Here is a 48,444-nt window from a genome sequence, read left to right on the forward strand (position 1 = left end):
CCTCAGGCCCGTCCGGGGACAGGGAGTGTCTCCGGACCGGCCCGTCTCCAGCGATGGGGGCCGTCCGGCCGTCGAGGCCGCCGCCCCTCCTAGTGGGGGGGGGGGGGGGGGGGGGGGGGGGGGGGGGGGGGGCGGGCGCGCCCCCCCCCCCCCCGCGGCGGGGTCCGTTGTGTGCGGCGGCGGAGCCGCTTGCTCACGGAAGAGGGGATGCTAGGCGTCCAGGACACCGGGGGTGTCGTGCAGGACCATGCTCTGCTCCAGCGGGACCCGCGTCATGCGGACGTTGTTCACCGCTGCGGGCTCGTCGGGGATGCCGAAGGAGATGCCGAACAGTAGCTTGAGGTCGTCGGGAACGCTGAGGAATGTGCGGATGGTGTCGGAGTAGAAGCCGAGCATGGTCATCGGGACGCCGTCGAAGCCGCGGGCGGCGAGGGAGAGCAGGAAGTTCTGCCCGTACATGCCGATGTCTCCGGCCGCCCGGACGCCGTCGCCGAATGCTGGCATGAAGAGGAACGCGGCGTGGGGTGCGCCGAAGAACTTCAGGCCTTCGCGGGCTGCCGCCTTCCTGGCTGCGCGGTCTTCGCGCTTGAGGCCCGTGGCGTGGGTGAGGGTCGCAGCGTGGTGGTGGGCCCGCTCGAGGTAGGTGCCCTCGCCGAAGTCGGCGTAGTCAAAGGTGAAGTCGTAGGAGAAGCGGCGCTCGTCGTCGGCCTTGAGTATCTCCGCGCTCAACGCGTCCCGTGTCGCGCCGGAAACGACGTGGACCGTCCAGGGCTGGGTGTTGCAGTTCGACGGTGCGGTCTGGGCATCGTCCAGTACGGCCCGGATGTCGGACGGGGACAGCGGCATGGGCACGAAGTTCCGGACGGAGCGGCGGCCCCGCACGACGTCGGTGAAGGGCAGGGTTGCAGGGGGCAAGGTGATTCTCTCCGGTGCGATGCGGCCTTCCGTGAACGTGACGGAGTGTCACGGCAGGCCCTGGCGCGGGCCATTGGGGCGGACGGCCCCTGTGCGTCAGTGGTGGGCGGAGCGGTTCATCGCGACGATCTCCTCCAGGGCGGGCTGGGAGGTGAAGGCCGCGAAGCGCTCCATCAGCCGGTCGCGGGTGCCCGGCGCCTTGTCCCGGTCGGCCGCGGCCAGGGCCGCCTCAAGCGCGGTGAGGTCCAGCTCGGTGCAGTAGGCGGGCGTGCCCGGCTGTTGGCGCCAGGAGTCGGCCAGCACACCGGCGTCGAACGGGTCGAAGCCGGTGTCGTCCACCAGGCGCATGGCCACCTACCGCGCCTGATCGGAGTCGGCGGCCAACGGAATCGCGATACGGCCCGCAGTCCCCGCCGGAAGCCCTCGGGTCTGCTGGGTACCGGCCAGGGCGGCGTTCCACGCCCTTGACCACGGGGCGCCCCAACTCCTCGGCGTTCCACAGGCTTTCCACCTGCCCCTGGTCCACGGCCTCGATGTTCTGGCCCAGCTGCGGGTGGTAGTTCGAGGTGTCGACGACCGTCTCGTCCGGCACGGTGGCGAACAGGTCGGCCAGTTCCCCGGCCCGGCCGAACGGGATGGACAGGATGATCACGTCACGGCCCTGAACGGCGTCGGCGAGGGCTGTCGCCCGGGCGCCGGACTCCAGCACCCCGGCCGGCACCGCCTCGGGCCCTGCTCGACTCGTGCCTGCTCACCGACGACGAGTACGCGGCGGGCAGGGACGGCTGGAAAGAACTTCCGCACGCCTTCGACGACTTGCTCGACCCAGTGGCCTGAACCATGCCCTGTTCCGGCGGCGCGCCGGCCTGAAGGCAGGGCGTTCACTCGTCCGGCCGGTGAGCCGCCGTATGGCTCCGTTGTCCGACCACATCCCAGGAGAGGACCGACCCGACCGTGCCCCGACACACCAGCTCCCGGCGGCAGACACCCAGCACCAGCGCGCCAGCCCGCTGGACGCCGCCGGCATCACGTACATCGACTACAAGAACACCGACCTGATGCGAAAGTTCATCTCCGACCGCGGAAAGATCCGCAGCCGTCAGGTGACCCACGTGACGCGTCAGCAACAGCGGCAGATAGCGCAAGCCATCAAAAACGCACGCGAGATGGCCCTCCTGCCCTACAGCTCCTGATAGCCGCAGGAGCGACAAAGGAACGCTCCAGACCGTTCCTAGGGACTGAGCGGAAGTGAGTCCTGCATCCAGGACCGTTGGTGCTCAGCCGCGAACCGCGCCACATCGAGATCACGTCTGGGCAGTGACCCCGGTCCGGACGGTGATCCCTGTCTCCGTGCGGTGCGAGCTGCACGGAGACAGGGGGGTGACGGCTGGGGTAACTGGCCGGGCACGACGATTCCGTGGACGGCTGGTCGGCTCGTGACGGCGGCTGGGGGTGGCTTGCGCTGATCTCGATGCGGCGAGGCTTGGCCTCCTCCAACACCGGGATGTTCAACGTGAGCACGCCCGCGTCGTAGTGAGCGGCGATCTTCTCCAGGTTGAGCGAGTCGCCCAGCAGGAGCTGGCGGCTGAAGACGCCGTGGGGCCGTTCGGCGAGAAGCAGGTCGGCCTCCTTGGCGTCTGCGGCGGGCCGCTCGGCTCGTACGGTCAGCACGTTGCGCTCCACGTTGAGGGCGACAGTGTCGGGATCGACGCCGGGCAGGTCGAAGTGGACGACGAAGGCGTCGCCGCTCTGATAGGCGTCGATCGGCATGACGGCCGGGCGGGCGAGGGTGTCGAACATCTGCTGAGTGAGCCGGTCGAGGTCCCGGAACTGGTCGGTTCGGATGAGAGCAGCCATCGCAGCTCCTTTCGCCTGGTGCGACCGCTCGCTGGGGGTCTGCCCGTCCGGGCTCCGGGAGCTGGGAATCCCTCTGACAATCCCTACACCTCTCATAGCAAACCTTGACAAGAAGAGACTCAAGTTTTATTTCAGGAATAGAGGCAAGTAGGGGTAGAAAGTGCAGCTCGCCGCAGGCGAGGAGGTGGCCGGGATGCGGGCGCGGGAGCAGGGAGTGGACCTGTATGCGGTGCTGGGGGTGGAGCCCTCGGCGACGGCCGAGGTGATCACCTCTGCCTTTCGAGCCCGGGTGCGGGAACTGCGCCCCGACACCCGCGTCGACGCCGACACCGCCGAAAGGTTCGGTGAGGTGCGGGCGGCGTACGACACACTCCGCGATCCGGTCCTGCGCGCGGCCTACGACCAGACGAACGAGCGGATGGCCGAGCGGGATGACGACCGCGGGCCTGTCCTCGCGCGGCCGGTCAGGCCCACGCGGCCATGCCTCGTGGTGCTCGGGGTCGCACGCCCCGAGCCGCCGCTGCGCGCCGGCCCCGTCCGGTGGGAGCGGGCCCGATGACCCCGAACAGCACAAGGTATGAGGAGGGAGAACCAGATGGCGCGCTCGGTCGGTATCGACCTCGGTACCACGAACTCGGTGGTCGCGGTCCTGGAGGGCGGCGAGCCCACCGTCATCACGAATACGGAAGGCGCGCGGACCACACCGTCGGTCGTGGCCTTCGCCAAGAACGGCGAGGTGCTGGTCGGCGAGGTCGCGAAACGGCAGGCCGTGACGAACGTGGAGCGCACCGCGCGCTCCGTGAAGCGGCACGTGGGCGACCACGCCTGGCGGTTCCCGGAGCACGGCAGCATCGACGGCAAGCGGTACACCGCGCAGGAGATCTCCGCGCGGGTGCTGCAGAAGCTGAAGCGGGACGCGGAGGCGTATCTCGGTGAGGACGTCACGGACGCGGTGGTCACCGTGCCCGCGTACTTCGACGACGCCCAGCGGCAGGCGACGAAGGAGGCAGGTGAGATCGCGGGCCTGAATGTACTGCGGATCATCAACGAGCCGACGGCGGCGGCGCTGGCCTACGGTCTGGACAAGGAGAACGACCAGACGGTCCTCGTCTTCGACCTTGGTGGCGGCACCTTCGATGTGTCGCTGCTGGAGATGGGCGAGGGTGTCATCGAGGTGAAGGCCACCAACGGTGACACGCACCTGGGCGGTGACGACTGGGACCAGCGGATCGTCGACCACCTGGTCAAGCAGTTCAAGAACCACTACGGCGTCGACCTGGGGAAGGACAAGATGGCCGTGCAGCGGCTGCGGGAGGCGGCGGAGAAGGCGAAGATCGAGCTGTCTTCCTCGTCGGAGACAGCGATCAACCTGCCCTACATCACGGCCTCCGCCGAGGGGCCGCTGCACCTGGACGAGAAGCTGACCCGCGCCCAGTTCGAGCAGCTGACCGCGGATCTGCTGGAGCGCTGCAAGGCGCCGTTCCACAACGCGATCAAGGACGCCGGGATCAAGGTGTCCGACATCGATCACGTGGTCCTGGTCGGCGGCTCGACCCGGATGCCGGCCGTCACAGAGCTGGTGAAGTCGCTGACCGGAAAAGACCCGCACAAGGGCGTCAACCCGGACGAGGTCGTCGCGGTCGGTGCCTCGCTGCAGGCCGGTGTCCTCAAGGGCGAGGTCAAGGACGTCCTGCTGCTGGATGTCACCCCGCTGTCCCTCGGCATCGAGACCAAGGGCGGCATCATGACCAAGCTGATCGAGCGCAACACCACGATCCCGACCCGGCGTTCGGAGATCTTCACCACGGCCGAGGACAACCAGCCGTCGGTGACGATCCAGGTCTACCAGGGCGAACGGGAGATCGCGGCCTACAACAAGAAGCTCGGCATGTTCGAGCTGACCGGGATCGCCCCGGCGCCGCGCGGGGTGCCGCAGATCGAGGTGGCCTTCGACATCGACGCTAACGGCATCATGCACGTCTCCGCCAAGGACCTGGGCACGGGCAAGGAGCAGAAGATGACGGTCACCGGCGGCTCCGCGCTGCCTAGGGACGACATCGACCGCATGGTCCGCGAGGCTGAGCAGCACGCCGAGGAGGACCGCCGGCGGCGTGAGGCGGCGGAGACCCGCAACCAGGGCGAGCAACTCGTCTACTCCACCGAGAAGCTCCTCAAGGACAACGCCGAGCAGATCCCGGCCGACGCCAAGTCCGAGACGGAGACTGCGCTGGCCGACCTGAAGGAGAGGCTGAAGGACGAGTCCGCGGACACGGCGGCGATCCGGCAGGCCATCGACCGTACGGCTCAGGCCGCGCAGAAGATCGGCACCGCCCTGTATGAGAAGGCGCGGGCCGAGCAGGCATCGTCCCCGGGCGGCGCCGGGGCAAGTACGGGCAGCGCTGCGACCGGCGGGTCCGAGGACGAGGTGGTGGATGCCGAAATCGTCGACGACGACAAGCCGGAGGCCGGCTGACGATGACCGGGAACGGGCTGCAGAACACGGAACTGCGGCACCTGCTGGACGAGCGGACCGCCGACCTGCAGCGGGTGAAGGCCGAGTACGACAACTACCGCAAGCGGGTGCGGCGGGACCGCCTGGCCGTCCGCGAGATCGCCGCGGCCAACGTGCTCCGGGCGCTGCTGCCCGTGGTGGACGCTGTCGACCGGGCGTGCGCCAACGAGCCGCTCACGCCGGGCCTGAAGGACATCGCCGACAGCCTGAAGGACCAGCTCGGCTCGCTGGGCGTCACGTCGTTCGGTGCGGTGGGCGATGTGTTCGACCCCGCCTGCCACGACGCGCTGACGCACCACGTCGCCCAGGACGCTGAACGCCTGGTCTGCTCGGCGATCCTGCGGTCTGGATACCGGCTCGGCGAGCATCTGCTGCGTCCGGCCACCGTGGAGGTCACCGGGCCGGCTCCACCCGCGAGGAACCCGCCCGGAAGCGGCCGCACTCACGCCCCTCCACCCGGATGCAGACATCCCTTCCCTTGACTGCGCACCGGAGCTGACGGCGCCCGGACGCTCGCTTGCCGCCGGACCAGGTGCTACACGAACAATTAGCACTCCCCTGTTGAGAGTGCTAAGGACACGGCAGCTGTCGGGGCAGGCGCTGATGTGACGTCGCTGCCCCGGCGACAGACCGAGGCGGGTGTCAGCGGCCCAGGCGAGGGCCGTCGACACCCGCCCGGCGGCGGGGCAAGAAGTCTGGCGAGGCTGTTGGCGTTCTGCTCAGTCCGCGGAATGCTGGCGGTAGGTGCACGGCCGGCGGACACCAGCGCCACCGGCGCTGCTCCTGGCGTCCGCAGGGGGCCGATATGAGAGTCGAACTGGTCCAGCCCGCTGCCAGTGTGTTGTTCGGTGTCCCGAACGGCATGCACGAGGAGATCATGACGCTCATTACGGCTGTGGCGAAGACCCCGCAGGCACATGTCACCAACCTGGCCGCAGCGTTCGGCGAATGGTGCTGGCTCGTCTACACCACTCACGATGACGTCATAGAGGTCCTCGACGTCGGCTGCGCACGATAGCCGACGGCTGTCCCTGCGGGATTGAGCTGGCCGACGAGGTCCGGGCCATGCAAGCGTCAGTGCAGGGACAGCTCTTCACGTTTGGCCACGGGCGGGACGAACTCGCCCACCAGGGTCCGGTTCCACCAGGCGCCGGTGGCGCGCAGTTCCGACCAGCTGGTGAAGTGGAACTCGTACAGGCGGATCCGGACGAAAACAGGTGGCGAGCCGGGGAAGGGGTTACGGCGCAGCAGCCGCAGGACGGCCGGGTTGTTCTCCAGGAGGGCGAGGAGCAAGGCGGGGAACCAGGCTGCCGCGTAGAGCGGGGAGAGCGCGGCGAACCACATCAGCCAGTCCAGCCTGAGATGGTACGGGGCCACCTGGGGCGGCAGGCGCCGCGGGTTGCCCGGCTTGCCCTTGAAGGCGTACTCCTTCCACACCGTGCCTTCGGTGATCTGCGTCTCGGCGGTGCCCTCGGCGATCAGCTCGTACCGGGTGCGGCCCACGCTGCCGAACGCCCCGTAGGTGTTGACCAGGTGCAGCGGCGTGAAGGACGCGTTCATGACCTGGCTGCGGGAGAGCAGGTTACGGGCCGGCCAGTAGCTGAGCACCACGACCAGGGCGGCCATGGCCACGACGCTTGACTCGAACCACGCCGGTGCGGCGGCGAAGCGCGGCGGAGCGGGAAGGCCCAGTGCGTGGGTGACCGGGGAGCCGCCGATCGCTGACAGCGCCAGCATGATCGTCAGCCAGTTCAACCAGGCGAAGTTGCCGGACGCTACGAGCCACAGCTGCGTGGTGATCACCAGTCCGGCGGCGATGCTCGCCACCGGCTGCGGAGTGAACAGCGCGAAGGGCACGACGAGTTGCGCGACGTGGTTGGCCGCCACCTCGACGCGGTGCACGGGACGGGGCAGGTGGTGGAAGAACCAGCTGAGCGGGCCGGGCATCGGCTGGGTCTCGTGGTGGTAGTACAGGCACGTCAGGTCGCGCCAGCAGCGGTCGCCGCGCAGCTTGATCAGCCCGGCGCCGAACTCGAGCCGGAACAGCAGCCAGACCATCAGCCATCGCACCAGCACGGGCGGCGCGACGTCGTCGTTGCCGAAGAAGACCGCGAGGAAGCCGGCCTCCAGCAGCAGGTACTCCCACATGAACCCGTACCAGGTCTGTCCGACGTTGACGATGGACAGGTACAGCACCCACAGCAGCGCCCACATCGCCATCGCCGCCCACAAAGGCACCAGGTCCGCCGCCCCCGCCGCCACAGCGGCGGATCCCGCGGCGCCCGTCCAGGCCACACTGGCGAAGAATCGGTCGGAGTAGTGCAGCTGGAAGATGCTCGGAGCGCGCCGGAACGGCACCCGCGCGGTGAAGCACGGCACCGGCAGCAGCCCCCGCTGTCCGATCAGCCCGCGGAACTGCAAGGCGGAACCGATGAACGCGACGCAGTACAGCACAGCCAGGCCGCGCTGGAAGAGCATCCTGGTCAGCCAGAAGTTGGGGTCCGTGAACCACTCCATGACGGCATGCCTCCGCACATCCGCCCGGCGCGCTACCGCACCTTTCTCGTCAGCTTGACATTTACCCGGTCCATGACCTACGTAATTATCATAAATGACTAGATTGAGCTGATCTGTTGACTTATACGAGAGGAGGGTCGGCGGCCCGCTCGGACAGCACCGCAACCCCTCAGGCGCTGCCCGGTTTACTCGCCGGGTCCGTCGGGACTGCAGGAAGGGGGTGGTCAGGGTGCCTCGGCGTGACGCCTCCATCCTTTTCCTGGCCTGGCGCCCGGAGCAGGGATGGCTGGTCGTGGACGCGGCCGGGCAACTGTCCATGACCACGCGGGCGGAGCTGCGCGTACCTGACGCTGGTGACCTCGATGCCCGGCAGCGGCCCCTACCGGCTCGTCATCGACATCTCCCGCGTGACCACCTGCGACGCCCTGGGGCTGGGCGCCCTGTTCGGTGCGCACCTTCGGTCCACACGGTATGGCGGCCGGCTCCGGCTGGTGTGCCCGCAAGGGCCGCTGCTGCACGTTCTGGCCGTCACCGGCCTACGACGGGCCATCCCCGTGTATGCGACCGTGGGTGAGGCGCTGCTCGACTCCGCCCCTCCAACCGCCGGCCCCTCAGCACGGTGATCCTGGCGTCGGGTACGGGCCGTGGCCCGCGCTCGGCGGGGGATGAGCCGAAGTGATCAGGTACGCGGGATTCCGCCCCACCAGCGGGGACGGATTCGTCCCGGCCACGGAGCTGGCGGCCGCCGCCGTCGACGCACACGGAACGGTCACGGCCTGGAGCCCCGGCGTCCAGCTCCTGCTGGGATACGTCCCCGAGGACGTCGTGGGCTGTGCGGCTGCCGAGCCGCCAACGGTCTGTCGGACTCCGCGCGGCGGCACCTGGCCGATCGGCAGGCGTGGATCGGCCGGGTTCTGCTGCGCGACCAGGCCGGCCGAGGCCGAACTGCGCGCCTGTCCGCTGCTGAACGGCAAGGGCGAGTGCTGAACGGCAAGGGCGAGGTGGAATGGTTCCTGCAGGCGTCCGTGCCGCAGGAGAGCGACGGCGCCGCCCTGGCCTTGCAGCGCAGCCTGCTGCTGCACCACTTCCCCCGTCCAGCAAGCGTTGGAAACGGCGGCCCGCTACCTGGCCGCCGCCGGCGTGAGCGGTGACTGGTTCGACGTCATCGCCCTGTCCGGGGCGCGGATCGCCCTGGTCGGCGGTGATGTCGTCGGCCACGCCTGAACGCCTCCACGGCCATGGGACGGCTGCGCACAGCGGTACGCACCCCTGGCCGATCTCGACCTGCCCCCCGGAGGAGCTGCTGGCCGACCTGGACGACCTCATCCTCGACGAACTCAGGGATGGCATGGAGATGGCCGGGGCGATCGGCGCGACCTGCCTGTACGCGGTGTACGACCCGGTCACCTGCCAGTGCACCCTGGCCAGCGCCGGTCATCCGCCGCCCGCCGTGGTCACCCCGGACGGCACCGTCTCCTTCCTCGACATCGAACCGGGACCGCCTCTGGGGGTGGGCGGTGCCCTGGCCCCGCCGTGGTGCACAGGTCGCTCGCCTGCTCCGCTCGCCGGTGCCCGAATCGGATCACCCTCGTCTCGTCACAGCACCCGGGCGGGCACCCGTCCGTGGACCCTCGACTGAACCCGACACCGCGGGCGATCTGCCAGCACCGTCCACTTCGCGCGGCCAACGGCACCTCCAACCTGTCGTGCCGCGGCCCTCGGTGACGCTGTTGAGCTGGCCAACCGATTCATCACGTACGAGCACGGGCCTGGCCATGAGAACTACGACCAGGTCCCGCGTCGGCACTGCGGACGCCCTGCGGCAGCTTCGGGACACGGCCCGGCATGGGGTGCCAGACGGCTCTTCGATAAGCCCGGCCGGTGGCACAGTGGCTGTATGTGTGGCCGATACGTCTCCACCCGCAGTGCCGAGGATCTGGTCCAGCTCTTCCAGGTCACCGACTGGCGTGCCGAGGAGACGCTCGCGCCGAACTGGAATGTCGCGCCGACCAACGATGTGTGGGCTGTCCTCGAGCGCACCGCGCGCGGACATGATGGTGCCGCACCGGAGGGCAGGCAGTTGCGGCCGCTGCGCTGGGGCTTGGTGCCGTCGTGGGCGAAGGATGTGAAGGTTGGCGCCCGGATGATCAACGCGCGGGTGGAGACCGTGCACGAGAAGCCCGCCTACCGCCGCGCGTTCGCCAAGCGCCGCTGTCTGTTGCCCGCCGACGGCTTCTACGAGTGGCAGCAGCTCAAAGATCAGGACACGGGCAAGGCCCGCAAGCAGCCGTATTTCATCCATCCCGAGAACGACCAGGTGATGGCGCTCGCCGGGCTGTACGAGTACTGGCGCGATCCAGCGGTCAAGCAGGGCGACGACCCGTCCGCCTGGCTGATGACCTGCACCATCATCACCACCGAGGCCACCGACGCAGCTGGCCACGTGCACCCGCGCATGCCGCTGGCGCTCACCCCCGAGCACTACGACGCGTGGCTCGACCCCCACCACCAGGACCCCGACGAGTTGCGTGCACTGCTGACCCAGCCCGCCGACGGCCACCTGGACGCCCGGCCGGTCTCCACAGCAGTCAACAACGTCCGCAACAACGGCCCTCAACTCCTTGAAGACATCGCACTGTAGATCGCTCCAGCGGACGGGGGTTGAGGCACCGTTTGGAGTCGCCCGTACAACTCCGGCCGCGAGTAATGGCGCGCTTGGCCCACGCGCATGCCGCAGCCTATCGACGCGGGGTGGAGCAGCTCGGTAGCTCGCTGGGCTCATAACCCAGAGGTCGCAGGTTCAAATCCTGTCCCCGCTACCAACTCCGGCCCCTTCGACACCATGTCGCGGGGGCCGGAGCCCATACCGTCTGTCCTGAGCCGCCCAATGACGCGGTAGGGGCCTATGCGACGGGATCGCCAGCGTGCACCGGCTGGACACCAGGGCTCCTTTGACGTGAGCAGCGGCGTGTGTCGGCCGGGATGGATGCTCCATGCCACCGGGTGATACGCAGCCGCCCTGACCCCCTGGCGGACAGGGCGTGAATGCCGCGTGCGCTCATCGCTGACGACTTCACCCGTCCCAAGAACAACCGCGCCAGAGCTCAGACGGATACATGCCGCGACCAGCCCTATCGAATTCCCGCAGCCCACACTCGCCGAGACTCTCGCTGCGCCTCCCGTGCATCGGGAAAACCGTCCGTAACTGTCTTCTCTGTGATTACTGTCTGTGGTCATGCGGTTTCTGCACAAATTTTCGAGGCGCCGCCCACCATAAATGCGGAACACTTGGCAAAACCGCAGGTCAGGGGTGGCTCGTCTTGTTGGCGTGGGACTCCTCGGTGGTGCCGGTGCTGGTTTCGTGCTGACCTGTGGGCACCCCTCGTCATACCTGGTGACCCGTCCCGTGCTGGTTCTTTGCCGGGTCCTTCGGACTTCGTGCTGGGGGTGGCGGAAGAGGTTGTGGCGGCTGCCCTCTTCGCAGTCGCCCGCCCTCTCCTCTACACCGAGTGGACCAATGCCGAGGCGCATCAGGAGGCGGCGGAGTCAGGCGCTCACGACCAGGGCACGAGATCTTCTCCAGTACGCCCGGAGTCCGACTGACCCACGGTCGGCGTTACGGCCTCCACCGCTCCCTGTCCTGGCCGCCGGTGTGAGGCGCTCGGCCGAGGCGGCACAGCACATGGTCCCATTCGTCGATCCGCCGAGGGGCAAGAGGTCGAGCGGTCGGGAGAACGAGACCACGGACGTAAAGGATCAACCATGCGACTCTCCGGTAGCGTCAAGGTATGAGTCATCCGCATCCAGAGTTGAAAGCCGCCCCGCCTCTGCCCGAGGGAGGGCTGAGGATCGTCGCCCTCGGCGGTCTGGGTGAGATCGGCCGCAACATGACCGTCTTCGAGTACGCGGGCAAGCTGCTGGTCGTCGACTGCGGCGTGCTGTTCCCCGAGGAGCACCAGCCCGGGGTGGATGTGATTCTGCCGGACTTCACCTCGATCCGGGACCGCCTCGACGATGTCGTGGCGATCGTGCTGACCCACGGTCATGAGGACCACATCGGCGGCGTGCCCTACCTGTTGCGCGAACGGTCCGACATTCCCGTCGTCGGATCGAAGCTGACGCTGGCGTTCCTGGAGGCGAAGCTCAAGGAACACGGCATCCGGCCGCGCACGGTGCGCGTGCGCGAGGGCGACCGGCGCGGATTCGGCCCCTTCGACTGCGAGTTCGTGGCGGTCAACCACTCCATCCCGGACGGCCTCGCGGTCGCCATCCGCACCGGCGCCGGACTGGTGCTGCACACCGGCGACTTCAAGATGGACCAGTTCCCGCTGGACGACCGCATCACCGACCTGCGCGCCTTCGCCCGCCTCGGCGAGGAGGGCGTCGACCTGTTCCTCACCGACTCCACCAACGCCGAAGTGCCCGGCTTCACCACCTCCGAACGCGAGCTGAACCCCGCGATCGAGCAGGTCATGCGCACCGCGCCACGACGGGTCATCGTCTCCAGCTTCGCCAGCCACGTACACCGCATCCAGCAAGTCCTGGACGCCGCGCACCAGTACGGCCGCACGGTCGCCTTCGTGGGCCGCTCGATGGTCCGCAACATGGGCATCGCCCGCGATCTCGGCTACCTGAAGGTGCCCTCCGGCCTTATGGTCAACGTCAAGGAGCTGGAGAAGCTGCCCGACCACAAGATCACTCTGGTGTGCACCGGCTCCCAGGGCGAACCGATGGCCGCGCTGTCCCGGATGGCCAACCGCGACCACATGATCCGTATCGGCAAGGGCGACACCGTCCTGCTCGCCAGCTCCCTCATCCCCGGCAACGAGAGCGCCATCTACCGCGTCATCAACGGACTGACCCGGTGGGGTGCGAACGTCGTCCACAAGGGCAACGCCAAGGTGCACGTCTCCGGGCACGCCAGCGCCGGCGAACTCGTGTACTGCTACAACATCGTCAGGCCCCGCAACGTCATGCCCGTGCACGGCGAGTTCAAGCACCTGCGGGCCAACGCCGACCTGGCCATCCGTACCGGAGTCGACCCCGACCGAGTCGTCATCGCCGAGGACGGCGTCGTCGTCGATCTCGTCGACGGACGTGCCTCGATCACCGGGAAGGTACCCGCGGGCAACGTCTACGTGGACGGCATGGAGGTCGGCGGCGTCACTGAAGCCTCCCTCAAGGACCGCCGCACTCTCGCGGAGGAGGGTGTGGTCACGGTGGTGGCGATCGTCGACGCCGACACCGGCGCTCTCGCCGAGGCCCCGGACTTCCTGGCCCGCGGCTTCGTCCACGACGACACCACCTTCGAGCCGGTCGTCCCCCTGATCGAGAAGACGCTGGCCAAAGCGGCGGAGGAAGGCGTCGGGGACGCACACCAGCTCGAACAGCTCATCGCGCGCGCCGTGGCGAACTGGGCGTTCCGCACCCACAGCCGCAGGCCCCTGATCATTCCTGTGATCATCGACGCCTGAGCGGCCCACCCCGCAGCCGGGCACTGGGCACTGGGCACGGGTACGGGGAGTCCGGGAGTCGCCCGCTCGTCCACATCGCCGTGTCCGGCGCGTCCGGCAACTCCGACGCGCACAACTCGCCGGCATCGTCGGCGGAGAAAGGGAAGTGGATGAGCCTGCGTTTCGAGGAGGTGGACTGGCGCCCGACACCGCTGGGGGAGATCAGCCTGCGGCGCAGGCGGCACCTGTCATCGGGCGAGGACGTGTACGAGGTCAAGCTCGGCGACGAGTTCCTCATGTCCAGCCTCTTCACAGCGGGCGAGATCGCACTCGCGAAACTGGGCCTGGCGCAGCTGGCCCAAGGCGAACTCGACGTCGCCGTGGGCGGGCTCGGTCTCGGATACACGGCACGGGCGGCGTTGGACGACCCGCGCGTGCGTTCGCTGGTCGTGGTCGAGGCGCTCGGTGAAGTGATCGAGTGGCACAAGCGAGGACTCGTGCCCCTGGGCGACGGCTTGGCCTCGGATCCCCGCTGCCGCCTTACGCACGGCGACTTCTTCGCGTTGGCCGACGCCCCCCGCGGTCTGGATCCACAAGAACCGGGCCGCCGATTCCACGCCATCCTGCTGGACATCGACCATTCGCCCCGGCATGTGCTGCAACCACGTCACGCCGCGCTCTACGAACCTGCGGGGCTACGCGGCCTCGCTGACCACCTTTACCCGGACGGTGTCTTCGCTCTGTGGTCGAACGACCCGCCGGACGAACAATTCACCTCCGTACTCGCGGAAGTCTTCGCGGACTCGGAAGCTCATGTCGTCGAGTTCGACAATCCCCTGCAAGGCGGAACGGCGACCAACACCGTCTATGTAGCGAGGGAGAAAGAGGGAGAGAACAGACGTGGGCTCGTACAAGACTTTCGTAGTCGGTGATCGTCGCCGATGGGGGGCTTCTCAGAGGTCGTTTCCTCCCGTTGTTTCATCCCGGAATTGGTGTTTGATCCTGGGGTGCCGGACCGCGCCAGGAGACGGTGGTCTCGCCGGTGAGGCGGCGGGCCATCAGATCGGTCATGGCCAGCTGGATCATGGCGACCCCTGGACCCGGGCGTGTTGGACGATTTCCTTGTCGATGGATCCCTCGCCGGCCGGAGCATGTAAGAAGGTTGGAAACAGACCGGGCTTCTCCCGCTCCGGCGCGATCTCCGCCCTCATCCGTGACCTGGTGTCGATCGCCTGGCTGCTGAAGTTCGTCGCCAAGCACTCCATCAACGGGTTCGTGATCTACCGGATCGTCATCGGAGTGCTGCTGTTCGGGCTGCCCGCCACCGGCGTACCGGACGCCTGAGGTGAGAGGTAGACGCGGTAGCCGTGGTGGACACGCAGGCCCGGCAGGAGGCGGGAGGGCCAACGGCGGGCGTAGGCCGGGACCTTGTGGTGGGGCCGCACCAGGACGGCGACCGGCTCTCGGCGGGCGAGGGCGAGGACCTTCGCTGTGGTGGTGTTCTGGTTGTGCCCGGTGACGTGCCCGGAGTCGCAGCGTGCCTGGTACGCGACGGGGGTGGCCAGCCGGCCGGTGACCAGGCAGGGCGGCCGTACGCCGTAGGTGTGCAGGTCGGCGGCGATGCGGGCGTAGTCGCCTGTGCCGTCGGCGGCGGTCCGTGCGGCGTGGGTCAGGATGGCGTGCTGGCTCACCAGCTGCACCGCGACGAGTACGGCGACCAGGGCGACGCCGGCCGGCCTGAGCTGTGGGCGTAGGGATCGGGGCGCGGTGGTCAGGGCGTCTGCGACGGGGAGTGCCAGCAGCGCGTAGGCGGGGAGCAGGAAGCGGGGCGCCGCGTAGTCGATGAGCAGCAGGTACGGGATCGCGAGCGACAGGCCGCACAGGGCGGGCAGCAGGGACGTGGCGAGGCGCCGGGCCCGGGCGGCCGCCAGGACGCCGCCGACGGCCAGGAGCGGGGTCATGAACCACCAGATCGCGGCCGTCCGGTGGCGCCAGAGCATCGTGCAGCGGCGGCACAGTTCGGGGCCGCCGGCCAGGGTGCGCAGCTGGTTGCCGATCGCGACGTGCCAGCCGATGCCGCCCTCGATGGCACTGGCGCGGTGCAGCCGCGCGGCCATACCGCCGTAGGAGAGGTACGCCTCGACGATCCACTGTGCGCCGCCCAGCGCGAGCCCGACGACGATGACCGTGAGCAGCGCCGGGCGCCGGCACCGCCGTACGCACAATCCAGCGGCGGCCAACGGCAGGGACAGCCATACCGCGTCCGAGGGCCGCAGCAGCGCGGCGGCCGCGAGGGCGAGAGCCAGTCCGACCAGTGCCCGCCGGTCGGCAGGATCCCCAGCGGCCCGCAGGAAGCAGCCGACCGCGGCGAGTGCGCTGAGGGCGACCCAGAGGTTCGGCATCGCCTGCGGCCCGTAGAGCTGGGTCGCCCACAGCCCGGCGAAGAGCACCCCGGCCAGCGCGAGCGCCGGCACCGGGCGAAGGCGCCGCCACACCCGCAGGGCGAGGAACAGCCCCGCGCCGGACAGCACGGCGAGATAGACCCGCAGCGCGAGTGTGGACGACGTCAGGAGCGTGAGCGGCGCGACGAGCACCGGCACGCCCCGGGCGCGGGGCGTGCTGAAGTACGCGGACGGAATGTGGGGGCGACCTGGCTGGCGTACACCGTCTCGTCCCAGCCCAGGTGCAAGCCGGGGGCCACGAACAGCAGTTGGGCCAGGGTGAAGGCGAGTGCGACCGCCGCCAGCAGCAGCGGGCCCTCGGCCGCGACGCCCGCCGTTGTGGGGTGGGGGCGCGGCCTGACCGACTCGGCCGGGAGCACGGCGGCGGCTACTTGCCTGCGGCGGGCGCGGCGGCGCCAGTTCGTGTCTCCAGGGCCAGTCGCCGATATCCGCAAGCGCAGGCGTCGGCCGCCCGGATTGCTTGGCGAGGTGACACCTATCGTGGCTCGGCACACTTGCAAGTGACTCCGACTGGAAGCAGCCCTCCGTACGGCACGAGGTATGGCCAGAGGCGCGGTTCGACCGGATCGCGGCCGTCTGTTCGTTCCGCGCGGTCCCGCCGGCTCTCCTCGCGCAGGCCCGCCCGCGTGGGCGTACCCGCAGACGCCCCGCCGCCGCGGCCCTCATGATGCCGCCCCTGCCTCGGTCCGGTCAGGCGGCCTGGCAGAAGCCGACGGCGCCCAGGTCCTGGTCGCGCAGCCGGGTGAAGTCGACGTGGCCCTTGGGGAGTATCCGAACGGAAATTAACGGTAGCCGCTGCCCCGGATCATGGTCCGGCTGTGGCCAGGAGAGCGTTGACGCGGTTCTCGTACTCGCGCGAGCCTTGCGCTGTGCGGGGATCGCCTGGGTGCCCCCGGGTGCCGTCGAGCGGCTGGCAGCGAGCGAAGAGTTGGCGGTGGACCGCGGGGATGGTGCTGACGCGTAGGGTGTAGCCCTGGCCGCGCCTTAGGTCACGCCCTGGTCGAGCGCGACCCGCTCGACGGGTCCAGTTCGGCCGTTCGCAGGAAGTCGGCGACTTGCCCGGCACGTCGAGGGTGACCGGCAACTCCGGGGCTGGGCGGCCTCGTGGCCGGCGGCGGCCGCTCGGATGGCGTCGCGGCTGACGCCGTGTTCGCGGGCCAGGGCGGCGATGGACCGGCCGTCCATGTACGTGGCGCGCACGGCGTCGGTCTTCTCGTTCTTGATGGCCGGGCGGTGCCCGCCCTTGTTGCCCTTCGCTCCGGAGTCCATCGTAGGTCAGCTCACGCTGGAGTTCGCTGGCGGCCGCGAGGGTCTGCATCATGAACTTCACCGTGGACAGCAGTTCTCAGGTGCGCGGGTGACGGGCGGGGAGGTCCATGGCGGAGAATGCTCCGTCGTGGATGCGCAGGGCGAGGCGACCGGTATGCAAGACGTCGAGCACGTCGAGGATGTGCTGAGTGCCGCGTACGAGGCGGAACATCTAGTAAACGTACACGGTGTCGCCCGGCCGGGCGTACGCCAGCAGTTCGCCGAACTTCGGGCGGGGGAGCGGGTGGAGGCGGCTGGAGGTGCTGGCCTCCTCCTCGAACGTGACCGGGTCCTCGACACCGGCATCGTCGAGGGCGAGGTTCTGAGCGGCGGTCGGCTGCTGGTCAGTCGAGACCCGCTTGTAGACCAGGTTCGCCATCTGGGTCCCTTCTGCGCGGAGGGGCGGAGCTCGTCGTCAAACCCTGTCATCAACCATCATCGGATTTGATGGGATCGACGTCGCCCCGGTGCCCCGGAATGTACGGGTTCATTGGACATGTGCGTCACCTGAGCGGGGGGTTGGCATCACTGGTGTGTCAATCTTCATGATCTTGGTGTTGGTTCTGGGTTGCCGCACGATGCAATGCTGAAGCCCCGCCCTCCCGGGCGATCTGGCGTGTAGCGAGAGGCAGTCTCCCGATGGACACCTTCAGGACGAAGAACGGTTCGGTCCAAGGCTTTCGGGCCTCTGCCGAAGTCGTCGCCGTCCTTGGCATCCCCTATGCCGCCCCGCCATTCGGCGCCAACCGGTTCCGGGAACCTCTCCCGGCACCGGCGTGGACCGGAGTGCGGGACTGCACGGACTTCGGCCCGGTCGCCCCGCAGTCGGCACAACTGCCTGGCGCACCCGTGTGGTCGCCTGACGACGAGGACATCCTCACCGTCAACATATGGACCCCGGCCCCCGAGGGCGGCCACCTGCCAGTCCTGGTCTGGATCCACGGCGGTGCCTACTCTTTCGGATCCTCAGCCCAACCCGACTTCGACGGCACCACGCTGGCCTGCGCCGGTCCGGTCGTGGTCACCCTCAACTACCGGCTCGGCTTCGAAGGCTTCGGCCACGTCCCCGCCGCCGAAGCAACCGCCTACCCGGACAACCGGGGCCTGCTCGACCAGGTCGCGGCCCTGCGCTGGATTCGTGAGAACATCGCCGCCTTCGGTGGCGATCCTGGCAACGTCACGGTCGTCGGCCAGTCCTCCGGGGCCGCTTCGGTTGCCTGCCTGATGGTGATGGATCGTGCTCGCGGCCTGTTCCACCGTGCCATCGCTCACAGCGCCGCCAGCCCTTGCTACACACTCGAAATCGCTGCTGCAACCACCCGCGAGATCGCTGCGGCAGCGAGCTGCCCTGCCACAGCCGAGGGCCTGACGTCTGCGACTCCGCAGGCCCTGGTCATCGCCTCCGACCGGGTGGTCGACGACTACCGGCGTGACCCCGCCTCCGGATCCCGCCACTACGACCCCGCGCTCTATGCCCCCGTCCTTGACGGCGATGTCCTGCCCACTGACCCCCTCACTGGGATGGCAGCCGGTGTGACCCGGGAAGTGGACCTGCTGGTCTGCCACACCACGGAAGAGTACTGGCTGCTCGACGCCGTCGGCAGCAGCGCGAAGATCACCACCGATGAACAGCTGGCTCTCTTCGCCGAAGACTTCAGCCTCCCTGACGGCCTGGTGGCCGGCTATCGCGCTGCGATGCCCCACACCCCGGTGCTCGATGTCTACCTCGCGGTCTTTGGGGATCTAATGTTCGGCGAGTACAGCAACCGACTCGCCGAGCTGCACGCCCAAGCCGGCGGCCGGGCGTTCCTGTCGCGTTTCGATCGTCGGCGCACCGGCCCGCACGGGCTCGTGCGGGCCTGGCACTGTGCGGACATCCCCTTCGCCTTCGGCAACCTCGACAGCGACTGCCTGAATTTCCTCATCGGCGGCGCACTCACATCCGCAGACCACGGACTGGCACGCCGCATGGTGCGCGCGTGGGCCGATTTCGCTACCACCGGAAACCCGGGCTGGCCATCCGTCAACGACTCCACCCAGGCCAAGATATGGAGCGCCGACGACGACCCCGCCGACGACAAGGCCGCCGCTATCCGTGCTCTTTGGATCAAGGCCGACTTTCCAGTCTTGTGCCCGTGAACTGGGGAACCACCCCCAGCACCCCGAATGGGCCGCAGACGTGCGGCTCCGCGGCCCGACGACTACCGTTCCTAGGAACTAAGGGGGGTGAGTCCTGTTGCCGGGTCTCGTGCTCAGTCGCGTGCTCCGAACGGTGTTGGGCACGCTGGTCGCCCGCTTTCGCTCCCCTGGAACCTGGCCATGATTCTTGGAACCAGCTGATGCGTGCCCCTGGCGAAGGCGTTGACCCGGGTCGCTCACTCACGACGGCCGTGAGAGCCGGTCAGGCGTTCGTGCGTGATAGGTGGTTGGGGAGGTCGGTGAGCCGTTCGATGCGGAGCACCGTCTCGTCTGCCGTCGGCGATGGTCCACCGGTGACGAAGTCGATGCCGCGGTCCAGCCAGATGCCGGTGAGCCCGGCGAGGGCGGCTGCGTGTACATCGCTTTCCAGCATGTCGCCCACGTTGACGGCCTGCGCGGGGTCCGTCCGCATCCGCTGGCAGGCGGTGGCATAGGCGAGGGGCTTGGCCGCACCGAGTTCGGTCGGGGTCAGGACGGCTTCGAAGTATTCGAGGAGGCCGAAGCGGGCGAGCTTGGCGCGCTGCTGCTCGGGGTCCCCGTTGGTGAGAACAGCCAGACGCGGTCCTCGGGGAAGCCGTTTCAGGGTCTCCAGGCATGGCTGGACATCGGGATAGCACCGCCAGGACTCCTCGAACACGGTGAGGTAGCGCTCGGCGATCCAGGCGTCCAGAAGGCCAGGACTTGTCGGAACCGGCTCGCCGAGCATCGGCAGGAAGGAACGGAGCCTGCGTCGGTGGTGCTCACCGAAGGAGCACTGACCGGCCAGGTATTCCCGCATGTGGCGCGCCTCCAGCGTCCACCACAACGTCACCAGCTCCTCCGGTGGAGCCGTCGCGTTCGGCGCGTCCTGGACGATCTGGCCGATCGTTTCCAAGGCGGCGCTTCGATGATCGACCAGGGTGCCGTCCAGATCGAAGAAAATCACATCTGCCATAGGGTGATCATCTCGTGGTGCCTGTCCCTGACGCGAGTGTTCCGCGTCGAGTGTGTGGCTGAGCCGGTCGGCGTAGGTGTCGAGCAGGGGCTTCATCTGTTGTTGAAGTGCTCTTCCGGCTGAAGCCGGGAGATTCCCACCTACCTTGCGGTGGCGGGCTTGACGCCATGAGTGCGCCTGACGACTGCCCTCCCGGCAGCCGGGATGGGCGCGGCTGAAGCCGCGAACCCGGTAATTTCCCGGAGGCCGAGCTCGTCGGCGCCGGCGGTGGTGCGGGGGAGGCGGACCGGCTGCTGCGCGAGCGTGCGAGACCGGGCTGATCCGATGAGGGAGGAGCTCGCGGTCATCGCGCAGCTCGGCAGCGCCACCTACGGCGCGGCCAAGCGGCTGCAGACGCTGCGCTTTCATAACTGATGGCACGATGCCCCATCTGTGGTGGCTGAGAGTCCTGTCGCACGGGATCAGCTGAGCGCCTTGTAGTACAGCCGGAAGCCGCGCCCACCTACCGGGCCTTCAGTGAGGCCCAGGCAGAGCCGGGGCGTCCCCTCGCGCAGCACGGCCAGGCCCTCCGGCTCGCGCGGCGACAGGTGCAAAGCCGTGCGTTCCACCTGCTCGTGCACGACGCGCCCGGTGCGCAGGTCGATCCGGTAGAGCCGGATATTGCCGCCTGAGGAGGACGGGTTGCGCGCTCCGTAGGCACTGCCCAGGAGCTGGTACGCGAAGCTGCCGTACAGCGCCATGCCTTGGAAGGGCAGGCCCGAGTCGGCTCCGGGCTGTGCCATGTCGAGGAGTGGGCGGTAGGCTCCGGCTTGGAACTGGTCGAGGTCGTACAGGGCGAAGCGCGGCGCTCCGTGCTTCTTGTAACGCAGCAGCAGGCGCCGCTTCGGAACGTCGAGCGCCGCGTAGTTGGTGGTGGAGCCGGGGACCGGGCGATAGCCCCTGAGTCTGCTGTCGGCGCGCGACAGAATCCGGCCGTCGGTGAAGCGGAAGCGGCAGATTCCGCGCCCGTAGCCGGAGGCGGGATTGGCGTCCCACTCCGTCCAGAGGCTGGCGACCGTGGCCGACGCCTCGATGCCGAGCGCGCCTCCGTGACCGAAGCCCTTCAGATACATGTGACCTGCCGGCGAGCCATCCATGGCCAGTCGGTTCAGGCAGAGATCTCCACTCTTCGCGCGCTCCGCATGCGTACGGGCCGTCTTCTCTCCCGGCAGCCTGACGCCGCCTTCCACGATCTGCAGCGCATAGATGTGGCCGCGTGGTTCGTCGAATCCGAACGACTGCAGCACGGTGGTGTGGCGCAGCCGCCCCCTGAGCAGGGGGAGACCGGCTGCGGACAGAGCGGGCAGCTTGTGGTCGGCGACCGGGGAGGTGTGTGCTTCCCGTCCCGCCGGCAGGAAGGCCAGTGCTGCCACCGCCCCCAGCCCCAGTACGGTTCTGCGGCCCGGCTGCCCCATCTGGATGGTGTGGTGCGTCATCACATGCTCCTGGAAGTCGGGCTGCCCGTCCGCTCGCGACCGCGAACAGGCGGGCAGCCAGGGATGGTTCAGACGTCGCTACGGACACGCCGTCGGTGCGGGTTCAGCACCACGGGACGGGGCGGAAGGTGTGGACGTAGTGGGCGGAGACGTAACCGCGGTGGCCGGCCAGCTTGTGCCAGCGGGCATCCGCGAGCACCTTGGTGCCGTGCTTCTTGCAGGCGAGCCCCAGGATCCTGCCGTCACGCACCTTGTCGATCTTCCGGTATGCGGGGCTCGGTCCGGAGCGGACCGTGAGCGGCATGTCGTTCCCCATGACCACGCGGCCACCTGCTCGCTCGAGTGTGCCGGCACGCAGTGGCGCCCGTGCGGGGTGTGCACCTTGTGCGCCCGGTGATGCCCAGGGGCACGGTGGGGGTCGGCGGCGGCGAGCGCCGCCGTGGGCCGCAACGCGAAGTCGGCCGTCACGGCCACCGGGCCGTTGCGCATAGTGCGTCGGTTCATCGGAATCTCCCTGAGTGATCAGCAGGTTCACCGTATGACTCTGCGTCACTCAGCGTTTCCGACGGCGCGCCAGACGATGCCGTCCCAGGTGTCCCAGAAACAAAGGGGGAACGTCCCACACCCCTGGTGACCAAGGGGGGATGTCATCGGCGTGGCTGCGAGACGGCGCCCCAGGTGGGCCGGGGCTCACGGCCATCGAATGTTCCTGCCCTTGCCCCGCACCAGAGAGGTCCACCTCGGTCGGCGTCCCTGCCCGTCCAGCCCTGGGCCCTCTGGAACGCCTGGGTCGCTCTTTGGTCGGCCGCGGACCAGCGTGGGCCATGCGTACCTGGGGCACGACGTTTGGGTGATCACCGCGTGCAGCATGGAGGTCGGCAGGATTGGGTTTGTGCGCCCTTCTCTTGCCGCAGCCCATGCGGTGGCTTCAAAGTCGTACCTCACGTACTGGGGGTGGCCGGATGCGGCGCACGCGCGCTCGGGTGTTGTTTTCCGCTGCGGGCGCGTGCGTCCTGCTCGCTGTACCGGGCTGCGGTGGCGGCGCAGGAGGCGCAGCCAAGCCGTCGCCCTCCATAGCGGCATCACACACGTACATCAGCCATTCCTTCGGGGTGCCTCTCGCGATCACCGTCCCCACCTCGCTGGGAAGCCGACCGGTGTCGGATACCCGCACCCTTCTGACGTGGGTGAAATCCGGCAACAAGGTCCGATTCCTGCTGCCCGCGGTGGTGTACCGACCAGGTGGCAGCGGAAGCCCCGAGAAGCCGCCCACCACCTACAAGGGCTACCTGGCATACCTTCATGAGCAGGCCGGATATCACGCGAACTGGCGGGACGAGAAGACCACGACCGTCGGTGGCGGGGCCGCCACACTGCTGACCGGCAGCACCAATGAGCCCTTGGACGGATCATTCGGCTGTCCGACGGCCGAAGCGGACCCGGACAAAGACTGCTTCGGCCTCCAGCCTGACAACGACTTCCGCGTAGCCGTCATCGACGTCCCCGGCGGGCCGCTGGTGGTATGGACGCCGGTCGACACCACCCAGGTCGTCGATACTTCGCCGGCGTTCAGGCAGTTCGAAGGCATGCTCCAGACCCTCACATTCCGATAGCTCGGCAGGAATGAGCCGGCGAAGCCCAACCCGGGCTTCTGGGCACCAAAGTGGCCAAGTGGTCCGCTCAGTGGCTCCCCATGGTGCAGTCACGCCGTGCAGCTACGGAGCAGCTGGCGGAGGTGCGGGCCGAACGGGACGAGCTCGCCGTCGCCGAGCGGGTCCTTGAGAGGGTGAGCGAACAGCTCGCCGACGAACGCACCTCGGTCGCGCCGGCGCCAGGGCAGGTGGGCGGCCGGGCGGTGATGCTGATCCCGCACCGCACGCCGGACCTGGAGGAGACCACGCTCCCGCCGGATTACCAGCGCATTCTTGGCGCTGTGCGGCAGGCCGCCGGGCCGGTCATGACCCGGCAGGTCGGCGAGATGCTGGGAGTCGACGTTGCCGTACGGGCCAAGCTTGAACCGCTGCGCGGGAGGCTGGTCAGACTCGTTGATCGCGGCTGGCTGTGCAAACTTCCCGACGGCAAGTTCACCACCTGCCTGTGACCGGAGACGCTGTCGCCCAGAGTGGTGTGCCGCGGGTGTAACCACGGTGCCCCCGGCGGCCGTTGGATTTGTGTGACGAAAACCAAAGAACGCGCCGAGGACACCTGCCCGCTTGTCTACCGGTGCCGTCTGCCGCTGTCCACGCGGACCGTCAACCACCTCGCCGGCCTGCTGCGTCGCCGCCTGAAGGCGATCCGTTCCAGGTGGCGGATCCTGCCGCCCGGACGGATCGCGGTAATCGTCCTGGCCGTGCTGCGTCACGACCAGCGCCTGGCCGACATGGCCAGCGGCAACAACGTGTCCGAGTCCACCGTCCGCCGCTGGCGCGACGAACTGATCACCCTGCTCGCCGCTCAGGCACCGCGCCTGGACCGCGCTCTGAGGAAGGTCGCCAAGCGGGGCAGGGAGGTGGTCCTGATCGACGGCACCTTCATCCCCACCCAGCGCCGCACCGGAAGGGCAAACCGGCGGAACTACTCCGGGAAGCACCGCAGTCATGGCCTGCACTTCCTCGCCCTGACCGATGAGAAGGGCCGCCTGATCTGGATCTCCGCAGCCCGGCCCGGCCGCACCCACGACAACACCACCGCCCGCCACGATCACATCCTGGCCCACCTACGCGCCGCCGGCCTTGGATCCCTCGCGGACCTCGGCTTCCGCGGCCTGGACAACGACGTACGCGCCCCTGTGATCGTCACAGGCTTCCACGCCAGCCGCACCCACAAGCTCACACCCGGCCAGAAGGAAGCCAACCGCGTCCTCGCCGTCGGACGGGCACCGGTCGAGCACGGCTTCGCCCACCTCAAGAACTGGCGGACCCTCACCAAACTCCGCACCGACCCCGTCCAAGCGACCCGCCTCCTGCGCGCCTTACTTGTCTTGACGAACCTCGAAGTCAACCGTTGACAGACGATCTACCCCGCAGACCGCCGCCCTCGACTTGATAGGCAAGTAGACACTTGCCTATCCTGTGGTCGTGGCCGACGACCTTTTCAAAGCTCTGGCCGACCCCACCCGCCGCATCATCCTCGACGAGCTCACGGAGAAGTCCGGACAGACGCTGTTCGAGATCTGCTCGCGACTGAGCATGAAGCACCGGCTCGGCATCTCGCGTCAGGCGGTCTCCCAGCACCTCGCCCTGCTGGAGGCCGCCGGGCTCGTCGGGACCAGACGGGAGGGCCGTTACAAGTTCCACGACCTGAACACAGCCCCGCTGCGGCAGATAGCCGAGCGATGGCCCATGCCCGCCCCATCCGGACCGGAGAAGAGCACTCCATGAAGATCCATCTGACCAGCGTCTTCGTCGACGACCAGGCGAAGGCCGAGCACTTCTACACCGAGATCCTCGGCTTCGTGAAGAAGCACGACGTCCCACTGGGCGAGGAGACCCGGTGGCTGACCGTTGTCGCGCCCGACGAGCCCGACGGCACCGAACTCCTCCTGGAGCCCGCCGGCCACCCGGCCGTCAAGCCCTACCGCGACGCGCTCGTCAAGGACGGCATCCCGCTCGCCCAGTTCGCCGTCACCGACGTAGAGGCGGAGTATGAGCGCCTGCACGCCCTCGGCGTTCGCTTCACCCAGGAGCCCCTGGCGATGGGTCCTGTCACCACCGCAGTCTTCGACGACACCTGCGGCAACCTGATCCAGATCGCAACACAGCCGCAGTAAGCGGTCAGAAGCCGTATCTCTATCGGTCATCAGGACAATTGGGATCGAACAACGGCCCAGGTCGGGTGATCTCGGCCGGGTGGCTGGCACGAGAACAGAGCCTCCTGGGAAGCTCGGGGTCGCGCCGCCACTCGAGTGGAGTCCCTGTTGTTCCAGTCCCGTGTGCCGGTCCCCGCTCCGTCCAAACCTCCCGCTTGGCGCGGTGCGATCGCCTCGTGCACCGGTTCGGGGTCGGTCGGCCGACTCTTGGAGTCATGCCGCGTCGGGGTTGAGTAGGACGATTTTGCCGATGTGGTGGGCGTCCAGGATGCGATGGGCTTCTGCGGTTTGGTCCATGGGCAGGGTCCGGTCGATGACGACCTGCACCGTTCCGTTCTCGATCAATGGCCATACATGTTCCTGGACTTCGGCCACGATGGCTGCCCTCTGTCCAGCTTGGCGGGAGCGCAGGGTGGTGCCGTGCACGGATGCACGCCTGGCGAGGAGTTCGACGAGGTTGAGTTCGGCCGTCAGGCCGTTCTGCAGCCCGATGACGACCAAGTGCCCGTCGAGGGCCAGGGAGTGGATGTTGCGCGGAAGGTAGTCGCCGCCGATGACGTCGAGGATCACGTCGTAGGGGCCGTGCTCGGCGAAGTCCTCGGTGCGGTAGTTGATCGCGAGGTCGGCGCCGAGTTCTCGGACCCTGGCAGCCTGCTCGGGCCCGCCGACGGTGGTGACGACGCGGGCACCGTGGGCCTTGGCGATCTGAATGGCTGTCGTGCCGATGCCGCCGGCTCCGCCGTGCATGAGGAAGGTCTCGCCTGGCTTCAGCCCACCGGTCATGAAGACGTTGGACCACACCGTTGCGGTGGCTTCCGGCAACGCTGCCGCCTGGACCAGGCTGACGCCCTTGGGCACCGTGAGCAGCTGCCCTTCAGGGACAGCGACCTTCTGCGCGTATCCGCCTCCGGTCAGCAGTGCGCACACCTCGTCGCCGGGCTGCCAACGCGTCACACCCTCGCCGAGAGCGCTGATCCGTCCGGAGACCTCCAGGCCCGGGTAAGGTGACGCTCCCTCCGGAACCGGGTACAGCCCCAGCCGCTGTGCCACATCGGCCCGATTGACGGCGCTGGCAACGACGTCGATGACCACTTCACCCCTCGCGGGGACGGGGTCCTCCACATCGATCCACTGCAGGACTTCCGGCCCACCGGGTTCCTTGATCGAAACTGCTTTCAAGACATTCCTCCGAGTGCGCCGCCTGACGGACGGCACATACGCCGGTCCGACGTTGTGAAAATGCGAGTGAGAGGGCACGCCCGGCAGGCTCACGCTGGTCCGGGGCCGCCGCAGAAACTCCGCCCGAGCCTGCCTGTCCAGCCCGCGCACTGGAAACTGACGAGCCCAGGACCCGGACAGCCCTGAGCTCGAAGAACAAGCCACCTGTCACCGACAAGATGCGAGCAGAACCGTCAAACGCCCCGAGACACTTCACGAGCAGGACCGGTCCGGCCGATGCGGATCAAGGTCAAAGTTGGCGCAGCGTCTCGATGATCTTTGCCGTGACGACCTTGGTGGAAACGGGGTTCTGTCCCGTCACGAGCCTGCCGTCAGCGGTGGCGAAGGGGGTCATCGGGATGGTGGCCTTGACATAGTTCGCGCCCCGCTTGCGGAACTCGTCCTCCACCAGGAACGGCACCCGGCTCTTCACCATGGCGACTCGCTCCTCCGCGGTGGAGAACCCGGTGACCGTGCGGCCCTCGACGAGCAGGGAGCCGTCGGAGAGCGTGATGTTCAGCAGTCCGCAGGCACCATGGCAGACCGAGGAGACCACGCCGCCGTTCTCATAGATATCCCGCGCGACCTGCTGAAGCGCGGCACTGCCGGGGAAGTCCCACATGACGCCATGCCCGCCCGTGTAGAAGATCGCTGCATACTCGGCCGGGTCGACGTCGGCCGCCTTCCTGGTGTGGTCCAGGCTCGACATGAACGCGCGATCGTTCATGTACTTGCGAACCTCTTTGTCGGCCAATCTGACGCTTCGCGGATCCAGCGGTACCTGTCCCCCTTCCGGACTGACGATGTCGACCTCGAATCCAGCCTGGCGGACTCGGTCGTAGAAGTGAACCAGCTCTGCGATCCACAGCCCGGTCCGGTGGGGGTTCGTTCCGTAGGTCGACTGGTTGGTGACTACGGCGAGGATCTTGCTCATCTGTGTGCCTCCGGCGGTGAGGCAGGGCTGTGGCGGCTGCCCGGATCACGAGCCTTTTTTCATGGCCACGACCTGCCAAGAGTGAGACGGCTTGTGAGGAGTCGGCCGCCTCAGTCGCCGTTGTCATAGGTGCCGATGTCGTCCGCGTGCCTCACTGCGCCCGTACGGGGCCGGCTGGCGAAAGCAGCGTCTGGTGCCCCTCCCAGGCGCAAGCGGATATGCGAGGTTCAGGCCAGCTTCTTGAGGATTTCGGCTGCGGCGGGTCCGGCGGAGGCGGGGTTCTGGCCGGTGATCAGGTTGCGGTCGACGACCACGTTCGGGGCCCACGGCTCGCCCTCCTGGTAGTCCGCGCCGATCTCGACCAGACGGTCCTGGAGCAGCCACTTGGCATTGGCCGCAAGGCCCGTCTGGGTCTCCTCGGCGTTGCTGAAACCGGTGAGCCGATAGCCGGCGAAGGCGTTGCCGCCGTCGGCCGTGGTGGCGGCGAGCAGGGCGGCCGGTGCGTGGCAGACCACGCCGAGCGGCTTGCCCGAGGCGAGGGCATCGATGAGGAGCCTGCCGGAGGTGGCGTCGACGGCCAGGTCCTCCATCGGGCCGTGGCCACCGGGGTAGAAGACGACGGCGTAGTCGGCGAGGTCGACGTCCTCCAGCCTGATGGGGTGCTGAATCTCGTCGATCGAGGCGAGGGCGTCCGCCACCTTCTTCGCCCCCACCTCTCCGCCGTTGAACTGCGGCGCCAGGCTGCCCTGGTCCAGAGGCGGTACGACGCCGCCGGGTGTGGCGACGACGATCTCGTGGCCGGCGGCCGTGAACGCCTGGTACGGGGCCACGGCCTCCTCGGCCCAGAAGCCGGTCGGGCGCTTGGTGCCGTCCGCCAGCGTCCAGTGGTCGGCGCCGGTCATCACAAAAAGGATCTTCGACATGGTGTGGTGGTCTCCGAGAGCTGGGGGTTCACGCTTTGACGTTTCGACTTCAGAACGTCAGCGCTCCTACGTTCGAAACTAAAGCCGCCGAAGAAATCGCGCCAATGAAGGCATCGATACCAGGTATCGACGAACCGATGCCCTGCACGGGGACGAATGGCAGGTGGCTGCCGTGCGTACCTCGTAGGCTCGACGCCGTGAGCGATCAGGACACTCATGGATTGGGTCCGCTGGACCTGAACCTGTTGCGCACCTTCCTTGCCGTGCACCGCCTGGGGTCCTTCACCGCCGCTGCACGGCGGCTGGGGCTGTCGCAGTCCACCGTGACCACGCAGATCCGGGCGCTGGAGAACCGTCTGGGCCGTGAACTGTTCGAACGCCGGGCGCACGGTGTCACCTCGCTGCCCCACGCGGACGAACTTGCCACGCGACTGTCAGGCCCCCTGGATCAGTTGGCCGACATCACCGGCGAGGAGCCGAGCAGCACCGCGGGACCGGTGCACCTGGCCGGGCCCGCAGAGTTCATGAGTACCCTCGGCCTTCAGACGCTGGCTCCGCTGGTCGCGCAGGGCGTCCGGCTGCGGGTGGCCATCGGACTGACCGAACCGCTGCTCGAGGAAATGCGGGCCGGACGCCACGACCTCGTCGTCGCCACCCGCCGGCCCCGGGGCCGGACGCTGCAGGCCGAACTCCTCGCCGACGAGGAGTTCGTCCTGGTTGCTGCCCCCGTCTGGGCCGAACAGCTCATGGGACAGGAACTGCCTACTGCCCTGGAAAGCCTGCCCATGATCGCCTACGCCGAGGACCTGCCCATCGCCCGCCGCTACTGGCGCCACGTCTTCGACCGCCGCCTGCGCGTCCAGGCCGCGATCACCATCCCCGACCTGCGCAGCGTCCTCACCGCCCTCACGGCCGGCGCCGGCTGGAGCGTCGTGCCCAGCTACCTCTGCCGGACCGAACTCGCCTCCGGCGCCCTCCGGCTACTGCACCAGCCGGAGGACCCCCCGATCAACACTGCCTACCTCGTCCAACGCCCAGGCAGTTCCATCAATCCTCACGTCACGCTCGTCCGTGAGCATCTGCTCGCCGCTGCGAAGACCTGGTGAGCCCAAGCCGGTACCCCGAGGTCATGTCGGGCTGACATCGGGTTGCGTCGCCGGCACTCCCGATCAGCTGGGGCTACGAGCCAACACAGCGCCATTCGTAACGCAGAGTAACAACCCTCTACCGATCGTGAGGCTGGTTCTGATCGAACACGGTCCTTGGCCGGGCGATCTCGGCCGGGTGGTGAGTACGGGGCCCCTAGCTCGGGTTTGCGACCACTGGAGTGCCAGGAGGTCCTGTTGTTCCGGTCTCGCGTCACGGTCCCCGTCTCGTCCAACTCCCGCATGGCGTTGCCGGTGACTTTGCGGCCTTCCAAAGCCCGTCAGCGACAACATTGCCGCAGGTCAACGGCTTGCGCTGCCGCTAGATGCCGCATCTCAACCAATCATGGAACGTGCGGTTCGAACAGGTTTCCCGCCGGGGTGATCTTCCCGCTGTACGCGCATGAAGGCAGGGCCTCTCTGTAGCTCGGGGATGCGAATCTAACCGAGTGGTGCCGGGAGGCCCTAGTGTCCTTGTTGTACGCGTCCGAGCCCGTTCAGTTCAACTCGGCTGCTCCATCGTGTGATTGCCTCGCGCACGTGTACGGCAACGCGGCCGATCATCCCGATCGGGTGCGCCGGTATCCGTCGGACATGACGGATGCGGAGTGGGCGGCCATCCGGCCTTTGCTGCCGGTGCCGGCCTGGCTCCAGGGCAGAGGCGGACAGCCCGAGGGCTACTGCCACCGCCAGCTGCTGGACGCGATCCGCTACCTGGTCGCGGGCGGGATCTCCTGGCGGGCGATGCCCGCGGACTTCCCCGACTGGGGCCGCGTCTACGCCTTCTTCCGCCGCTGGCGCGAGCACGGGCTGCTCACCGAGTTCCACGACCGGTTGCGCGGACGGGTGCGTGAGCGCGAGGGCCGTGAGGCGGAGCCGACGGCGGGGATCATCGACGCGCAGTCGGTGAAGGCCGCCGCCTCGGTGCCGTCCGTCTCGCGCGGCTGGGACGGCGGGAAGAAGGTGGGTGGCCGCAAGCGGCACATCGTGACGGACTGTCTCGGTCTGCTGCTGGTCGTCGCGGTGACCGCCGCGAACGTCGGGGACCGGGATGCCGCGATGGGCCTGCTGATACGGCTGCGGCGCCTGCACCGTGACATCTGCCTGGTCTGGGCCGACGGCGGTTACACCGGCGGCATCGTCGACTGGGCACGGGCGAAACTCGCGCTTACCCTTCAGGTCGTCAAGCGAACCGACGACATGGAGGGGTTCGTGGTGCTGCCGAGGCGCTGGGTAATAGAGCGCACGTTCGCATGGCTGATGCATTCACGCCGGCTGGCCCGGGACTACGAGACGTTGCCGGCCAGCAGCGAGGCGATGATCCGATGGTCGATGGTCACGCGGATGGGACGGCGCCTGGCACGGCCGCGGGCCGCCGGCCCGCGCTGAACATCCCCGACGTCTCCTGCACGAGCCACCCTCGCTCCGCCAGGCGCCTGGCCTTCGAGCGCACCCCCTCGACCTTCGCCGACGTCGGCTGAAGGCCCAGCACCACCGCGATCTCCTTGGCCTTCACCGGTCCTTGGCCCGCCGACTGCCGCTCCTCGAGCACACCCAGGATCCGCTGATAGTCCGGCGCCAGCACCGTCACCGGCAGTCCTTCGCGCCAAGGCGGCACGATCGAGCCCGGCACCGGCGCAGGTGAGGACACGGCTTCCGTCTCCGCCTTGGTCACAGCGGTGGTCTCGGCAGCCGTGGCCGCCAGGGCCTCGACCAGTTCCTCCCGCGCGATCACCCGCCGGTCCAGCTCGATCTCCGCAGCCTCCAGTACCTCGGACAGCCGCGCGACTTCCTCGCGCAGTCCTTCCACCCGCACCCGGGCCGCTGTCTCCCGCTCCCCCAGCATTCCCAACACCGACGCCATCGTGCACCCCTCGATCACGGAGCCGAAACAAGACGTCGCATGCCTCCCTCATTCCGAGCTAGACCATGCCTGACCAGCGGAAATCAAGTGATCACGTTCGGTTGAGATACGGCTTCTCAGCGTCGAGCGGGGGTCCGTCAGCCACGGCGACCGGACCCCCGCCCTGGAGCCCGTCAGCAGCGTGAGCACACAACGGAGCACGACCGCCAACCCGGTGATCACGCACAGTCACCCCCTTATGCGGCCGCACGTAGGGAATCTGTGAACTGGCCACCCACAGCCCGCCCCCACCGTCAAATGATCTACTCCGCAGACTGCCGCGCACGACCAGCGCGAGCACCCCGAGCACCGGCCACACCAGCCCTTTGACCTGCAACTTCAGGTTGGCGGAGGCCCCGTGCTGTGGAATGGCACGGTCGGGATGACGCCGATGGATCACGCACCGGACGCAGGGCTCGCCATGGTTCCCCTGCTCGACGTGCCTCAAAGCCCGGTGGTCGTGGCCCACGCGAAAGGCGAAGCCAGCCCCTTCGTCCGATCCTTCGTGGACATCGTCATCGCCGCCTTCCGCCAGTGATGCGGCTCTGCACGCGAGGCGTCAGCACGCACGTCCCGGCGAGGCGTTGACGGCTCCGCTCGCCCAGGCAGCCGGGCTCCGGGCCCAAACCGGATGCTTCTCGGCAGAGTGCGAGGCCTCGGCAGCAGCTGACAGCCAATCCGGCTCCACGTGCCCCGCCCCGTGATCGAATCAACGGCCGCCTCACCACCTAGGACACTGTCTTGGTGGTGCCGTTGGGGTGCGCCCGACGCGACGGATGCGTCGCTGGCGGGGGCCCACTTGGATGTGCCGGGGCAATGATTATTCTGCTGGTCTGGGGTTTTTGCGCCGGTTGGCGTTGAAGCGTGCTTTCTTCTGGCGGTTTCCGCATGTGTTCATGTCGCACCATTTGCGGGTGCGGCTTTGGCTGGTGTCGAAGAAGGCGGCTTGGCAGGTGGGTGATGCGCACAGGGCCAGTTTTCCGTCTCGTTCGCCTGTGATGATGGCGATGGCGTCGGCGGCGATGACGCTGAGGGCGTCTTCCACGCAGGACGTCGGGCTGAGTCGCCATTGCCGTTTGCCCTCGAGTGTCAGGATCGCGGCGGCCCGGCCCTGAGCGCTGCAGTCGTTGATGACGTGGACGGCAGATGCAGGGAGAGTGTCCTGGATCGCGGCCGCTGTCGCGGCGGCGTGAATCGACTCCCTCAGTTCCCGGGCGAGGTCGAGCTGGGCGGTGGTGCAGGAGTCCACGGCGAGGCCGTTCACTGCCAGCCAGTCGATGAGTCGCTGCGGCGTTGGAATGCGCTCCACAGGGTTGCCATGACGCTCCGAGAGAGTCCCCGTGAAGCTGGTGGCCAGCACGTTGCCGAGGCGGAAGTCGGGGAACGCAGCACGCATGGAACCACCTTAGCCGGTTGCAGCGTGGCTTGGAGGACTGCTAGAACCGTCTTAGACGGTTCTACGATGGCCAGGAGGTCTCATGCCCCGTCCGACCAGCGACGTGCACGTATTTGAAGCCCACGCGACTGACGCTGACCTCGACGATCTGCGCGCACGACTGGCCGCGGCGCGACTACCGGAGGCCGAGACGGTCTATCGCGCCGGGCCCGACCCTCGCCGATGGGAACAGGGTGTTCCGCTCGCCGACCTCGTCGATGTCGTGAACTACTGGCGTACCGGGTACGACTGGCGGTCGTTCGAACAACGCCTGAACCGGATCGGCCAGTTCCGCACGACCATTGATGGTCTGGGAATCCACTTCCTGCACCGCCGGTCCGCGCGTGCGGATGCCACTCCTCTGATCGTGACGCACGGCTGGCCAGGCAGCATTGCTGAGTTCATCGATGTGGTGGACGAGCTGGCAGATCCGAACGATGCGGACGCGCCGGCGTTCCACGTCGTGGTTCCGTCGCTGCCGGGCTTTGGTTACAGCGACAAGCCGGCCACCACCGGATGGGGGACCGAAAAGATCGCGGCCGCATGGGTGGAACTGATGGGAAGGCTCGGCTACAGCAAGTTCGTAGCCCACGGCGGCGACTGGGGAGGCAATATCACCACGGTTCTCGCCGGCAGGTTCCCGGCGCACGTTCTCGGCATCCACACATTGTTCGCGGAGGCGCCGCCGGGGTTGACGACGGACGGGCTGACAGCGGTCGAGCGCAAGTGGACCGAGGAGACCCGCGATTTCTGGCGCCACCGCGCGGCGTACGCGAAGCAGCAGGCGACCCGACCGCAGACCATCGGCTACTCGCTCGTCGACTCGCCGGTCGGGCTTCTTGCCTGGATCCTTGACAAGTTCGCCGAGTGGTCGGACACCGAAGACAGCCCGTTCGAGACGATGTCCAGAGACAGGATTCTTGACGACGTCACCCTGTACTGGCTGACGCGGACCGGCGCATCGGCGGCCCGCATTTACTACGAAAGCCACAACTCGCTGGACCCGGAACTTCGGGTCGACGTCCCGTCAGCAATCAGTATGTATCCCCGCGACATCGAGAAGTGTCCGCGCCCCTGGGCGCAGGAGCGGTACCGACAGATCGTGCGATGGAGGTCGCCCGAAAGCGGCGGACATTTCCCGTCGCTGGAGGTTCCCGAGTATTTCGTCAAGGACCTGCAGGAGGGCTTCGCGGCCGTGCTGGCCGCTCATCGGTGAACGCGGCTGGGTGCCGGCACTCGAACACTGCCTGATCCGGCTCATGGTGTTGTCCGACGGCTTCCAGACCGATGGGTGCGTTCTGCTTCGTGGTGGTGGGTGTTGCCGGGCCGGTCCTTTCCCTCTCGGTCCCGCAGGAACTACGCTGCAGCGCTGCCGGCCTGCCAAGCCCGCTGGATCTCCCGGTCCAACCCGTGGGCCGCCTGCGGGCAAGGAGGTGCCTTCCGCAGCGTGGCAGCATCCGCCGTTCATGTGGTGGCGGGTGTCGGCGTCTTGTGCGGGTCGTTGTGGTGCGGGGGAGGGACAATCGGCCGATGTCTGAGATCTTCGTCGGTCTGGGGAGTGTCGATGCGCCGTCGGGTGTGCTGGTGCTCGGCATGGCCGGGTGGATCGACCAGTGGCGGGAGTTGGGGCAGCCCCTGTCCGAGCGCGCGAGGACGGCCGCGGCGTCAGGAGGAGGCCACCTTCGGAAGTGGTTGTGCGAGGCGGTCGCGGTTCCGGCAGCCGGTGACCGGCCGTTGACGGTACGGGCGAGTACCTCGCCGTCTCCGTTCGACAAGCAACCGGTGATCACGACCTTGGAGATCGGTCTCGGTCTTCCGTGGCCCGAGAGCGCGGGCCGGTCGGTACCGGTCCGGCTCGGGGACCTGCCTGTTGACCGGTGCGGCATGGTGGTCGGCGACGCCACTGCGCTGGATGTGTGGACGGGAACGGACGACGAGCCGGCCGACGGGCTCGCCGATGTCTTCTACTGGGGCCTGTACGCGGACGACGCACACGCGCGGTTCGGTGGCGAGCGGATCGCCCGGTACGGCACCGACGGACCGCACGGGTGGCTGGACCTCCCGGTGGCTGAGGCGGTCGCACGCGCGGCCGAACTCACCGCCTGGCGCGACTGCCTCCATGGCAAGGGCCTCATGGTCTCGGTCGACAAGCACGCCGACTTCTACCGCTTCCGGCGGGCCGGGTGGCACCATCCGCTCCGGGCCGGTGCGACGAAGGTCGGGGGCTGCCGTCTGCTCGGTATCGAATGGGACCAGGGCGACCACTCGATGCGGCACCGCGGTGAGCGGCATACCGGCCGGGTCTATCCGGTCACGCTCGAAGCCGGCGAGGCGGGAGAGACGGTGATGCGATGGACGATCCCGCCCTACGCCTTCGCCGACGAAGACACGTGACGAGCCCAGCTGTAGGTACCGGCCGCCGTGGTGAGTCGACCAGCCGTGCCGGAAAGCCTGTCGGTCTGCGCGGGGTGACGTGGGTGGCGCGCGGCACCGCGGCAAGCAGATCGAGCAGTTCCTCGGCGAAATCGACCGCGAAGGTCACCGGGGCCTTCGCTGGATCGCTATCAGTCCGGGCCGCTCGGGGGTCACGATCTACCTGTGCGAAGTCGAAGACGCGGGCACCGACACCTTCTACGACGTCTCTGAGTTTCCGCCCCTGGATCCCGATGACGAGACCTGGGGCAAGGAGATCGCCACCGTGTCGACTCCGGAGGAGGCTCTCTACCGGGCCTGCAGCGAGCCCGGCGTGAACTCCGACCGCTGGGTCAACCAGGGCATCATCCGCGACGAGTACCGCGATTTCCGGATCGCCAGAAGGAACGAACCCCCGGCGACCCCATGACGTTCAGGTGTCACCCCCCAGCAGCGGCGTGCCCACCAACCGTTGTGCAGGGGTTGGCACGGAAGTTGAGCTGGCTGGTTACAAGGGTGGTGGCGTGTTGGATACGCACGATCGGCTGGTGCATGAACGCCCGCCGCAACACACCCGACTACGAACGGCTGCCCCGCAGCGTGACGACCAGTCGTCGTGGAGGGAAAACTGTTCACATGGCCTCTGCAATCTTCGGCTTCGTGGGAGTCCTACTCGGTTCCCTGACTACGTCCATCTTGACGATCTACAAGGAACGACTCGCCTCCAGGCACGAGACGATGATCCGCGACCAGCAATACGAGCGAGATCGACAAGCCACTAGGGATGATTTCCAAAGGGAGAGCATCCAGGCCTTGCAGACAGCGGTCTCAGACGTGATCAAGGCCGCCTACGAGGAGCTTGACCGCGTCCTCGCCGAGCTCCGCGAATCAGGCTCGTGGCCTGCACGTCAGTGGGAGACCCCAACGGCCAAAGGGTGGTCGGAGTCTGTGCTACAGCTTCAACTCTCGGCAGCCCGCGTCCTTGACGAGGGACTGCGTGACCTGGCTCATGAGATCCAACGTATTGCAGGTGAGGCAATTTGGGCGCCAGACCTCTCTGCCGCGAAGCGGCACAGCCGACGCCTCGAGCCCTTGCACGTTCGATTCAACGACACCGCTAACAGGATCTTCACTTCTCTCTTCTGACCCGGGCTGGCGGTGCGTGTCGACGTGGCAGGCATCCGGACTATGACCGTCTCGTTGGCGCTGCTGACCCTCCGGGTGACGACGAGCATGGTCACTTCACGAGCGCATGCGGCAGGTCGGGTGCGGCAGGATAGATGACCAACGAGGCTCCCGGGCAACGTGGTTGAGATTTCAGACATTTCGATCAACGGCTCGGGGGCATCGCTCGTTGCGCTTCGTGGACCGTCACCTGATCGGTGGCCGGATGGAAGAAGCTCACTGGTACCGCGGCGGCTGGGAGCTCGGGCCGCTGCGGGCTGGGCAGCTGGTGCGGCGGTCGGTCTCGCGGCGGTCTCCACTTCCCTGGACGAAGGGGTCCTGCTCGCACTGGCCCGCGGGGTCGGCTGCAGCTTCGTCGTGTCCGGGCTCGTGGGCGGCGCGGTGTACTCCGTCCTGAGCGTACGCTCGCCTCAGCCTGTTTCTTCCGCGTCCTCGGCCAGGCGCCAGGAACGCTCGACCGTGTCGTAGCGCAGGGTGCCGCGCACCAAGGTGAGGTCCAGCGCCTGGAGTTGGTGGTATGCCTGCGCGTCGAGGTCACGAGTGAGCAGGACGCGGACGCCGGTGTCGGTGTCCTGGAGGGCGACGGGGCGCGGGGCGGGGGTGCGCCGGACTGCCTCGCGCAGCTTGCGGTAGACGTCGTCGGCGAGCCTGCTGCCGAGCCCGCCCAGGAAGGCGTGCAGCGGCAACGTCACGAGGATGAGTAGCTCCAGGCTCCGGCGTACGGGGACGGCTTTGACTCGGACGGTGAGACCGAGCGCGGTCAGCGTCTCGACGAGCGCGGCCTCGGTGCCGGGGGCGTCCTGCTCGGGAACGAGTACGTCGGCCTGGGGCGGGGGTTGGGCGGTCACGGGCGGGGCTGCCTTCCGGTTGAGAACGCGTCCTTCAAGGTCCGATCGCTTCGAGGTCGATCACGTGGACCTCGGAGCCCTGCAGCACGGCGATGTGCGTGCCGTCCGGGCTGTAGGCGACGGAGCCGAGGCCGTGTATACCGACCGGCACGGCGGTCGGCCTGGCGCGCAGTGCGTGGTGCTCCCACACGGCTCGCTCCGCACGCAGATCCCACACGGTGGCGATGGAACCGTCGATGGTGGCGAGCCTGTTCGCGTCGGGCCCGAATGCGAGGCTGATCACATCGCCGTGGTGCGGCAGCCGCAGAAGCAGACGTCCGGTCGGGACCTCCCAGACCTGCGCCAGGCTGCCACTCGCGGTGGCGATGCGGGTACCGTCCGAGCTGAGCGCCACCGCCGACACGCCTGCTTCGTGGGGCAGCCGACAGAGCTCGGTGCCCGACGCCACGTTCCAGACCCGGGCATCACCTGGTATTTGCTGGGAATGCCATCTGTCCGAGTCCTGCGGGAGCGGGCCCCGCATGCCCGCAGCGATCCGGGTGGAGTCTCCGGAGAACGCCAGGTCCAACACGTCTCCCGTATGGGGCAGGGGAAGCCGTCGGCCCGCGGGTCCGGTCAACACCAATGCGGTGTGCATCTCGCGGTACACGGCCGCGTAGATCTGCCCGCCGTCGGCGAGGGCGACTGTGTCCGTGTACGACACCCGGCCGAGAAGACTTTTCGACACGCGTCTGCCCGTGGCACTGCTCCACCTGCGGACCGTTGTCCCCGCGACAGTGGCGAAGGTGTCCCCCGTCCGGTCGAAGCACACGGACACGACCCGGTCCTGGTAGAGGAAGAACGACTGGACGGCGCCGGCAGCGGAGGCGACATAGCCACCGACCTTCGCCTCGCACAGCTGCCGCCCCCGCAGATTGACCACCACTGCGAGCCACTTCTCGCACCCGATCACAAGGCGGCTGGAATCCGGGCTGAAAGCCAGCGACCAGGCCCTCTTGGGCACATCGACCCGGGTGACGTGCCGGCTTGCCGCCTGCGCCGAGCGGGCGCCCTCAAAGGGTATATACGAGCTCGAGGGGGCCGCGATGGGGACGGCCCTGTCCGCAGGTTCGCCCCCTTCAAAGGACGGCTGCCCGACGGTCACGGATTTCTTTGCCGGCTGCGGGTCCACATCGAACAGCACCCCCTCCGCCGCCCGCATATAGAGGACCGGCGTCCCCCACTCCAACGTCCCCGGCAACGCCAGCCGAATCGCCTGCCGGGCCTCCGTCACCGCCGTGTCGACCGGGAGGCGGTGGGCGAGGCCCTCGTAGAAGCTGCGGCCGAATTCGACGGCCGCCCGGTCGGAGATCGCGTACTGCATGGCGAGTGCGGCCGGCACGCCGACCCGCAGCAGTGCGCCGCCCATGCTGGAGAACGGGTCGGCCGCCGCCGAGCGGCCCGTCTCGCAGGCGTTGAGGACCACCAAGCGCAGCGAACGGTGGTCGTGCAGCATCATCGCGAGGTTCTCGGCGCCGAGTTGGTACGTCCCGCCCTCCTCTCCCGCGAGGGCCAGCGTGCCCTCCTGGGTCACCGGATCGAAGCCGCCGTGACCGATGAAGTGCAGGATGTGCCAGGGGCCCCGCCGGGTGAGCGCGGTCCGCAGGGCGCGCCAGGTCTCGCCCTCGACCCAGCCCAGCTCGATGAGCCCGGCCTCCTGCAGACCCGCGAGCGCACCACCGAGCCGGTCGCGCTCGGCCCGGACCGCGAGGGGTTCGAGATCGTCCGGGCGGGCGGCCATGCACAGGATGCGCAGCGGCGCGGCGACCGCCAACGGACGCTGGGGCGTGGCAACTTGGGGTCGGCGCACCAGCGGCATCGTCGTACAGACATAACTGCTCTCAGCGCTGTCGAAGAGGAACTCCCAGGGCAGCCGCGCGAGTTCCGGCGGACGCACCCGCAGTACCAGGCGTAAGGACCGGTCCCGCTCGGCGGCGCGCTGGCGCGCCGCGGCGAACAGCGCACGCCCCTCGCCGGCGAACAGCGTGTCGAACAGGATCCGGCCCAGCTCCTGTACCGGCCGCTCCTCGGGAGGCGCGCTGCGGCGCACCACGGCCGAGGAGGCGAGAATCGCATCGGGGATACGGGCGGAGAGGATGCGCAGTTCCTCCGCACCCACCGGCAGACGCACCCCGTCGGCACTCGCCTCGGCGCCGTCCGCGGTCCGCAGCGTCACCTGATGGACGCCGGGTCCCGCAGAGGCGATCTCGGCCTGGAAGTCGACTGTGCGCATGGCGCGCCCCACCCCCCGTCCCCACCAGGTGTCATACCGGGTCCACGATCCCATGAGGGCATGGCCTCGGACATGCGAATGACGCGGATCAGTACCTCGCACCGAGGGTGCGCCCGCACTGGGGGGGTTAGACGCGGCAGCTGTCGATGTGGGTGACGTCGCGGAAGTCGGCGATGAGGGGGCTGGCCATGGATTCGCGGTAGACGACGGCGGCGCGGCCGTAGGGCCAGGTGGTGTCGTTGTGGAAGTCTTGCTGGGCCTCCGAGCAGCTGCCGAACATCAGGCCCCGCACGACGTCGGTCCAGTCGGTGTCGTCACGGTAGTCCTGCCCCTCGGGGTAGGTCCCGGGCCAGCGAGCAATTCCGCTGCGGCCAAGGCGAGTTGGTCGGCGCTGGGACGGTCGGCCGGCTCCTTCGACAGGGCGATTTCGACCAGTGGGAGCAGATCGGCCGGCATGCCGTTCAGGTCCGGCTCGGCCGATATGACGCGGAAGGCCACGGCGTCGGCAGCGCCGCTGCCGAAGGGCGGCCGGCCGGTCGCGGCGTAGGCGACGAGGGCTCCCCAGGCGAACACGTCGCCGTGGGGGCCGACGGCGCCGGTGCGGTAGTGCTCGGGGCTGATCCAGCCGGGCGTGCCTGTCATCACTCCGGTACGGGTGACCGAGGTGCCGTCCAGAGCGTGGGCGATGCCGAAGTCCAGCACCTGCGGTCCGGACGGGGCCAGGATCACGTTGGGCGGCTTTACGTCCCGATGGACCACGCCCGCGGCGTGGATGGCGCTGAGAGCGGCTGCGGTGCCGGCTGCCAGTGCGTACAGATGTGCCCCGGCCAGGGCACCGTTGAGCGTCACGTGCCGGTCGAGAGTGGGGCCGGGGATGAAGGGCGTGGCAAGCCACGGGAGGGCAGCTTCGGTGTCGGCGTCGCGGAGGGGCACCAGGCAGGGGCCGGTGACCCGCTGGGAGAGCTGCACTTCGCGCTGGAAGCGAGCACGGAATTCGTCGTCCGCAGCCTGCGCCGGATGAATGACCTTGACGGCCATCCGCTCGCCCGCACCGGACAGCGCAGCGAACACCGTGCCCATGCCGCCCGAGTCGAGCCGTCCAACGACACGGTAGGACCCTATACGGCGCGGATCGCCCGGCTGCAGCGACTGAACACGGTTCGACACGCACATCCCCCTGGCGATCAACGGCACGCAACTGCCGAAGCGGTAGCCCATCGTAGTGGCTGTTTTATGTAGATCATGACCGGGCTGGACCAGAGCCGGGAACGCGCCCGCAGGAAGGAACGCGGCCGTCGGCAGGCCATGACGGCTGCCGTCGTCGAGCCCGGGCGGCAGCCCTGACAATGCCACCCCACAGGGACCTTCTGGGGTCATGACACAGCCGCAAGACCCATGCGGCGACTGACCTCGGCGGCCAGTTCCGGCCCTTGGAATCCCTGCAGGTGGCGCGGCAAAGAACACCTCGCCGCGCCGCTCAATACGCTTCACAGACCGTGACGGCCGCCGGGGCATCCATGCCCTGCACCAAGTGACGGTCAGGCAGGGGGTGCTCGCGATCCGGTGTTGGCGAACGGGAGGGGCTGGCCGTCGCCGCGGCTGGGTCAGCGGCCGTGACGCCCGAACAGGTGCTGCCAGAACGTGGAGTGTCTGCTGTGCCAGCGCGCCCGGATGAGTTCTGCGCTGGAGGGGCCGGTGAACTGCTGGGAGACGGCCGCGTAAGCCTGCAGGAGGGCGAGGAGGTGCTTGTCGACGTCGGGGAAGCGCCGTTCTTGTTCCACGAACGGTTCGATGGCTTCCCATACTTTCGCGATCCGGCCCCGCGCCATGACGATGGCGGCGGTTTCGTCGATGACACCCAGCGCGTACAGGCCGGCGAGTGTCTGGAAGAAGTAGGCGACGTTGTACACGGCCGCTTTCGCGTCAGGCGGCAGGCCCCGCAGCCCGCCATCCGGCGCATGCTCACGGTTGAGGTCGCGACAGACGTAGGCGTACTGCTCGTGCAGCTCGGCGGAGCGGAACTCGGCGAGCAGCTCCATCAGAGCAGGTATGTAGTTCGCCTGCCGGGCGATCTGCACCTGCCGCGCTCCGAACCACATCGAGGCGAGCACCGCGGAAACGGAGATCGCTATGGCCAGCACGTTCAAAAGGGTGGCCCCGTCCACGAGCGCATCGTAGAGCTGCAGTGCCAGGGTGGCGAGGGCTGCGAAGCAGACCGGCTAGAACCTGTGCCGGCCCGGCACCGTAGGGCAGAAGGCTCGTCGAACGCGGTGCCGTGAACGGCACACGGATGGGGAAGAACACCGCCGTCCTATGCACTGCCAGCCCCAGCAAGGATGCCGCGGCATTGGGCGAGCGGCTGTGCGAGCCCGTCGATGCCGGGCCCGTCACCTACACCCACCTGCCTTCCGGCAACCAACGGCAGCTGCAAGGCCACCAGGGGCTGCCGATGGCCGCTACCTCGGGCAGCGCGTAGCGCCGCCGTGCAGGCAGCGGAAGCGAGGAAGGCTGCCGCACTGTGGAGCAGCAACATCCCATGGCCCGGCCCGGCTTAAGGAGTCGGATCGGCGCCTTCGGAATCGGGTTGAGGAGGGCGGACATCGCGAAGGGCCTCGGCAACAAGGTCCTTGAACCGCTGGAACGATCGGTCGTCGCCGCCCGTCAGCATTTCGAGGTACTCCGTGAGCGCTGCCAGGCCGCCTTCGATCCAACGGACCTGATCCATCACGGCCAAAGCGAACAAGCTTGGAGTCAGATGATCGGGGACTTCGAACCGCACACCAGGGAAGCCATCGCTGACGTACCGCACGAACATGGATCGTCCTTGCGGGTCTTGCATCATCGGCAAGTCCAAGAACGCGTCGCTCAGTTCTGCCATGTAGCGGCCCACTGCTAACCGTTCGGCCTGCGGGCTGCTACGCCGCGGCGGCACGGGCTCAGTGTCATTGCGCGAGGCGGCGATCCACAGGGCATGGAAATGCCGGCGCTCTTCGGCCGCAGACAGACCGGGGGCTTGCTCGCTCAAGGCCTTCACGATGATGTCGACCATGCCCCACGTCGGCAGGCGCTCTCTGCTGAACACATCGTAGATACGGCTGTGGCTGAACGCCCCTCGACCGAGCGCCCGCTCCAGGTCGCGCACTGACGGCTGGCCTGCGAGCAGGTGCAGATGATGGAGCGCATCGTTCAGCTCTTTCAGCCGCCCCGGTGCAAGCTCAGGTCTGCGGAGTTCTCCCAACAGGCCCTCCGACCGTCTGAATCTGTCTGATTCCGTATGACAACACTTCCCGAAACAGGCCTTGCTGGGCAATACGTACGGCGTTGTCGGACCCCGTAAAGCGGGCTCCCCGGCCCCTCACCCTGTAGGTAAAGGGCCGTTTGTAGAAGGGGAGTTGAGGTCCATGGAAGGCAAGCGCCTGCGACGTCTGCGTCATGCCGCGCTGTTCGCGGCCGTGCGAGGAGCGTCCACCGCGGCCGGCGGTGCGCTGGTCGGGGCGATCCTGTGGTGGATCCGGCAGTGATGACGCGGGAGAGCTGCCTGCCCCCCGACCGAGCAGGCTGCACGGGGCTGCGGCAGATGGCCGCCGGGGGGCCGGCCACTGTGATCCGGGCGCTCACCTGGTCTGGCGGCCCCGTCTCCGCCTGATCCTTGTGGGCGGACCTGCCTGACACCCGCGCTGACCGTGCCGTGCGGACAGCACGCCGCCCGGACAACTGGCCGCGGCACCGGGCCCGGGCCCCCGTCAGGCCCCAACTGCAGGGCCACGACGCAATGTCGGTGGCGGGGTTTAGAGTGATCTGTGTTTTCACGCGGCCCGCCGGGCTTCCGCTGTTTGCGGACATGCCCCCACCCGCACACGGTGTTTCGTGCTGCCCGGGGGATTGTTTCGTGTCGTTGCTGCGGATGTCTGCGCGTGCTGTAGCTGAGGCGGCGGGTGCCGGCTCGCTGGTGGAGAGCCTGGCCGCACAGTTCCAGTTCACCTACAGCTTCGAGGCCGGGGCCAGTGAGAAGAGGTCGTGGGGCAACAGCCTTCCCGCCCTCGCCCACACCCTGCTCGATGCGGGCCTGGGGGACGTCGAAGTCCTCATCGAGTATCCGGTGCCGCGGTCCAGCTACCGGGTCGACGCCCTGCTGACCGGCGCCTACCCCGTGACGGGTGAGCCGTCGTATGTGGTGGTGGAGCTCAAGCAGTGGACGGCCGTCGAGCCGGTGCCGGACGCCGAGGACCTGGTGACGGTACAGGGCATGGGCAACACCGCCCGCCTACACCCCGTCGCGCAGGTACGCCGCTACTGCGACCACATCGCGGACTTCACCAAGTCCCTGCAACGGCCCTTCTACTTGTTCTCGCCGCCCATGGAGGATCCTCACGTGCTGCACCGGCTGGTCAAGCGTCATGTTCTGGGTCCATGCACGCTCGTACTCGCGTCTGAGCACGCACCGCCCTGCGCGAGAGCCTGCCCTCGGTCCGGGGTGCGGCGGCCAGCGCGCGCAGGCTCGGATTGCCGGCCGTCGCCCGGATCTTCAACATGGCGGCCACGAGCCCGGCCCGGGTGCTGATCCGCCCTGGCACATACGCATTCCCGGCCCGGCCCGGCCCGGCTTCCGAGCCACGGCCGCGGCGGCCTGCGCCCACACCCGCTCGTCGGCGCCGGTGCCGCGGGCGAACGCCAGCACCGTGTACCGGCCGGGCATCCGCCCGTCCAGGGCCCGCCCGGCCGGGCAGCAGCGGGAGCCCGGCCGCCGACGAACTGCATCAGCGCGGCTGGGTCACGCTCCTCGCTGAACCGCAGCACCCTCGCCGCCCGCGCCGACACCCGCTCCACTTCACCGTCGACGTTCTCCAAGCCGTTCTCGCCACCGTCCGACAGACCGTCGTCGGGATCCTGTTCGCCCGTCGTGCGGCTGTTGCCCAGGTGAGGGTTGGCGAGGGCTTCGATCGTGTCGGGGCCGGAGGTGAGCGTGGGATGATCCTGTCCTGTCCGGTACGCCTGGCGACGCCACGTGTACCGGATCGCCGGTGGCCGAGGAGGAAGACGAAGGATCGATGACGCTGAACGTGGGCCAACGGGTGCGGCTGGCGGCGGATCTTCGGTTGGCCGGGTCGGTGACCCCAGCCGGTGAGCCCCCGCAGGAGACGGGTGCCTTCGCCGCCTCTGTGGCCCTGGCAGCAGGCATCGAGGGCACCGTCGAGCGTGTGGACGAGCATCACCGGCAGCAGAGCCACGAGGTCCGTGAGTACCTGCGCCTGAAGTCGCTCCTCGACGACTTCGGCCACCAGATGCCGCCGGCGAGCAGGAAGCAACTGGAGGAGCAGGTGGGGGCCTTGGAAGAGCAGTGGGTCGCCTACCAGCGACGGATGCTCCACGTCACGGTCCGCGTCCGGCTCGACAACGGATTCGTCCTCGACGATGTCCCCGAGGAGGCTTTCGCCTCCGCCTGATCAGGCGTCGGGGCGCTCGCTTTCCGCCTGTTGGCCTGTCAGCCGAGCAGGACAGAATCGTTCGGCAAAGCGCACATGTTCCGGCGAACCCGTGCCAGGCGGCGCCTGAACAGCACAGGTTCCGGCAGCACCTCGGATGCTGCATGATCGAACGGTGTTGGTCGAACTGGAGAAGGTCGCAAAGTTTCCTTGGAGCCCCTGTGTGGCTCAGATCCGGACCCCCTTCGGAAGGACCGCGGTCCGCTGGTGCGGTGACGAGAACGCGGAGCCGGGGGAGTACCACGTTGAGTGGACAGTCGATGAGGACATCGTCTGGGGGCGGAATGCGAATCTGGCTGCCGATTCCGGACCGGGAGTCCGGCCTGGTGGACACTGCGTTGTCCTGCGAGGACGTCTGAACCCCACAGAGGATGGTGCCGCCGTGCTGGACTTGGACGGCAGTCTGATCCTGCTGGATCTCGCTGATCCGCTGCCCGAGGATGTCGCCGATACGTGGGTGGAGCTGTTCATCGAGCGCGAGAAGATCAGTCTCTACCCCTACGAACTCTGACCAGAGATCACCTTCTGAGCGTCTCCCACTGCGACAAGCGGGTCTCGTCGAGGCGATCGGACAGATGGATCAGGGTGGCTTGCGGGTCCATGCCGAAAGCGGCGGCGACGAGCTTGGGGTCCATCGTGTTCACCATGTCGACAAGGCGGGTGCTGCCGATTCCCGTCTCTGCGCGGCTTTCGTCGACCGGCTCACCTTCAACGGCAACATCTTCGAGACCGGCACCGACTCCTACCGCCTCGCCACCACCCGTGCCGAACAGCAGGCCGCTGGCTGAGCGCTGAGCAGCGAGGAACCACGCCACCCTCAGTTCTCCATGAATCGCCGGCGCCAATATCCGCAAGCGCTGAACGGAGTTGCCAGCACGAGGTGAGAGCTGAGGGAGACGGTCCTGCGGTCGAACTCGGCGTCCAATCTGGCCACGAGCCCGCCAAGGTCTGTCCGAGCACCACGGGGAAGCCACAGCAGCACGTCCTCCAGAAGGTCTCGCGCCACCAGAGGGTCACAGCAGTCGCAGCCCATCACCGGATCTGGCAGAACGTGCCCCGGTTGCCCCAGATGCCACCGGCACTCCGCCAAGGCAGCGGCAACAGCCCCCGGCCACAGACGCTCTTCTTCCAACTTCCGGATCGCTACGCGAGTGGCCGCGGAAACACCGCGGATCCGGCGGACCGGGACACCTCTTCTGGGCCGCCAACGCTCCGCGCGCAGCCCCTTCGGACGCCTACGCGGCATCGGCCTTTCGGATCAACATGCCGTCATCCTGCCATGGTCCGCACCACCCCCGCACGCGATCACGGCGAGCCCGCGCCGCCTCACGTGCTCTTACTTCTCACCGATATCCCTGCACTCGCCGGACGAAGAGAGATGCCGGAACCCGTCAACATGTGCTCCCGCTTAAGACCTACGCAGCCAGCCGGTTGACCCTGTTGTCAGTGCGTTGGCCCTGCCGTCCGGTCGGCAGGACCAACGACATCACAGCTCGTCATTCAGCAGCGAATACATGAACATGTCCCGGCGTTCGTCCCCCACCTGCTGCCATCCCCGCAGCAGCTCCTCACGTTGGAACGCCGCACGCTCGGCAGTGCGCACGGAGGCCGTGTTCCCCGGCTCCACCCATAGTTCGAGCCGGGGAATTCGCAGATCACGCAAGGCCCAGCCGACCACTGCGTCGACGGCAGCCACGGCGGCGCCCTGGCCACGCGCCGATTTGCCCAGTAGCCCAGCGACGCACGGCCCTGTTGAAGATCCTTCAGCCACAGCCCCGCCTGGCCGACCGGCCGATCGTCGGAGGCCACGATGACGAACGTATACCCAGCCCTCGTGGTCGCCCGGCCCCACTGCCTTTCGATGAACGCGACACCTGCCGGCCCGGAGTAGGGCGACGGCACCGTCGTGATCAGTTCGGCGTCCGCCGGTCGCACCGGGCAGCGCTGGGACAACGCGCTCGCCGAGTCGTTCTTCGCCACCCGCCCGAAAATCCGTGGAACCGCACCCTCGTGTGCCGTTACCGTTCTCCCGCCCGCAGTCACCCTGTCAAGGACGTGCCGTTGTACACCAAGTGAGACCCCCCGAGCGCTGATCCGTCGTGCGTCGCACATGTGCGCCGCGCTCCTTTTCGCTGCGGTCTTCTCACTGGAACCGGTGTATTTCTGTGTCCAAAAACTGGGTGGTCGTGCCCACCAGCCTGCCGATAGTTCTCCGCCGTTGCCACACGTGCGTCCCCGGGCGCTTCCGGGCGCACGGCACATTCCGCGCCAACGCGAACCACAAGCTCCTCGACGCCTGGCTCCTCGCGCTGTGCACCGGGTGCGGGGACACCACCAAGCTCGCTGTCCTGAAGCGGATGAACGTGCGTTCAGTACGACCCGAGCTCCTGAACCTGCTGCGCGACAACGACCCCGGCCTGGCAGCCGACCTGCTCCAGGACCCGGTCGTACGGCGCCGCGACGTGGGCGGCTCGGGGCGAACCGAGCGGCCGGCCTGGCAGTCGCCGTACGGTCCGCCGCCACACCGGGCGCATCGCGGCCGGTGGGCGCCTGTGCCGGGGTTGGCCTGGTCTCGGTCCGCTTTGCGGCGCGCAACCCTGTGCGACCGTTGCGTCTGAGCGTCGAAGGATTCGGCTCTTCGCGAGCCCCCAGCGGAAAGAGGTTGTGACACAGCTTCTCAAGGCGTAGAGCACAACGAGAGTCGGTCACATAGCGCGGCGCCCCAGCCATCGCCTGGGGCGCCGCCTTCTTCCAGCTCTCGCTCGTGCAGAAGGCTCACAAGTCCGTCCGCGGGCGATGTTTCCCGCCGGTCAGGGGCACTGAGGGGCCCCGCGTTTTTCGGACATGCGTCTGACCGTCTATTTCACGCGGCGATTCGCAACTTCTCGTACTCGGCGTGGACTTCGCGTGGTGGGCGGTAACCCACCGCCGAGTGGAGGCGTTTGCGATTGTACCAGAATTCGATGTAGCGAGTGATGTCCTGCCGGGCAGCCTCGCGGGTTAGGTAAGTCACCCTTGATACGCGCTCGTTCTTGAGGGCGCCGAAGAATGATTCGGCCATGGCGTTTTCGTAACAGATCCCGGTGCGGCCGGAAGATCTGCGGAGCCCGAACTGGTCGAGTGTCTTCCCGAACTCGGCCGACATGTAGTTGGCGAGTTCAACCAGTCGTTGCAACACCGGGCTGTTGCAGCGAGCGTAGCTGTTCTTCGAAGACCTCGGCCGGCGTGCGCCAACCCAGGACTTTG

51 protein-coding genes, 1 tRNA gene and 3 pseudogenes are annotated in these 48,444 nt (G+C 68.1%); 31 read left to right on the forward strand and 24 right to left on the reverse strand.

Going from position 1 to position 48,444, the window contains the following annotated elements:
* Nucleotides 1–210: 210 nt before the first annotated feature.
* Both ACIBK0_RS46655 and ACIBK0_RS46660 read right to left on the reverse strand, forming a co-directional pair.
* Nucleotides 211–915, reverse strand: a complete 705-nt coding sequence (locus ACIBK0_RS46655) for a nitroreductase (protein ID WP_399094945.1) — start codon at nt 913–915, stop codon at nt 211–213.
* A gap of 96 nt (nt 916–1,011) precedes the next feature.
* Entirely contained in the window at nt 1,012–1,269 is a 258-nt protein-coding gene (locus ACIBK0_RS46660; RefSeq protein ID WP_399094948.1) for a hypothetical protein, read from the reverse strand.
* A gap of 575 nt (nt 1,270–1,844) precedes the next feature.
* Between ACIBK0_RS46660 and rpsR the strand changes: the two genes are divergently transcribed.
* A complete protein-coding gene (gene rpsR / locus ACIBK0_RS46665; protein ID WP_399095076.1) occupies nt 1,845–2,108 on the forward strand; it encodes a 30S ribosomal protein S18 in 264 nt (87 codons plus the stop codon).
* Here the strand turns inward: rpsR and ACIBK0_RS46670 are convergent.
* On the reverse strand, nt 2,065–2,772 hold the full coding sequence (locus ACIBK0_RS46670; RefSeq protein WP_399094951.1) for an Hsp20/alpha crystallin family protein: 708 nt from the start codon (nt 2,770–2,772) through the stop codon (nt 2,065–2,067). The genes rpsR and ACIBK0_RS46670 overlap by 44 nt on opposite strands.
* 160 nt (nt 2,773–2,932) lie before the next feature.
* Here ACIBK0_RS46670 and ACIBK0_RS46675 point away from each other — a divergent pair, with 160 nt between their 5' ends.
* From ACIBK0_RS46675 to ACIBK0_RS46690, 4 genes are all read left to right on the forward strand, one after another.
* A complete protein-coding gene (locus ACIBK0_RS46675) occupies nt 2,933–3,331 on the forward strand; it encodes a J domain-containing protein (RefSeq protein WP_399094954.1) in 399 nt (132 codons plus the stop codon).
* A gap of 36 nt (nt 3,332–3,367) precedes the next feature.
* Nucleotides 3,368–5,245, forward strand: a complete 1,878-nt coding sequence (dnaK, locus tag ACIBK0_RS46680; protein ID WP_399094957.1) for a molecular chaperone DnaK — start codon at nt 3,368–3,370, stop codon at nt 5,243–5,245.
* 2 nt (nt 5,246–5,247) lie between these two features.
* The gene (gene grpE / locus ACIBK0_RS46685; protein ID WP_399094960.1) at nt 5,248–5,766 is read left to right on the forward strand and encodes a nucleotide exchange factor GrpE; all 519 of its coding nucleotides are present in this window, start codon (nt 5,248–5,250) and stop codon (nt 5,764–5,766) included.
* A gap of 323 nt (nt 5,767–6,089) precedes the next feature.
* On the forward strand, nt 6,090–6,302 hold the full coding sequence (locus ACIBK0_RS46690) for a hypothetical protein (RefSeq protein ID WP_399094963.1): 213 nt from the start codon (nt 6,090–6,092) through the stop codon (nt 6,300–6,302).
* 56 nt (nt 6,303–6,358) lie between these two features.
* Here the strand turns inward: ACIBK0_RS46690 and ACIBK0_RS46695 are convergent, their stop codons facing one another.
* Nucleotides 6,359–7,801 (reverse strand): lipase maturation factor family protein, encoded by a 1,443-nt coding sequence (locus tag ACIBK0_RS46695; protein ID WP_399094966.1) that lies wholly within the window; start codon nt 7,799–7,801, stop codon nt 6,359–6,361.
* Between the two features lie 362 nt (nt 7,802–8,163).
* On the opposite strand from ACIBK0_RS46695, the gene ACIBK0_RS46700 reads away from it, so the two are divergent.
* The 8 genes and pseudogenes from ACIBK0_RS46700 to ACIBK0_RS46735 all read left to right on the forward strand — a co-directional run.
* A complete protein-coding gene (locus ACIBK0_RS46700; RefSeq protein WP_399095079.1) occupies nt 8,164–8,424 on the forward strand; it encodes an STAS domain-containing protein in 261 nt (86 codons plus the stop codon).
* A gap of 52 nt (nt 8,425–8,476) precedes the next feature.
* Nucleotides 8,477–8,788, forward strand: coding sequence for a PAS domain-containing protein (locus ACIBK0_RS46705; RefSeq protein ID WP_399094969.1), 312 nt, complete (start codon nt 8,477–8,479; stop codon nt 8,786–8,788).
* A gap of 62 nt (nt 8,789–8,850) precedes the next feature.
* A pseudogene (locus tag ACIBK0_RS46710) lies at nt 8,851–9,320 on the forward strand (PP2C family protein-serine/threonine phosphatase); the annotation flags it as partial.
* A gap of 378 nt (nt 9,321–9,698) precedes the next feature.
* Nucleotides 9,699–10,442: an SOS response-associated peptidase gene (locus ACIBK0_RS46715; protein WP_399094972.1), complete on the forward strand. Its 744-nt coding sequence runs from the start codon at nt 9,699–9,701 to the stop codon at nt 10,440–10,442.
* 104 nt (nt 10,443–10,546) lie between these two features.
* Nucleotides 10,547–10,623, forward strand: a tRNA-Met gene (locus tag ACIBK0_RS46720).
* Nucleotides 10,624–11,589: 966 nt separating this feature from the next.
* Nucleotides 11,590–13,275: a ribonuclease J gene (locus tag ACIBK0_RS46725; RefSeq protein WP_399094975.1), complete on the forward strand. Its 1,686-nt coding sequence runs from the start codon at nt 11,590–11,592 to the stop codon at nt 13,273–13,275.
* A gap of 149 nt (nt 13,276–13,424) precedes the next feature.
* Complete coding sequence (locus ACIBK0_RS46730) at nt 13,425–14,186, forward strand: spermidine synthase (protein ID WP_399094978.1); 762 nt, start codon at nt 13,425–13,427, stop codon at nt 14,184–14,186.
* A gap of 289 nt (nt 14,187–14,475) precedes the next feature.
* Nucleotides 14,476–14,598, forward strand: a pseudogene (locus ACIBK0_RS46735) (undecaprenyl-diphosphatase); the annotation flags it as partial.
* A gap of 1,222 nt (nt 14,599–15,820) precedes the next feature.
* On the opposite strand, the gene ACIBK0_RS46740 reads toward ACIBK0_RS46735, so the two are convergent.
* From ACIBK0_RS46740 to ACIBK0_RS46755, 4 genes are all read right to left on the reverse strand, one after another.
* The gene (locus ACIBK0_RS46740) at nt 15,821–16,075 is read right to left on the reverse strand and encodes a hypothetical protein (RefSeq protein WP_399094981.1); all 255 of its coding nucleotides are present in this window, start codon (nt 16,073–16,075) and stop codon (nt 15,821–15,823) included.
* A 625-nt stretch (nt 16,076–16,700) separates the two neighbouring features.
* Nucleotides 16,701–16,985 (reverse strand): hypothetical protein, encoded by a 285-nt coding sequence (locus ACIBK0_RS46745; RefSeq protein ID WP_399094984.1) that lies wholly within the window; start codon nt 16,983–16,985, stop codon nt 16,701–16,703.
* Between the two features lie 76 nt (nt 16,986–17,061).
* Nucleotides 17,062–17,196 carry a hypothetical protein gene (locus tag ACIBK0_RS46750; RefSeq protein ID WP_399094987.1) on the reverse strand — a complete coding sequence of 45 codons (135 nt, stop codon included), beginning with the start codon at nt 17,194–17,196 and terminating at the stop codon, nt 17,062–17,064.
* Nucleotides 17,197–17,403 (reverse strand): recombinase family protein, encoded by a 207-nt coding sequence (locus tag ACIBK0_RS46755; RefSeq protein ID WP_399094990.1) that lies wholly within the window; start codon nt 17,401–17,403, stop codon nt 17,197–17,199.
* A gap of 260 nt (nt 17,404–17,663) precedes the next feature.
* Here ACIBK0_RS46755 and ACIBK0_RS46760 point away from each other — a divergent pair, with 260 nt between their 5' ends.
* Nucleotides 17,664–19,163 (forward strand): carboxylesterase/lipase family protein, encoded by a 1,500-nt coding sequence (locus ACIBK0_RS46760; protein WP_399094993.1) that lies wholly within the window; start codon nt 17,664–17,666, stop codon nt 19,161–19,163.
* Nucleotides 19,164–19,425: 262 nt separating this feature from the next.
* Here ACIBK0_RS46760 and ACIBK0_RS46765 read toward each other — a convergent pair whose 3' ends face one another.
* The 3 genes from ACIBK0_RS46765 to ACIBK0_RS46775 all read right to left on the reverse strand — a co-directional run bounded on the left by ACIBK0_RS46765 (nt 19,426) and on the right by ACIBK0_RS46775 (nt 21,948).
* Complete coding sequence (locus ACIBK0_RS46765; RefSeq protein WP_399094996.1) at nt 19,426–20,157, reverse strand: HAD family hydrolase; 732 nt, start codon at nt 20,155–20,157, stop codon at nt 19,426–19,428.
* A gap of 461 nt (nt 20,158–20,618) precedes the next feature.
* Nucleotides 20,619–21,632, reverse strand: coding sequence for a teichoic acid biosynthesis protein C (locus ACIBK0_RS46770; protein ID WP_399094999.1), 1,014 nt, complete (start codon nt 21,630–21,632; stop codon nt 20,619–20,621).
* Between the two features lie 103 nt (nt 21,633–21,735).
* Nucleotides 21,736–21,948 (reverse strand): hypothetical protein, encoded by a 213-nt coding sequence (locus ACIBK0_RS46775; RefSeq protein WP_399095002.1) that lies wholly within the window; start codon nt 21,946–21,948, stop codon nt 21,736–21,738.
* 646 nt (nt 21,949–22,594) lie between these two features.
* Between ACIBK0_RS46775 and ACIBK0_RS46780 the strand changes: the two genes are divergently transcribed.
* From ACIBK0_RS46780 to ACIBK0_RS46800, 5 genes are all read left to right on the forward strand, one after another.
* The gene (locus ACIBK0_RS46780) at nt 22,595–23,245 is read left to right on the forward strand and encodes a hypothetical protein (RefSeq protein ID WP_399095005.1); all 651 of its coding nucleotides are present in this window, start codon (nt 22,595–22,597) and stop codon (nt 23,243–23,245) included.
* An 80-nt stretch (nt 23,246–23,325) separates the two neighbouring features.
* Nucleotides 23,326–23,733 carry a hypothetical protein gene (locus ACIBK0_RS46785; protein ID WP_399095008.1) on the forward strand — a complete coding sequence of 136 codons (408 nt, stop codon included), beginning with the start codon at nt 23,326–23,328 and terminating at the stop codon, nt 23,731–23,733.
* A 72-nt stretch (nt 23,734–23,805) separates the two neighbouring features.
* Nucleotides 23,806–24,639: a transposase family protein gene (locus ACIBK0_RS46790; RefSeq protein ID WP_399095010.1), complete on the forward strand. Its 834-nt coding sequence runs from the start codon at nt 23,806–23,808 to the stop codon at nt 24,637–24,639.
* Between the two features lie 70 nt (nt 24,640–24,709).
* The gene (locus ACIBK0_RS46795) at nt 24,710–25,012 is read left to right on the forward strand and encodes an ArsR/SmtB family transcription factor (RefSeq protein ID WP_399095013.1); all 303 of its coding nucleotides are present in this window, start codon (nt 24,710–24,712) and stop codon (nt 25,010–25,012) included.
* Nucleotides 25,009–25,401: a VOC family protein gene (locus ACIBK0_RS46800; protein ID WP_399095016.1), complete on the forward strand. Its 393-nt coding sequence runs from the start codon at nt 25,009–25,011 to the stop codon at nt 25,399–25,401. The genes ACIBK0_RS46795 and ACIBK0_RS46800 overlap by 4 nt, the downstream gene beginning before the upstream one ends.
* A 252-nt stretch (nt 25,402–25,653) precedes the next feature.
* On the opposite strand, the gene ACIBK0_RS46805 is transcribed toward ACIBK0_RS46800, so the two are convergent.
* From ACIBK0_RS46805 to ACIBK0_RS46815, 3 genes are all read right to left on the reverse strand, one after another.
* Nucleotides 25,654–26,619, reverse strand: a complete 966-nt coding sequence (locus ACIBK0_RS46805) for an NAD(P)H-quinone oxidoreductase (RefSeq protein ID WP_399095019.1) — start codon at nt 26,617–26,619, stop codon at nt 25,654–25,656.
* A 289-nt stretch (nt 26,620–26,908) separates the two neighbouring features.
* On the reverse strand, nt 26,909–27,592 hold the full coding sequence (locus tag ACIBK0_RS46810; RefSeq protein ID WP_093868131.1) for a type 1 glutamine amidotransferase domain-containing protein: 684 nt from the start codon (nt 27,590–27,592) through the stop codon (nt 26,909–26,911).
* 227 nt (nt 27,593–27,819) lie between these two features.
* Nucleotides 27,820–28,515, reverse strand: a complete 696-nt coding sequence (locus ACIBK0_RS46815) for a type 1 glutamine amidotransferase domain-containing protein (protein WP_095849785.1) — start codon at nt 28,513–28,515, stop codon at nt 27,820–27,822.
* 197 nt (nt 28,516–28,712) lie between these two features.
* Here ACIBK0_RS46815 and ACIBK0_RS46820 point away from each other — a divergent pair, with 197 nt between their 5' ends.
* Entirely contained in the window at nt 28,713–29,621 is a 909-nt protein-coding gene (locus ACIBK0_RS46820; protein WP_260326308.1) for a LysR family transcriptional regulator, read from the forward strand.
* Between the two features lie 633 nt (nt 29,622–30,254).
* Complete coding sequence (locus ACIBK0_RS46825) at nt 30,255–31,049, forward strand: IS5 family transposase (RefSeq protein WP_093868527.1); 795 nt, start codon at nt 30,255–30,257, stop codon at nt 31,047–31,049.
* Here ACIBK0_RS46825 and ACIBK0_RS46830 read toward each other — a convergent pair.
* Complete coding sequence (locus ACIBK0_RS46830; protein WP_179436212.1) at nt 30,997–31,524, reverse strand: hypothetical protein; 528 nt, start codon at nt 31,522–31,524, stop codon at nt 30,997–30,999. The genes ACIBK0_RS46825 and ACIBK0_RS46830 overlap by 53 nt on opposite strands.
* 430 nt (nt 31,525–31,954) lie before the next feature.
* Between ACIBK0_RS46830 and ACIBK0_RS46835 the strand changes: the two genes are divergently transcribed.
* Nucleotides 31,955–32,101, forward strand: coding sequence for a hypothetical protein (locus tag ACIBK0_RS46835; protein ID WP_399095026.1), 147 nt, complete (start codon nt 31,955–31,957; stop codon nt 32,099–32,101).
* A 282-nt stretch (nt 32,102–32,383) separates the two neighbouring features.
* Here ACIBK0_RS46835 and ACIBK0_RS46840 read toward each other — a convergent pair whose 3' ends face one another.
* Nucleotides 32,384–32,959, reverse strand: coding sequence for a CGNR zinc finger domain-containing protein (locus ACIBK0_RS46840; RefSeq protein WP_399095029.1), 576 nt, complete (start codon nt 32,957–32,959; stop codon nt 32,384–32,386).
* A gap of 82 nt (nt 32,960–33,041) precedes the next feature.
* Between ACIBK0_RS46840 and ACIBK0_RS46845 the strand changes: the two genes are divergently transcribed.
* The 4 genes from ACIBK0_RS46845 to ACIBK0_RS46860 all read left to right on the forward strand — a co-directional run bounded on the left by ACIBK0_RS46845 (nt 33,042) and on the right by ACIBK0_RS46860 (nt 36,556).
* Nucleotides 33,042–34,214, forward strand: coding sequence for an epoxide hydrolase family protein (locus ACIBK0_RS46845; RefSeq protein ID WP_399095031.1), 1,173 nt, complete (start codon nt 33,042–33,044; stop codon nt 34,212–34,214).
* Nucleotides 34,215–34,528: 314 nt separating this feature from the next.
* Nucleotides 34,529–35,392: a hypothetical protein gene (locus ACIBK0_RS46850; protein ID WP_399095034.1), complete on the forward strand. Its 864-nt coding sequence runs from the start codon at nt 34,529–34,531 to the stop codon at nt 35,390–35,392.
* A gap of 79 nt (nt 35,393–35,471) precedes the next feature.
* Nucleotides 35,472–35,840, forward strand: coding sequence for a hypothetical protein (locus ACIBK0_RS46855; protein ID WP_399095037.1), 369 nt, complete (start codon nt 35,472–35,474; stop codon nt 35,838–35,840).
* Between the two features lie 206 nt (nt 35,841–36,046).
* Entirely contained in the window at nt 36,047–36,556 is a 510-nt protein-coding gene (locus ACIBK0_RS46860) for a hypothetical protein (protein ID WP_399095040.1), read from the forward strand.
* Between the two features lie 449 nt (nt 36,557–37,005).
* Here the strand turns inward: ACIBK0_RS46860 and ACIBK0_RS46865 are convergent, their stop codons facing one another.
* The 6 genes from ACIBK0_RS46865 to ACIBK0_RS46890 all read right to left on the reverse strand — a co-directional run bounded on the left by ACIBK0_RS46865 (nt 37,006) and on the right by ACIBK0_RS46890 (nt 42,953).
* The gene (locus tag ACIBK0_RS46865) at nt 37,006–37,443 is read right to left on the reverse strand and encodes a hypothetical protein (protein WP_399095043.1); all 438 of its coding nucleotides are present in this window, start codon (nt 37,441–37,443) and stop codon (nt 37,006–37,008) included.
* Nucleotides 37,444–37,477: 34 nt separating this feature from the next.
* Nucleotides 37,478–39,715 carry a CHAT domain-containing protein gene (locus ACIBK0_RS46870; protein WP_399095046.1) on the reverse strand — a complete coding sequence of 746 codons (2,238 nt, stop codon included), beginning with the start codon at nt 39,713–39,715 and terminating at the stop codon, nt 37,478–37,480.
* A 127-nt stretch (nt 39,716–39,842) separates the two neighbouring features.
* Nucleotides 39,843–40,007 (reverse strand): hypothetical protein, encoded by a 165-nt coding sequence (locus ACIBK0_RS46875; protein ID WP_399095049.1) that lies wholly within the window; start codon nt 40,005–40,007, stop codon nt 39,843–39,845.
* On the reverse strand, nt 39,995–40,882 hold the full coding sequence (locus ACIBK0_RS46880) for a serine/threonine-protein kinase (RefSeq protein ID WP_399095052.1): 888 nt from the start codon (nt 40,880–40,882) through the stop codon (nt 39,995–39,997). The genes ACIBK0_RS46875 and ACIBK0_RS46880 overlap by 13 nt, the downstream gene beginning before the upstream one ends.
* Nucleotides 40,883–41,319: 437 nt before the next feature.
* Entirely contained in the window at nt 41,320–41,880 is a 561-nt protein-coding gene (locus ACIBK0_RS46885) for a hypothetical protein (RefSeq protein ID WP_399095055.1), read from the reverse strand.
* A 386-nt stretch (nt 41,881–42,266) separates the two neighbouring features.
* The gene (locus ACIBK0_RS46890) at nt 42,267–42,953 is read right to left on the reverse strand and encodes a hypothetical protein (protein ID WP_399095058.1); all 687 of its coding nucleotides are present in this window, start codon (nt 42,951–42,953) and stop codon (nt 42,267–42,269) included.
* A gap of 666 nt (nt 42,954–43,619) precedes the next feature.
* Between ACIBK0_RS46890 and ACIBK0_RS46895 the strand changes: the two genes are divergently transcribed.
* The 4 genes and pseudogenes from ACIBK0_RS46895 to ACIBK0_RS46910 form a co-directional block, all read left to right on the forward strand.
* Nucleotides 43,620–44,276 (forward strand): hypothetical protein, encoded by a 657-nt coding sequence (locus tag ACIBK0_RS46895; protein WP_399095061.1) that lies wholly within the window; start codon nt 43,620–43,622, stop codon nt 44,274–44,276.
* Between the two features lie 487 nt (nt 44,277–44,763).
* Nucleotides 44,764–45,159: a hypothetical protein gene (locus ACIBK0_RS46900; protein ID WP_399095064.1), complete on the forward strand. Its 396-nt coding sequence runs from the start codon at nt 44,764–44,766 to the stop codon at nt 45,157–45,159.
* Between the two features lie 421 nt (nt 45,160–45,580).
* Nucleotides 45,581–45,709: a hypothetical protein gene (locus ACIBK0_RS46905; RefSeq protein WP_399095067.1), complete on the forward strand. Its 129-nt coding sequence runs from the start codon at nt 45,581–45,583 to the stop codon at nt 45,707–45,709.
* Nucleotides 45,710–45,866: 157 nt separating this feature from the next.
* Nucleotides 45,867–45,986, forward strand: a pseudogene (locus ACIBK0_RS46910) (AAA family ATPase); the annotation flags it as partial.
* A 698-nt stretch (nt 45,987–46,684) separates the two neighbouring features.
* Here ACIBK0_RS46910 and ACIBK0_RS46915 read toward each other — a convergent pair.
* Nucleotides 46,685–47,050 carry a GNAT family N-acetyltransferase gene (locus ACIBK0_RS46915; protein WP_399095070.1) on the reverse strand — a complete coding sequence of 122 codons (366 nt, stop codon included), beginning with the start codon at nt 47,048–47,050 and terminating at the stop codon, nt 46,685–46,687.
* Between the two features lie 334 nt (nt 47,051–47,384).
* Here ACIBK0_RS46915 and ACIBK0_RS46920 point away from each other — a divergent pair, with 334 nt between their 5' ends.
* The gene (locus ACIBK0_RS46920) at nt 47,385–47,816 is read left to right on the forward strand and encodes a DUF1062 domain-containing protein (protein WP_399095073.1); all 432 of its coding nucleotides are present in this window, start codon (nt 47,385–47,387) and stop codon (nt 47,814–47,816) included.
* A 245-nt stretch (nt 47,817–48,061) separates the two neighbouring features.
* Here ACIBK0_RS46920 and ACIBK0_RS46925 read toward each other — a convergent pair whose 3' ends face one another.
* A complete protein-coding gene (locus tag ACIBK0_RS46925) occupies nt 48,062–48,343 on the reverse strand; it encodes an integrase core domain-containing protein (protein WP_399095082.1) in 282 nt (93 codons plus the stop codon).
* Between the last annotated feature and the right edge of the window lie 101 nt (nt 48,344–48,444).

Origin of the sequence: Streptomyces sp. NPDC050564, from assembly GCF_044457265.1 — a bacterium.
GTDB lineage: Bacteria > Actinomycetota > Actinomycetes > Streptomycetales > Streptomycetaceae > Streptomyces.

Coding starts and splice junctions, on each gene's coding strand:
- ACIBK0_RS46670 (WP_399094951.1), bottom strand. CDS start 2,772: ATGGCTGCTCTCATCCGAACCGACCAGTTCCGGGACCTCGACCGGCTC.
- dnaK (WP_399094957.1), top strand. CDS start 3,368: ATGGCGCGCTCGGTCGGTATCGACCTCGGTACCACGAACTCGGTGGTC.
- grpE (WP_399094960.1), top strand. CDS start 5,248: ATGACCGGGAACGGGCTGCAGAACACGGAACTGCGGCACCTGCTGGAC.
- ACIBK0_RS46690 (WP_399094963.1), top strand. CDS start 6,090: ATGAGAGTCGAACTGGTCCAGCCCGCTGCCAGTGTGTTGTTCGGTGTC.
- ACIBK0_RS46695 (WP_399094966.1), bottom strand. CDS start 7,801: ATGGAGTGGTTCACGGACCCCAACTTCTGGCTGACCAGGATGCTCTTC.
- ACIBK0_RS46700 (WP_399095079.1), top strand. CDS start 8,164: ATGCCCGGCAGCGGCCCCTACCGGCTCGTCATCGACATCTCCCGCGTG.
- ACIBK0_RS46715 (WP_399094972.1), top strand. CDS start 9,699: ATGTGTGGCCGATACGTCTCCACCCGCAGTGCCGAGGATCTGGTCCAG.
- ACIBK0_RS46725 (WP_399094975.1), top strand. CDS start 11,590: ATGAGTCATCCGCATCCAGAGTTGAAAGCCGCCCCGCCTCTGCCCGAG.
- ACIBK0_RS46730 (WP_399094978.1), top strand. CDS start 13,425: ATGAGCCTGCGTTTCGAGGAGGTGGACTGGCGCCCGACACCGCTGGGG.
- ACIBK0_RS46745 (WP_399094984.1), bottom strand. CDS start 16,985: ATGGACTCCGGAGCGAAGGGCAACAAGGGCGGGCACCGCCCGGCCATC.
- ACIBK0_RS46750 (WP_399094987.1), bottom strand. CDS start 17,196: ATGTTCCGCCTCGTACGCGGCACTCAGCACATCCTCGACGTGCTCGAC.
- ACIBK0_RS46755 (WP_399094990.1), bottom strand. CDS start 17,403: ATGGCGAACCTGGTCTACAAGCGGGTCTCGACTGACCAGCAGCCGACC.
- ACIBK0_RS46760 (WP_399094993.1), top strand. CDS start 17,664: ATGGACACCTTCAGGACGAAGAACGGTTCGGTCCAAGGCTTTCGGGCC.
- ACIBK0_RS46765 (WP_399094996.1), bottom strand. CDS start 20,157: ATGGCAGATGTGATTTTCTTCGATCTGGACGGCACCCTGGTCGATCAT.
- ACIBK0_RS46770 (WP_399094999.1), bottom strand. CDS start 21,632: ATGACGCACCACACCATCCAGATGGGGCAGCCGGGCCGCAGAACCGTA.
- ACIBK0_RS46775 (WP_399095002.1), bottom strand. CDS start 21,948: ATGGGGAACGACATGCCGCTCACGGTCCGCTCCGGACCGAGCCCCGCA.
- ACIBK0_RS46780 (WP_399095005.1), top strand. CDS start 22,595: ATGCGGCGCACGCGCGCTCGGGTGTTGTTTTCCGCTGCGGGCGCGTGC.
- ACIBK0_RS46785 (WP_399095008.1), top strand. CDS start 23,326: ATGGTGCAGTCACGCCGTGCAGCTACGGAGCAGCTGGCGGAGGTGCGG.
- ACIBK0_RS46800 (WP_399095016.1), top strand. CDS start 25,009: ATGAAGATCCATCTGACCAGCGTCTTCGTCGACGACCAGGCGAAGGCC.
- ACIBK0_RS46810 (WP_093868131.1), bottom strand. CDS start 27,592: ATGAGCAAGATCCTCGCCGTAGTCACCAACCAGTCGACCTACGGAACG.
- ACIBK0_RS46815 (WP_095849785.1), bottom strand. CDS start 28,515: ATGTCGAAGATCCTTTTTGTGATGACCGGCGCCGACCACTGGACGCTG.
- ACIBK0_RS46825 (WP_093868527.1), top strand. CDS start 30,255: ATGACGGATGCGGAGTGGGCGGCCATCCGGCCTTTGCTGCCGGTGCCG.
- ACIBK0_RS46830 (WP_179436212.1), bottom strand. CDS start 31,524: ATGGCGTCGGTGTTGGGAATGCTGGGGGAGCGGGAGACAGCGGCCCGG.
- ACIBK0_RS46835 (WP_399095026.1), top strand. CDS start 31,955: ATGGATCACGCACCGGACGCAGGGCTCGCCATGGTTCCCCTGCTCGAC.
- ACIBK0_RS46840 (WP_399095029.1), bottom strand. CDS start 32,959: ATGCGTGCTGCGTTCCCCGACTTCCGCCTCGGCAACGTGCTGGCCACC.
- ACIBK0_RS46845 (WP_399095031.1), top strand. CDS start 33,042: ATGCCCCGTCCGACCAGCGACGTGCACGTATTTGAAGCCCACGCGACT.
- ACIBK0_RS46850 (WP_399095034.1), top strand. CDS start 34,529: ATGTCTGAGATCTTCGTCGGTCTGGGGAGTGTCGATGCGCCGTCGGGT.
- ACIBK0_RS46860 (WP_399095040.1), top strand. CDS start 36,047: ATGGCCTCTGCAATCTTCGGCTTCGTGGGAGTCCTACTCGGTTCCCTG.
- ACIBK0_RS46870 (WP_399095046.1), bottom strand. CDS start 39,715: ATGCGCACAGTCGACTTCCAGGCCGAGATCGCCTCTGCGGGACCCGGC.
- ACIBK0_RS46895 (WP_399095061.1), top strand. CDS start 43,620: ATGTCTGCGCGTGCTGTAGCTGAGGCGGCGGGTGCCGGCTCGCTGGTG.
- ACIBK0_RS46900 (WP_399095064.1), top strand. CDS start 44,764: ATGACGCTGAACGTGGGCCAACGGGTGCGGCTGGCGGCGGATCTTCGG.
- ACIBK0_RS46925 (WP_399095082.1), bottom strand. CDS start 48,343: ATGTCGGCCGAGTTCGGGAAGACACTCGACCAGTTCGGGCTCCGCAGA.